The organism is Enterobacter sp. 200527-13 (genome assembly GCF_027924865.1).
Taxonomy (GTDB): Bacteria; Pseudomonadota; Gammaproteobacteria; order Enterobacterales; family Enterobacteriaceae; genus Enterobacter; species Enterobacter ludwigii.
The window spans coordinates 1-54,613 of sequence record NZ_BSCM01000014.1; the positions used below are offsets into that span (position 1 = coordinate 1).

Here is a 54,613-nt window from a genome sequence, read left to right on the forward strand (position 1 = left end):
TGGTGGGCGATGACGGGCTCGAACCGCCGACCCCCTCCGTGTAAAGGAGATGCTCTACCAACTGAGCTAATCGCCCATTTCGGAACTGCTGCGATAAGGTGAGAATGGTGGGCGATGACGGGCTCGAACCGCCGACCCCCTCCGTGTAAAGGAGATGCTCTACCAACTGAGCTAATCGCCCAATCTCAATACTTATCTACACTGCGAGTCTACTTAAGTAGATGGTGGGTGATGACGGGCTCGAACCGCCGACCCCCTCCGTGTAAAGGAGATGCTCTACCAACTGAGCTAATCACCCCCGCTGTGTGGAGTCGCATTATAGGGAGAGTTGAAAATGAGTCAACGCATTTTCTAAAGTTTTTATTCGTTCGTCGTAAAATTAAACAAAACGATCGCGAAACGGGCGATGACGCATGATTTCTAAACAAAAATCGCAAACTCCCTCACGATAAAGGGATCAACATTGAGGAATCCCCCCACAGTGATAGAATATTGCCCATTGTTTTTTTCCCAGGATTTGCCGATTGCCGGCATCTTTATAACGTAAGGCCATTTCATGAAAATCAAAACTCGCTTCGCGCCGAGCCCGACAGGCTATCTGCACGTCGGTGGTGCACGTACCGCTCTCTATTCCTGGCTTTTTGCACGCCACAACAAAGGTGAGTTCGTACTGCGTATTGAAGACACCGATCTTGAGCGCTCCACGCCGGAAGCAATTGAAGCCATTATGGATGGTATGAACTGGCTGAATCTGGAGTGGGACGAAGGCCCGTATTTCCAGACCAGACGTTTTGACCGCTACAACGCCGTGATTGATGAGATGCTGGTCGCGGGTACAGCGTATAAATGCTATTGCTCCAAAGAACGCCTTGATGCGCTGCGTGAAGATCAGATGGCGAAGGGTGAAAAACCGCGTTATGACGGCCGCTGCCGCCATGACCATAGCGAGCATGCAGCTGATGAACCGTGCGTGGTGCGTTTTGCTAACCCGCAGGACGGCTCGGTAATTTTTGACGACCAGATCCGTGGCCCGATCGAATTCAGCAACCAGGAGCTGGACGATCTGATCATCCGCCGCACCGACGGTTCCCCAACCTATAACTTCTGCGTTGTGGTTGACGACTGGGATATGGAAATCACGCATGTTATCCGTGGCGAAGACCATATCAACAACACCCCACGTCAAATCAACATCCTGAAAGCGCTGAACGCCCCTGTTCCGGTCTATGCGCACGTGTCCATGATCAATGGCGACGACGGCAAAAAACTGTCTAAACGCCACGGTGCAGTCAGCGTCATGCAGTATCGCGACGACGGCTATCTGCCGGAAGCGCTTCTGAACTATCTGGTGCGTCTGGGCTGGTCCAGCGGCGATCAGGAGATCTTTAGCCGTGAAGAGATGATCAATCTGTTCTCTCTGGGCGCGGTGAGCAAATCTGCGAGCGCGTTTAACACTGATAAGCTGCTCTGGCTGAACCACCACTACATCAATACCATGCAGCCGGAATATGTGGCGACATACCTGCAGTGGCACATCGAGCAGGCAAATATTGATACTCGTACTGGCCCTGAACTGGCGGAACTGGTGAAACTGCTCGGCGAGCGTTGCAAAACACTGAAAGAGATCGCTGAAAGCTGCCGCTACTTCTATGAAGAGTTTGACGAGTTCGACGCGGACGCGGCGAAGAAGCACCTGCGTCCGGTTGCGCGTCAGCCACTCGAAGTGGTGCGTGACAAACTGGCGGCGATGACTGACTGGACTGCCGAGAATGTGCATCATGCCATTCAGGCGACGGCAGATGAGCTGGAAGTTGGTATGGGCAAAGTGGGTATGCCACTGCGTGTGGCAGTCACCGGTGCGGGTCAGTCTCCGGCACTCGATGTTACCGTTCATGCCATTGGTAAATCACGCAGCGTAGCGCGCATTAACAAGGCGCTGGATTTTATTACTGAGCGCGAAAACCAGCAGTAATAACGCCTGAACCATGAAAAACGGCAGGGAGACCTGCCGTTTTTTTATGCATTAAATTCTGCAATGCCGAGACGTGCAAGAAAGCCGCGTATCCCTTCACGCTTTAGTAAGGCATCCAGACGCTCCTGCTCAAGGTGCGTCATATTCTCCAGCGTCTCGATGATCCCAGGACGCAAAGTAGAGGAGGGGTCACTGTACAACGATGTCACCTCCGCCAGATGGTACACCGCCTGACGGTTACGGACAGCCGGGAGGCTCATGATGTGCTCCTTCACGCGGGCATCAATGTGAATCAGCCGTGCACGTCCGCCTTTCACCCCATTGACGCCCTCGGTTTTCCATCCCTGCTGGCGTATCCAGCGGTTCACCGTTTGCCGTGCAACACCCAAATTTTCTGCCAGCTCTTCGGTGGTCATTTTGCTACGGAATCTTTTCATATCAGTTCTGGTCGCGTATCCCTAAACGTTGCAACAATCCGGTAATCCCTTCCCGCAGTAACAGTGATGTCATCTGCCTTTGCTCTTCCGGCGTCATTTCATTTGCCAGCGTCAGGAGCAGGGAGTGAAGCGAGCCATCATGGCTGGCACTTTCTGGTATCTCAGCCGTTTCACTTGCCCGGCGCGCGCTGCGGATAAACTCACGCACTTTTTCATTAACGTGCACCAGACGCGCTTTGCCGCCCTGGACTCCTGGTTTTGGCGATGTAATCCAACCCTCTTTGCGTACCCATTTATTGATGGTCTGGCGGCTATAGCCAGTGAGCAGGGCTAACTCTTCTGGCGTCATTCGTTCCTTGATCATGCAATTTCCTGAATATTCGTGGGGTTAATTAACGGCTCATTTTATAGCACCGTTTTAGAGGAAAATGTGACAGGCTTAACTCATGACTGCGAGCAGACTCGCAAAGTGATTCATTTGCATGATTTTTCGGCGATTGAACCGCCGTCATTGATTTTGCCGTTGACACTCCGCAGCGGAATTCATATTATGCCGCCCGTCAACATGACAGCTTTACGATGGGGCTATAGCTCAGCTGGGAGAGCGCTTGCATGGCATGCAAGAGGTCAGCGGTTCGATCCCGCTTAGCTCCACCACACTCTGAACCCAACAGAGTGCGGTCAGTAAAGTCAACATGTGGGGCTATAGCTCAGCTGGGAGAGCGCTTGCATGGCATGCAAGAGGTCAGCGGTTCGATCCCGCTTAGCTCCACCAAAATTTGAACCCTCGTCGAAAGACGGGGGTTTTTTTATGCTTTTGTAAACCTCTTCACCCTAATTTGTTGCTGAAATAGAGGTGTTTTTGTACCTCACCTCAATCAAAATCAATAAAGCGGTCTATAAATAGACTTCAACTTGATTCGCGCAATTAATAAACCTATTATCCATCCGGTCAATGATACGAATGGAAAATAGATTATCTAACTTAATGAATAGAAAAACTTACAATAATGTAAAGATATTTATAACTGCCCTGGCACTTTGCCTGGTTGCGGTGCCATTCTCCCGTTATATCTCTCCGCGCGCTGTTGTTAATGGTCATGACGTATATTTAGCATGGCTGCCTTTAAGCGTAATGCTGGCGGTTATTCTGGTATTTGGGCGTCGGGCGGTTATTCCTGTTCTGTTAAGTTTTACTATCACTAATATATTCAGCATTGATTTAGCACCGCTACAATATTCAGTTTTATTGTTCTGTCAGACGTTCTCGGTGTTTGCGGGGTGCGGCATCCTCAGGATCATACTGGGCAAGCGCTGGCGCTACTGCGTGCCGAACAAGCATATTGGGTTACGGATATTTTGGCTCGGCTTTATGGTACCGATAGGCATAAAAGTGTCGATGTACCTGGCAGGTTATTTGTTCCATTTCCCGGTTACTATCTCAACCTTCTTCGGTGAAGGTACCGCAATTTATAACGTAGTCGATATACAAAGTCTGATCTGCGCGGCGTTGATATTTACCATGATGTTCTATTACCCGTTAAGAATGATAATTAATCCACGTTATGCCATCACCTTCTGGCGACGCAGTGTGAAGCCCGTGTTTTTTCAAAAGAAATCGCTATATATATTAGTCTGGCTGATGCTTTTAATCGTCATCCTCGCAATTTTATGTGCTCCTTTTGAGTCACCTATTATTGCGGGCTATTTAATGCCAGTGATTTTTATTCTCTTTACGTTAGGGATCAGTCGCCTGAGCTACGCGCTCATTTCTCTTTTCTGGGCGGCATCCGCACTTCTGCTGTTGACCTATAACTATAATTTCCTCAATGGTGTGGAGTCAGGCCATTCGCTCTCCTTTATTTTGTCTGTCCTTATCTCTTTCGCCATCTGTTTGCTCTACATGTCGCGGATTTATCAGCGCAGCGAGTGGCTGAAGCAGGACTGGCAGGACAGGGCGCTAACCGATCCGCTGACCGGTTTACCGAACATTCGTGCACTGGAAGATTTTTTGCAGGACCACCCTGATGCCAAAGTGTGCTGTCTGCGAATGGACAACCTCGAGTTCTTGAGTCGTCACTACGGCATTCTTATGCGGGTACATTGCAAACGGATGGTGACCACCTCGCTGCAGCCATTTTTGCAAAAAGATGAGCGGCTTTTCCAGCTCCCGGGCAGCGAGCTGGTGCTGGTATTGCTGGGGCCGGGAACCGCTGAGCGCCTGCAGCATATGGTCGATCAGCTGAACAGCCGTAAGATTGTCTGGAACAACACCGGGCTGGATATTGAATTTGGCGCTTCCTGGGGAATGGTTGAAAACGGTGAGAAGTTACACCATACGCTGGGGCAGCTCAGCTGGCTGGCTGAGCAATCTTGCGGAGCGCATAATGTACTGGCGCTCACCAATAGCCTCGAGGTGGCATCAGGACAAACAACCGAGCGGGTTTTGATGTTAGCGCGCATTAAACATGCTTTGGATGCCGGACAGTTTCATTTATACGCCCAGCCAATCCAGAAGGCAGATGATAGCGGGTATTACGAAATACTGACGCGCATGGAAAGCGAGGGCGAGATCATCACCCCAGACCGCTTTATACCGCTGATTGCCCAGTTTAACCTGAGCCACCGCTTCGACATGTGCGTGATGGAAAAATTACTGGTGTGGCTGCGCGATCATCCAGCGACGCATGCCGGAGTGCGTTTTTCTGTCAATCTGATGCCCCTGACGTTGATGCAAAAAGAGGTGGCCATCGAGATTTGCTCGCTCTTTGAACGCTATGGCGTAGCACCACAGGCGGTGGTGATTGAGATCACCGAAGAGCAGGCTTTCTCTAATTCGGGCAGCAGTATCAAAAACATTCAGCAGTTGCGGGACTGCGGTTTCCGGATCGCGATTGATGATTTCGGCACCGGATATGCCAACTACGAACGTCTCAGACGTCTGCAGGCGGACATCATCAAAATTGACGGGTGCTTTGTAAAAGATATCTGTACCGATGATATGGATGCGATGATCGTGCAGTCGATTTGCAACCTGGCGAAGACGAAATCACTGAGTGTGGTGGCCGAGTATGTTGAAACGCCGGAACAGCGGGAGAAGCTGCTTCACTTCGGGGTCGACTATCTGCAGGGTTACCTGATTGGCAAACCCAAACCGCTTAATGAATTACGGACATAAAAAAAAACCGGGAGCTGAGCTCCCGGTTTTTATTTCGCTGCAGGTGTTACAGTACCAGTGCCGCAATAGAGGCAGACAGTACGCTCACCAGCGTAGAACCGTAAACCAGCTTCAGACCGAAGCGAGAAACCACGTTACCCTGTTCTTCGTTCAGACCTTTAATCGCACCGGCGATAATACCGATGGAAGAGAAGTTAGCGAAGGAGACCAGGAACACGGACAGGATGCCTTCCGCGCGTGGAGAGAGCGTGCTGGCAATTTTCTGCAGATCCATCATTGCAACGAATTCGTTAGAGACCAGTTTGGTCGCCATGATACTGCCTACCTGCAGCGCTTCATGTGCAGGAACACCCATCACCCAGGCAACCGGGTAGAAGATGTAGCCCAGAATGCCCTGGAAGGAGATACCCAGAACCGCTGCGAACAGGGCGTTCAGAGCAGAAATCAGGGCAATAAAGCCGATCAGCATCGCCGCAACGATAATCGCCACTTTGAAACCAGCCAGAATGTACTCACCCAGCATTTCGAAGAAGCTCTGACCTTCATGCAGATTTGCCATCTGCAGGTTCTCTTCGCCTTCGTCAACACGGTACGGGTTGATCAGAGAGAGAACGATAAAGGTACTGAACATGTTCAAGACCAGCGCGGCAACCACGTATTTAGGTTCCAGCATCGTCATATACGCACCCACGATAGACATGGAGACGGTAGACATTGCGGTGGCTGCCATGGTGTACATGCGGTTGCGGGACATCTTACCGAGGATGTCTTTATAGGCGATGAAGTTCTCAGACTGACCCAGGATCAGGGAGCTGACGGCGTTGAACGATTCCAGTTTACCCATGCCGTTAACTTTAGAGAGTACGGTACCAATGGCGCGGATAACGACGGGCAGAACACGAATGTGTTGCAGAATACCGATCAGCGCAGAGATGAAGACGATAGGGCACAGTACCTTCAGGAAGAAGAACGCCAGACCTTCGTCGTTCATTTTACCGAAGACAAAGTTCGTCCCTTCGTTGGCGAATCCGAGCAGTTTTTCGAACATTTCGGAGAAGCCTTTTACGAAGCCAAGCCCCACGTTGGAGTTCAGGAAGAACCACGCGAGCAAAACTTCAATAACGAGAAGCTGAACAACAAAGCGGATGCGGATTTTTTTACGGTCATGGCTGACCAGTAACGCAAGCGCAGTAACGACAACGAGTGCCAGGACAAAATGAAGGACGCGGTCCATATTTGCTCCAAATATGAGGCAGGTTTAATTTTCGTGCACATTCTATGTAACAAGCGAAAAGAAAACGAGATCAAGGACACACTATAGTTACATCCTGTGACGAGTCTCAAAATTAGTGATCCACAATACATTTTTGTTATGTTAGGTAAATGAGTGAAAAGTTAAGTTTGTGTGCTAGTCTTCACAAAAGCGTGCGCGATTGCAGGTTTTGTTAGATCGCCCCACCTTACCCGCCCGTCTATTGTTCAAAGCTATCAGAGAAATCACTATAAACTCACTAAATGATCTTGATAATCATTCTCATTTTGATAGCATTAAACATAGCAAAGGCTATATTTCCAGAGGCAGAAATGACAAACAGTCGCGTAGAGGGTAGCAGTGGCAGAGCAGCGCGCAAGTTGCGGTTCGCGTTAATGGGACCTGCGTTCATTGCTGCCATCGGCTATATCGATCCAGGTAACTTTGCGACCAATATTCAGGCCGGGGCCAGCTTCGGCTATAAGCTGCTCTGGGTGGTCGTGTGGGCTAACCTGATGGCCATGTTGATTCAGATGCTGTCCGCGAAGCTGGGGATTGCCACGGGCAAAAACCTGGCTGAACAAATTCGCGATCACTATCCGCGTCCGGCGGTATGGCTTTACTGGGTTCAGGCGGAAATTATCGCCATGGCAACCGACCTCGCCGAATTCATCGGGGCCGCGATTGGTTTTAAACTGATCCTCGGCGTCTCGCTGCTTCAGGGCGCGGTGCTCACCGGGATTGCCACTTTCCTGATCCTGATGCTGCAGCGTCGCGGTCAAAAACCGCTGGAAAAAGTTATCGGTGGGCTGCTGCTGTTTGTGGCGGCGGCCTATATCGTCGAGCTGATTTTCTCTCAGCCGAATCTGGCACAGCTCAGCAAAGGGATGATTATCCCGAGCCTGCCAACCTCTGAAGCGGTGTTCCTGGCCGCCGGGGTGCTGGGCGCAACCATCATGCCGCATGTCATTTACCTGCATTCCTCGCTGACTCAGCACCTGCACGGCGGGACGCGCAAAGAGCGTTACTCTGCGACGAAATGGGATGTTGCGATCGCCATGACCATTGCCGGTTTTGTGAACCTGGCGATGATGGCGACCGCTGCCGCCGCTTTCCATTTTAACGGTCACACCGGTATTGCCGATCTCGACCAGGCATACCTTACGCTGGAACCGTTACTGAGCCACGCTGCTGCCACGATATTCGGGCTGAGCCTGGTGGCGGCCGGTCTCTCGTCAACGGTTGTGGGGACGCTGGCAGGGCAGGTGGTGATGCAGGGCTTTGTCCGTTTCCACATTCCGCTTTGGGTTCGTCGCTCCGTGACCATGCTGCCCTCCTTTGTTGTGATTCTGATGGGGCTGGATCCCACGAGAATTCTGGTCATGAGCCAGGTACTGCTGAGTTTTGGTATCGCGCTTGCACTGGTGCCGCTGCTGATCTTTACCAGTGACAAAAGCCTGATGGGCGAACTGGTGAACAGCACGCTGGTGAAACGAACCGGTTGGGTCATTGTGGCGGTAGTGGTGTCGTTGAACCTGTGGCTCCTGGTCGGCACTGCTCTGGGGTTATAGCGTCGCGTTGAACGAAAGAAAAAGGAGCCGGGAGGCTCCTTTTTGCATTACTGATGATGCATTAGTGATGACGCATTAGTGATGATGGCCGTGACCACCGTGTCCTCTGCCACCGTGACCCCAGCCACCGCGGCGGTCGTCACGATCGTTCCAGCCTTCACGGTAACCACGTTCATAGGCGTTGTTTTTGTACCAGCCGCGATGCAGGCCATTATCATGTCTGCGCCAGCGGTCGCCGCGCCACTCATAGTGACGGTTCCAGTAATCACGGTCGCGCCAGTAGCCACCGTCCCAGTATCTGCCGTAGTCGTCACGATCGCCAATTTGTAATTTAACTGATGGCAACAGGGTGATTTCGCCCGCAGTGGCGATCAGCGGGGCCGAAGCCAGTAATACCGCTGCAAGAATCAGTGACCTGAACATACTCTTTCTCCTTCACGATCGGGGCCTTTGTGGGGCCTGTTAACGCAATATTACGAGTTGGTAAAGGCTCGTTTCATCGCCTCAACTCCTAATTCATGAATGAGAGCACTTTTTGCTAAAAGTGATTTTATTTTGAGCTGTTCAGGATCTCATCAATGATTGCCAGTTCTTCCGCCGAGAAATGGCGGTTTTCCAGCATTGCCACGGCATCGTCAATCTGGGCAGTTTTACTGGCCCCAATCAGCACTGACGTTACCGACTCGTGGCGTAAAATCCACGCCAGCGCCATCTGTGACAGTTTCTGGCCGCGGCTTTCCGCCAGCGCGTTCAGTTGACGAACCTTCTCCAGCTTCTCTTCGGTGATCTGATCGGGGTTAAGGAACTTACTGCCGCTTGCCGCACGCGAGTCTGCAGGAATACCGTTCAGGTAGCGGTTAGTCAGCTGTCCCCCCGCCAGCGGCGAGAAGGGAATGCAGCCGACGCCTTTTTCCTGCAGCACGTCCAGCAGGCCTTCCTCTGGCGCACGTTCAAACATCGAATATTTCGGCTGGTGGATCAGACACGGCGTCCCAAGGTCGTTCAGGATATCGATAGCCTTACGGGCCTGTTCTGCAGGGTAATTTGATAACCCGACGTAAAGAGCTTTTCCCTGGCGCACCACATGGTCAAGCGCTTTCATGGTTTCCAGCAGTGGCGTTTGCGGGTCAGGACGGTGATGATAGAAGATATCCACATATTCCAGCCCGATACGCTTCAGGCTTTGATCCAGGCTGGCAACCAGATATTTGCGTGACCCCCAGTCGCCGTAGGGGCCATCCCACATGGTATAACCCGCTTTGGTCGAGATGATCAGCTCGTCGCGCCATGGCAGGAAATCTTCCTGCAAAATGCGACCGAAGTTACGTTCGGCTGAGCCGGGAGGAGGACCATAATTATTGGCAAGGTCGAAATGCGTAATACCCAGATCGAACGCGCGTTGTAAAAGTTGACGGCTGTTTTCGACAAGCGTGGCGTCGCCAAAATTGTGCCACAACCCGAGTGAGATAGCGGGCAACCTGAGTCCGCTTTGCCCGCAGCGGCGATACTGCATTGTCTGATAACGATTTTTGTCCGGCTGGTAACCCATTCTGATGCCCTCTGGCGCTGAAAGGAAAAATCAGTGTATACGTTTACATTTACATGAAAAAAAAGAGCATAGCGCAGCCTTTTTTGTAAAGCATTCTTTCCATGCCCTTCTTACGACCAATTCTGGACAGCCATCACGCTTCTTTAATACTCAAAGTGAGGTCAACGTCAGAAGGACACCTGTTATGCGAACCCCATACTGCGTCGCCGATTACCTGCTGGACCGTCTTACAGATTGTGGTGCCGATCATCTGTTTGGCGTGCCGGGCGACTATAACCTGCAGTTTCTCGACCACGTAATAGACAGCCCGGATATTTGTTGGGTGGGCTGTGCCAATGAGCTGAACGCATCCTATGCCGCTGACGGATACGCCCGATGTAAGGGCTTTGCCGCGCTGCTGACCACATTCGGCGTTGGGGAGTTAAGTGCCATGAATGGCATTGCCGGCAGCTATGCCGAGCATGTCCCGGTTTTACATATTGTGGGGGCGCCGGGTACGGCGGCACAGCAAAGGGGAGAATTGCTGCATCATACGTTGGGGGATGGGGAGTTCCGTCACTTTTATCATATGAGCGAGCCGATCACCGTCGCACAGGCGGTCCTTACCGAACAAAATGCCTGTTATGAAATCGACCGTGTGCTGACAACCATGCTTCGGGAACGTCGCCCCGGTTATCTGATGTTACCCGCCGATGTGGCAAAAAAAGCCGCCACGCCGCCTGTAAACGCTCTCACTCATAAGCAGGCTCATGCCGATAGCGCCTGCCTGAAAGCGTTCCGGGATGCTGCTGAGAACAAACTGGCGATGAGCAAACGTACCGCGCTACTGGCCGACTTCCTTGTTCTGCGCCATGGCCTGAAGCATGCGCTACAGAAGTGGGTGAAAGAGGTACCGATGGCGCACGCCACCATGCTGATGGGAAAAGGGATATTCGACGAGCGTCAGGCGGGTTTTTACGGTACATACAGTGGTTCAGCCAGCACCGGTGCGGTAAAAGAGGCGATTGAAGGGGCTGACACGGTATTGTGTGTTGGCACGCGTTTTACCGATACCCTGACGGCCGGGTTCACGCACCAGCTTACCCCGGCGCAAACCATTGAAGTCCAGCCGCATGCCGCACGCGTCGGGGATGTCTGGTTTACCGGCATCCCAATGAACCAGGCGATTGAGACGCTTGTCGAACTCTGCAAACAGCACGTGCATGCTGGCCTTATGTCGTCATCATCCGGCGCAATACCGTTCCCGCAGCCGGACGGTTCGCTTACCCAGGAGAATTTCTGGAGAACGTTGCAAACCTTTATTCGCCCGGGGGACATTATCCTTGCCGACCAGGGAACATCGGCCTTCGGTGCGATTGATCTGCGTTTACCGGCTGATGTTAACTTTATCGTCCAGCCGCTGTGGGGCTCGATTGGTTACACGCTGGCGGCGGCGTTTGGTGCACAAACCGCATGCCCGAACCGGCGCGTGATTGTGCTGACGGGGGATGGCGCGGCCCAGCTCACCATTCAGGAACTAGGCTCGATGCTGCGTGATAAACAGCACCCCATTATTCTGGTGCTCAACAACGAAGGCTACACGGTTGAAAGGGCTATCCACGGGGCGGAGCAGCGGTATAACGACATTGCTTTATGGAACTGGACGCACATTCCACAGGCGTTGAGCCTCGATCCTCAGTCTGAGTGCTGGCGGGTCAGTGAAGCGGAACAGCTGGCGGACGTACTTGAAAAAGTGGCGCACCACGAGCGGCTCTCGTTGATTGAGGTGATGCTCCCGAAAGCGGATATCCCGCCGCTGCTCGGGGCGCTTACCAAAGCTCTGGAAGCGCGTAATAACGCCTGACTACTTGTCGTTTCGCCAGGCCATCATCATCGGTTTGCCCGCCAGCAGGAGCCAGGCGGGCAACATCACGATACAGAGCAGGGGGAAGAGCGTTGAATCCGGCACCACTACCGCCGCCATAAACAGGCTCAGCCAGGCATCGCGCGTCACCACCAGCACCAGCCCCAGAATTGAGCAAGAGACCGTTATCGCTGCCGGCACCGCATCCACATGCTCATGCAGCATCAGCCCCAATGCCACGCCGATAAACACCGCCGGGAAGATACGCCCACCGCGGAACCCACATGCTGCAGCCACCACCAGCGCCGCCAGTTTAACCAGCGCAAACAGCAGGTAATCAGACACGCTGAACACCTGGCTGAAAGCCAACTGCTGCATTTCATCAAGGCCTTTAAACAGCGTTACCGTTCCGCCGATAGCCCCTAATACGCCCAGCATCAGACCACCCGCCCCCAGAATCAGCACCGGGTGCTTCAGCCGGTGCACCAGACGGTGCAGGCGCGGAAGGCACCATACCGCAATCATCCCGAGTGCAATGGCGATCGCGACGACGATGGCACCGCTGAAAATATCGGCAATATGCATCTGACCGTAGTGGGGCAGAGAGAGTGAGAAATGAGGATGGAAAAACAGACTGGTCGTGAGCGCACCAGCCGCAGCGGCCATCAGCGGCGCAAAGAGTTTATCCCAGAGCGGGACGTCGTTATTGCTGGTAAGCGTCTGAGAAAAAATAAGGGCGGCGGCAACGGGCGTGCCGAAAAGCGCCCCGATGGTGCCTGCAGAGGCGAGGATGGTCCAGTCCAGCGCACCGACCCGGGGTAAAATGCGCGAACCGAGAAAGACCGCCATACCAATGTTTACCGCCATGATGGGGTGTTCAGGACCAAGGCTGACACCGCCCGCCAGACCCAGGATCAACGCGATAATCAGCCCCGGCAGCGCCGAGGGGGGAACGGGCGCACCGATCAGTGGCTCAAGCGCCGGATCAGGCCCGGCGTGCCCGGGGCTAAAGCGGATCACCAGACCCACCGCAACGCCGGTGAGCGTCAGCATCAACATGATCCATCCCGGCGAATCCACGCTGACGCCCAGTTGTGCAGGAAGCGCCGTCCATAACATCGCCTGCAACACCGACGCGACTTTCATCACGACAATGAGCACCAGACTTGAGGCAACGCCAATGATCAGCGCCGGTATTGCCAGTAAGAGCATGGTTCTGGCTCGCGGATGGAGCATGATGATTTCCTTGTACAAAACGCTATTACGTTACTTTGCACAATCAGCTTTATGGCAATAGTGCAAAAGGTGCTGAAACGGTAAAGTTATTCTGTGACGAAGATCGATAATCCACGGGCATTCACCTTCCGGTCGTTGTTGTTATCACGCCTTGAACTTACAGTGTCCCAAAGATTTATTCTGACTTTAGCGGAGCAGTAGAAGAATGACAAAGTATGCTTTGGTAGGCGATGTGGGCGGCACGAATGCTCGCCTTGCCCTATGCGATGTAAATAGCGGTGAAATTTCCCGGGCGAAAACCTATTCAGGGCTGGATTATCCAAGTCTTGAGGCCGTTGTTCGGGTCTATCTTGAAGAGCAACAGGTGAGCATCGAAGACGGATGTATCGCCATTGCCTGCCCGATTACCGGTGACTGGGTGGCGATGACCAACCATGTCTGGGCATTTTCCATCGCTGAGATGAAAAAAAAACTGGGTTTTGCGCATCTTGAAATCATCAATGACTTTACTGCCGTGTCCATGGCGATCCCGATGCTGAAGCCAGAGCATCTGATTCAGTTTGGCGGTACAGCGCCAGTAGAAGGTAAGCCGATTGCGGTCTACGGTGCCGGTACCGGTCTTGGCGTTTCACATCTGGTTCACGTCGACCAGCGCTGGGTAAGCCTGCCGGGTGAGGGCGGTCACGTGGACTTTGCGCCCAACAGCGAAGAAGAGGGCATTATCCTCGAAGAGCTGCGCGCTGAAATCGGCCACGTCTCCGCCGAGCGCGTGCTTTCCGGTCCGGGTCTGGTGAATCTGTACCGTGCGATTGTAAAATCAGACGGCCGTCTGCCGGAGAATCTGCAGCCAAAAGATGTGACCGAGCGCGCGCTGGCGGACAGCTGCATCGACTGTCGCCGTGCGCTGTCGCTGTTCTGTGTGATCATGGGACGGTTTGGCGGCAACCTGGCGCTGACGCTGGGTACCTTCGGGGGAGTCTATATCGCGGGCGGGATCGTACCGCGTTTCCTCGACTTCTTTACTGCCTCAGGCTTTCGCGGTGCGTTTGAAGACAAAGGTCGCTTCAGAAGCTATGTGCAGGACATCCCTGTGTACCTGATTGTGCACGATAACCCTGGCCTGCTTGGCTCGGGCGCGCACCTGCGTCAGGTACTGGGTCAAATCCTCTGACGACTATCCCTCTCCTACGGGAGAGGGGATTTTTACAGATGCATCAGCTGGCGGAACTCTTTCACCTTGCTGCGACTCACCGGGACCTGAAAATCAAGATCCTTCAGACGCAAAATATAGGTGTTGTTAAACCACGGTTCGATCTCGCGGATCTTGTTTAGATTGACGCAAAACGAACGGTGGCAGCGGAAAAAGTGCGCCGCCGGCAGTTTGTTGCAAAACTCGGTGATGTTCATTGCCATCACGTACGATTCACGCCGTGTATAGACAAACGTCATCTTCTCGTGCGCTTCGGCATAGTAGATATCGTCGATAGGCGTCACGATGATGCGTTCATCCTTGACCAGGTTTATGGTGTCGTTTTCACGTATCGCCGGGCTTGCGTTAGCAGGCGTGGCCTGTTGTTGCCATGCGGCTTCCAGCTTTTGCAGCATGCTGACAATACGCGATTCCTGGTAAGGCTTCAGAATATAGTCAAACGCTTCCAGTTCGAAGGCTTCTACGGCGTGCTCTTTCCAGGCGGTAACGAAAACAATAAACGGCTTATGGGCAAACTGATTAATATTTTGCGCCAGTAATACACCGTCCAGTGATGGAATGTTGATATCCAGAAAAATGGCGTCGACCCGGTTATGCTGCAAGAACTTGAGCACGTCCAGACCATCCTCAAAGGTACCCACAATCTCCATCTGGCTGTGCGTTTTGATAAGCCAGCTCAGCTCCTGTTGAGCCAGAATTTCATCTTCCACGATGATGACTTTCATTGATTACTCCGGCCTATGGCAACAGTGATGTCGCCGCATGAACGGGGGAGCGTTCATTCGGGACGTAAAAAGCAATTTCGGTGCCGGGTTCGAGACGGTGAATGTGCAGTCCGTCGCCGAACAACAGCTTGACCCGATGGTGCACGTTCAGCAGTCCAATTTTATTGCCCGGCATTTCGTTAGACTCCACGCGCTCAATGACTTTTGGATCAATACCGTGGCCGGTATCGCGCACGGCAATGCGCACGCGGTTACCGCTTTCGGTTACGCTGATGGTGACCACGCCTTTACCTTTACACGGCTGAATGCCGTGAACAATCGCGTTTTCCACCAGCGGCTGGATCAGCAGGCTTGGGATCACACAGTTGACCTCTTCATCGATATCGTAAATCACCGTGAGCTTGTCGCCAAAACGGGCCTGCTCAATCGCAATATAGTCCTTGATCTGATACAGCTCTTTTTTGATGTCGATCTGCTCATCATCGTTCAGTTCAATGTTGTAGCGCAGGTAGCGCGACAGATTGAATATAAGCTGACGCGCGGTGTCCGGATTCATCCGGATGGAGGACGAGATGGCGTTCAGCGCGTTAAACAGAAAATGAGGATTGATTTTGCTCTGAAGCGCGCGCAGTTCTGCCTTATTTGCCATCTCGCGCAGCTGTTCTGCACGGGAAACTTCCAGCTGGGTAGAGATAATTTGCGACAGGCCGATGGCCATCTCCTGAAGCGTGGAGGTGATCTGGTGCGCGTGGCAGTAGTAGATTTTTAGCGTGCCCGTTACCACGCCTTTTTCCCACAGCGGAATCACCAGCATGGAGTGGATTTCCGGCGTTCGGTGAGCTTCATCATTGTTCTTAATGATGATTTTACCGTAGTTGATCGCCTGTCGGGTGGTGGGGCTAATGGTATCGTCATTATCGCGGTAATTGTGTTCCCCGACGCCGACGTAAGCCAGTACGTGGTCGTTATTGGTAATGGCGACCGCATCGGCATGAATATCGCGGCGGATTATATCGCAGACCTGACGTAACGACTCCGCGTTCACATGGCGGAAGAGTGGCAGCGTTTTGTTGGCGATATCCAGCGCCAGCTTCGCCTGACGCGCGGCACTGGCCTCTTTTTCTCCCTCAACGCTTTGTACCAGCAGCACGATAAAACCGATGCAGACGCTGCCGAGGATCATGGGAATACCGATTTTCGAAACGATATCCAGCCCCAGTGCGATAGTGGGGGCCCACACCACCACCAGGATCATGGTCAGCGTTTCGCACACCATGCCGGCGATGATCCCGGCGCGCCAGCGCTGCTTTTTCGGGATCTTGCGGTTAATCCATCCTGACAGTACCCCGGCAATAATACTGGTAATAAAACAGGGAATTGCCGTCACGCCACCGATATCAATCAGGTAACGGTGCGTACCGGCAATCAGTCCGGTGATGACGCCGACCCACGGGCCAAACAAAATCCCGCCGGACATGACGGCAATGATACGCACGTTAACCAGCGATCCCTCGACCGGCACGCCGGACCATGTGCTGAACAACGCGAACAGCGAGAAGATCGCGGTTACGGCCAGCAGCTCTTTTGGCGAGTGCGCAGACTTGTGCAAAAGCTCACGGAACAGGCGAATGCGGATGAGGAAAAACAGGCAAATCAGCATTAATGCCGCACGGTCAAAAACTGCCAGCAGCATATTGAATATTTCGTGCACGAGTAGACCAGGGAAAACGGGAAAGAACCATGATAAAAAACCTGGCGCGTATTGACCAGCTATCCGTCAGGTTTATCAAATGGGGAAAAAACCTGTTTTGCAAAGGGGATTATCAGGAGAGGGCTGAAGTCTCCCGATTTTTTTGTGATAACGCCTGAGCAGGTAACGGTTTTGATATCATCGTGTTACACAACAGATATCAGAAAGAGGCTGTCACTTCGGACGCTTCCGCTTTTCAATGCAGCAGGGTTCCGATTTTAGCGCGCACTCTTTTTTTTCATTTCCCTCTCGACAGCATGTTTTTTTTCAGGTTATTTTCTAAACATGCCACATCGGTGGCAGCGTCGCTCGGACGGTCCGGGCGCTAACGTTAATCTGAGGAATCTATGGCTGAATTCAGTCCTGAACGCCGTTTTACGCGTATCGATCGTCTCCCCCCTTATGTATTCAACATCACTGCTGAACTGAAAATGGCTGCGCGTCGGCGCGGCGAAGACATTATTGATTTCAGCATGGGTAACCCTGACGGCCCAACACCGCCGCATATTGTTGAGAAGTTATGTACGGTTGCTCAGCGTCCGGATACGCACGGCTACTCCACCTCTCGCGGTATTCCTCGATTACGTCGTGCAATTTCTCGCTGGTATCAGGATCGCTACCAGGTTGATATCGACCCTGAAAGCGAGGCGATTGTCACCATCGGCTCAAAAGAAGGTCTGGCGCACCTGATGCTGGCGACACTGGATCATGGTGATACCGTACTGGTGCCCAATCCGAGCTACCCGATTCACATTTATGGCGCAGTGATTGCCGGAGCGCAGGTTCGCTCCGTACCACTGGTGGAAGGGGTCGATTTCTTTAACGAACTGGAACGTGCGATTCGCGAAAGCTATCCGAAACCTAAGATGATGATCCTCGGTTTTCCGTCGAACCCGACGGCGCAGTGCGTAGAGCTCGATTTCTTTGAAAAAGTGGTCGCCCTGGCCAAACGTTACGACGTGCTGGTGGTGCATGATTTAGCCTATGCCGATATTGTCTATGACGGCTGGAAAGCCCCTTCGATTATGCAGGTTCCTGGCGCACGCGATGTGGCGGTTGAGTTCTTTACGCTGTCGAAAAGCTACAACATGGCTGGCTGGCGCATCGGCTTTATGGTGGGCAACAAGACGCTGGTGAATGCCCTGGCGCGCATCAAGAGTTATCACGACTACGGTACCTTTACCCCGCTTCAGGTCGCGGCTATTGCAGCACTTGAAGGCGATCAGCAGTGTGTGCATGAGATTGCTGCGCAGTATAAGCGTCGCCGTGATGTGCTGGTCAAAGGGTTGCATGAAGCTGGCTGGATGGTGGACATGCCAAAAGCGTCCATGTACGTCTGGGCTAAAATTCCGGAGCCGTATGCGGCAATGGGATCGCTGGAGTTTGCCAAAAAGCTGCTGCAGGACGCGAAGGTATGTGTCTCGCCGGGCATTGGCTTTGGTGATTATGGCGACACCCATGTGCGATTCGCTCTGATTGAAAACAGTGACCGCATCCGGCAGGCGGTGAGGGGCATCAAGAGTATGTTCCGCGCCGACGGACTTCTCTCATCGAAAAGCGTCACCGAACATCACGCGTCATCATGACATAAAAAAACAGGAGCCATCGGCTCCTGTTTTTTTGACTGCATGTTCTTCACTAGATCATCAGGGCAAACGTTCCGGCCCAGACTAAAACAATCACCGAAATGCCCATAAAGAAATATTTCACGTTTCATCGCTCCGCGTATCTTGTGGTACGCATTTAAAAACAGAGTCCACCTGATTATAGAGAGCTGAAGTTGGCTTATAGCGGAAATAAGATTTTTCCCGTAATACCGCTGACTCCCGCTCAGAATTCTGTGCTTTCCTGTTGCCAGACGGCGCTAATGTACGCCTAAAAATGGGGGGTGACAAGAGGGATTTTTTTAAATAATTTCCGTCACTTACAAGTGTCGTGGAACGGCGACAGTTTGATTTCAGAACGCAATAAATTCACTTTGAGCGACGCAAAGAAAGACAGTACACAGCGTGATTACAGGTCATTGAAAAGGTTAGTTTCTTAACGAAACTAACCTTCTGGAATTTAGATATACAGCGAGGCTTCGCCAAGAGGGCGTGTTTTGAAACGGCGATGCATCCAGAGATATTGCTCAGGCGCACGCATGATTTCCATTTCGATAACTTTATTGATGAACGTAGCGGCTTCGCCTTCGTTTTCCGGATAGTTAGCCATCTCAGGGGAGATATGCAGGCGATAGCCTGATTTATCCGCTTTTCTGACCATCGTGACGGTCAACATGGAGGCACCGGAAAGACGTGAAATCACAAAGGTACCATTGGTCGTGGCGACATCTTTCACCGCAAAGAACGGAGCGAAGCTACTGCCTTTACGGCCATAATCCTGGTCCGGTGCGAACCAGACGGCCTCACCTTTTTTCAGTGCGCCAACCATGCCGCGCAGGTTGTTACGGCTGATCATCGCCTTATTCGAGCGCATACGACCACGTGTCTGCACCCATTCCATCACGGCGCTGTTGTGCGGACGGTAGGTTGCCATCATCGGCTGGCAAAGCCCCATGACGCGACCCCCCAGTTCCAGAGACATAAAGTGAACGCCGACCACCATCACGCCGCGGTTTTGCATCTGGGCACGTTTCAGGTTATCCAGGCCTTCCACATCAAACCATTTACGAACACGTTCATCAGACCAGAACCATGCCATACCGGTTTCAAGCAGAGCCATGCCGATAGATTTAAAGTTTTCAGCAATCAATTTTTCGCGCTGTTCCGCATTGTACTGTGGAAAGCAAAGTTCGAGATTTTTACGCGCAATAGACTCACGACGTTTAAGGAAGTGGCGCGATGCGCTGCCAAGCCTGGAGCCCAGAATGCGGATTACGGGATATGGAAGCTGAACCAGTAACCAGAGCACGCCAAGACCAAACCATGTGAACCAGTAACGCGGGTGCAGAAACGCGCGTTTGAATTTGGATTGTGACAAAATAATGGGAACCTATATAAAGTCGGTGAAAGTCACGCATTGCGTAACCACGTACCTGTTAGACCGTAGTACAAGGTCATGGTTGCAGGCTTTACCGATCTTTACGGCGTTGCCTGGCCATTGCTGACGTTGGGTGGGCGGTATAATGTAGCACCCTTTATACGGTATGTGCTATTACTCGTGCTTGATTAAAAAAGCGGCAATTCGAAAGGTCTTTGATTTTTCTGTTTTTATAAACCAGAACAGATGCGCGACTGCATCTGTTTGGATATTTTGAAAGCAGTCGTTATGCTTTCCAGGCCGCATCGCCAGGCTGTACCTGTTTATACCATGCCATCAGCGCGGCTGTATCGGGCTCTCCCTCGGCGGGGGCCCAGGTAACGAAATCCTCATCAGCCACCGGTTGATAGCCACCGTGTTTAACTTCAAAAATAACGCCGCCATGATCCAGTGACAGCACGGCATGCCAGGTTCCCGCCTCCATCTCCAGCGCCATACACGCTTCACCTAATACGACGCGACGGGTGACGATGCCCTGGTCGTCAAAATTCAGCACGACAAAACGCCCGCGAAGGGGAAGTAACAGCTCAAAGGTATGCGGATGACGATGAGGGCGAACATAGGTGCCAGGTTCCATCGCGATGGCCAGCCGCTGAACCGGGTCGCTCAGTTCAGGATGAAAGTTACGATGTGCGCGTAAACGCGGGGCGTTAGCCGCCGCTTCACTTTGTTGCTTCAAATCGGAGAGCGTGATTTGTTTCATGATGGTTGCCTGAAAGAGAAGAGGGTCTGTGGAGCAAAGCAGTGGAATTGTAATACGGAATAACATAACCCGTATAAATGAGGGTTCAATCACTGCACATCACCTCTGGAGCATAATAACCTGTGCTGCTAAATTCTCTTTAGCGGCTAAAACGTGACTGACAGGGAAAAGCGGGTGACAGAGCAAATCGATTATCAGATTGAAAAATACAGATTTACCGAGGCGAATGAACCTCCGCGTCTTACCCGTCAGTGGGCCGACGTTTTAAGCGAGTGCAAGGCGATCCAGGCCGGGGCCGAGGCGCGTCTGCGTATTGCCCTGATCAATGTCGATTACGTTACCAGCTTTGAGCTGCCTTTCCGCCTGCTGCTCGTGCGGACACCTCAGTTAATTGCCGGCTTGCGTGATGAACTGCAGCTCAGCCAGAAGAATGTCATTTTTAACGGGAAACGGTTTGGCTGTGTCTGGAGCGTGAAGTCCGATTTGAGCGATGTACCTGACGTTTTTCAATATCATCTGTCCACACGTATACGGCGAACGGAAGCGACACAATTGACCGCGGAACCTTTTCTGCAGATAGCCAAAGAAATTAAGCCCCCCACGGAACGTCTGAAGCGTGCTCTGTTAAGTGGTCTGGAGGTAACCGCGCTTGATGCGCTGTTCTGGTTTGGGATCCAGCGGATTGCTGCTGAGGTGTCACGTCTGAGAAAGGCCGGAATGAGAATTATCACTGCGGAAAAACAGGTATTTGATAATCTTACCGGAACCACTCGCCTTGTGCCGGTGTATCGGCGCGCCGATGAGAGCATGGTGTCCCCTGCAGGAATCGTATTGGGTGTGTATGTTGATTGTGAAATAAGGTTATTTTACTGTTCAATAATTGTTTGGGCCCCCAAAAGGGCCCCCAAGTGTATTCTCCTTGATTTGGAAATTTGAACAGAAATAATCAACTGTCTATTAGCATATTTCATTCTCGGGCAGATAACATTCCAGGATAGTGCCGGGCAATGATGCCATTCAGCTTATCAACCAGTTCTGGTCGTTTGAACGTAATGTGTACTGTTCCCTTCTGAAAATACTTAATTGCAAACATTTCGTCCTCGTAACGGTTGCTGTGCCTGTTCTCATGGATATGGTCTCCTAGTCGACGTGTAACGTCAGCACGGTTGTCGGGAACCGGCTTACCATCGAGAAGCATCAGCATGCGCTCAAGGTCCGCTAGCCGGTCACGCTGCCAGCCCCAGTTCAGCCCAAATCCCCACCGGTCACATTTGACCAGTCCGCTAACGATAATTTTCGCGCCAAACCTGCAGGGTGAATTCGTCTTATAATCCCACGATAAACTTTTGAACACATTTATAACTCCGCGCTCAAACACCTCGCCTTTATTCAGATGCAGTTGTTCAAAGGTGCTGATAATATTCTGTTCACTGACCGCCGGAATATCCTCCTTTTCCAAGCTGTTGTACCACTGGTCACGCGCCTGAGCGTCCATCAGGCTTAGCATCCCCGACTTCTTCATCAAATCCCGCCATATACTGCGATCGAGATTGCGGGTAATGGCTTTCATCGCTGCTTCTCTTTTTTCCATTAGCCAGCAGCCACAGCGGAAGTCCTGCTTCATAGCCCAGTCCAGGGCAGTTTTACCGCCGATGCTGCGGGTCAGCTCTGAGATATCGTCCAGTTGCTGAATGAGCACTTCAATCTGCGTAAGCGCGGCGTTACGACCCGTAACGATACGTTCAATACTGGTTGAGCAAATCACGTCGGTATGTTCGGTGAATACTTCGGGTTTGGTAAGGGTAAGGTCTGACATCATTTCTTTCCTTATACAAAGCAAAACGCCAACCGGAGGGGGCTGGCGCTTATACGTGTGTGGTGAGTTTGGTTCAGTAACTAATTTGTTCTGGCCTGTTGCAGAAGCTGAAGATGATGGAGATCGCGAACGTCCCTGAGTGCCTATTCAGTCCAGAGCAACAGTGTTGCGGAGTCGGTATTGTCATCGTCGTTGTCGAAGATGAGCTCCGTATCGCAGCTGATATTGTCCTGCAGCCAGTCAATCAGAATGTTGAGAGCCGCTTCGATGGTTAATTCTGGCACGCGAAAACCTTATGAGGATTGAGGTTGAGCTACCAGTCAAACGTAGCGAAGCCCGGTAGCACTTCGCCAAAGGCATCAAGATGAATAATGCCTGTGGAGTAACGGCGCATCAGCGCTACCACCAGGCGACGACAGGCTTTTGAAAGACCCAGGCGTTTGAGGCGTAAGACCGGAAACGACCACGCGCCCAGATGAAGCAGATAACCCGAGCCGGTGTACAAAATCCATTCGCAGTCACCAAAATCTTCATGATGGTGTGAAAGGGCAAACAAAAGAGCGTTGTCGGCTTCGGTGATATGGGCGGTGCTACACTAAATGCCGTTCAGGCGAGCAACGGGCGGAAGTGGATCTACAACAATCATCTTTCCGGGGGCATCAGCAACGCGAAGCGAATAACCGTTCTGGTTCACCACATTAATCAGGTCTTCCAGTTCAATACCGTCGATATCTACAGCGAACCGGCCCATGTTGAGGGCCAGTATGTTAATGGCATCGGCTTCCACGGTCAGGGAAAATTTCATGAATGTTGCTCCTGAGCGGCGTTCCCCTCGATGAGATGAGAGATCCTTTTATACCCGTTGCGTTGCATCAACCCTGTTGCCCGTCTGGCCTGGAGAATATCAATTACCCCGATAAAAGGGGACTGTTGATGAACGGAGAATCCGGGACGATCAATTCGCACCAGTTCAGATTTTTCCACGAGAAAATTGAGTGCATCTGCCAGTGAAATCCCGGCGTCAATTTGTTTCGTAATAACCAGCTCATCGAAAAATGGTGTGTCATTAAGCGAAAGACCGTAATGCCTTTCCAGCAGATACGTAAGAAGTTGCTGCCAGATTTCAACGGGCGTCGGGCGTGACGGTGCCTTCCGCTTAGGGCTGGCGGGTAAGGTTTGCATAATGAAATGCTCCTGAATTAAATCGGTTTAAAAAGGGGATGAATTAGGGCGCGGGTTCATGTGAGATGCTGTTGACTGACGTTGGATAAATCGCAATATAAAGGTAACCACAACTGCCCAATGTATCTGCATCGCATGTCAGCCCTTTCGCTTTTAGCGTGACGCTGTGCTGAAGGCGTGGATTCAGTTCACCGGAAACCAGCATTAACTCCAGCTGTTTGAGCAGTACCGGAAACGCCTGGTCGATATGACGTAAATCCGCCTCGCTGAAGGTGCCGGTGATACTGGCCCGGTCAGCGAGGTAATGCAGGCGGTTACCCTCCTGGACCAGTCGTGCGCCAAAACAGGCGGAGACGTCACGTCTCAGCCCCCACCAGGGTTCGGTGATATTGTGGTTTACAGGCGGTATTTTATTCGACAATGTAAGCCTTCCTTAAACGTGAGTTAATTGAGCGTGACGCTGCGTAAGACGACATACGGGCCGTTACGGTCCTGACGCCGCTCCGCGAACACAGCGAGTACCCCACTGATATCCTGCACCTCCCGCCCGGCGTAGTGGCAGACGCTGCCGGACCATTTGTATTTGCCGGTACAGAAGCGAAACAGCCGGGACTGTGGATGCTGGCGGTATATCGCCATTGCCTGACGCTTGCTGATAATTTTCATCGGGTTACTTTCCTGTTGTGCTACAGCCAGCCTCTCTCTGCAAACGAGATGACATTCATTCCGCCGACGACCAGATGGTCCAGCAGGCGAATATCAACCAGCTCAAGCGCCTGCTTCAGACGGGCGGTGATTTGTCTGTCAGCATGGCTGGGCTCTGCCTCTCCGGAAGGATGATTGTGAGCCAGAACGGCAGCCGCAGCGTTGTGTTTGAGAGCGGCCTTTACGACTTCCCGGGGGTATACGGTCATACTGTTGATGGTGCCCCGGAAGAGCGCTTCATGGGCTATCAGGCGATGCTGGTTATCGAGGAAGAGAACAGTAAATTCTTCCCTTTCTTCCAGCGTCAGTTGCAGACGCAGCCAGTCGCGGACGGCATTACTGGAGGCAAACGACGCGCCGGGTTCGCGTAACTGGCATTCCAGCAGGGTTAATGCTTCCCTGATGGTTTGCTGGTCGGCAGGGGCTAATTCACGGGCAAATAACGGTAACTGTTGTTCCATAGCAACTGACCTTAGTCGATGATGTGCATGATGGCGTTGCATTCCGCGTGGTTAAGGGCGTAGTCCCGCAGGCGATAGTAATGCTCCGTCATGGTGTCGCATTCGGTGCGCGTGGCGTGGTGGCTGTAAGTCATCAGACAGACGACTATCCCGGCGGCTTCAGCGCTGAGTTCACAGCCGTTACCGTTCATGGTGTTGAACAACTCCCATTGTTCATCGGTATCTTCATTTGTTTCCGGGGCCATAAACGCACCGCCGTTGCTCAGCGTGTAAAACTGCCAGATGCCGCCGTTGTAGTCAGCACAGAACCGGTCCATCCAGGCGAAGACGGTCGGTTCGAGGATTATCCACTGCGGTATGCTGCCGAAGTGCTGCGGCCAGAATTCCACACGCTGTTCATCCGGCACGAGCATGGCGGTCAGAGCTGGCACAGAACGGGTATCGGCAGATTGTGGCTGTAACGGGAGGGTATCGTTAAGGTTGATAATGTCGGTCATATTCGTTTTTCCTTGTTTATTTATGGGGTTGGGGATGATGGATTAGCAGGAGTGACGGGCAGGACTGCGCATAGCCGTTCTCATCACAACGGGTGGGCCATATACTGTCGGTCAGGCTTAACTGACAAAGGCTGAGTTCTCCGGGTCGGTAGAGAAGATGTGTGCACCAGGCGCACAGGTCGTCATCAGAGATGGAGCGGCAGCCCGGAACCTCATTCAGGGAAAGTGGATAAACTTCTGCCTGACGGGCATCATCCGGAACATGCTGCATCAGCTCAGAGCCTGCTGCAGCTCTTCGGCCATTACCCAGAGCGCGCGGTTAAGTTTGATGTCGCCATCAATTCCGTTAACTGCACGGGTATGGGTACGTTTACCCTGTGCGGTACGTCCGGGCAAACCGCCTTTGAGCAACGATTCCTGAATGCGGTTATAAACTGTCCACAGGTCGTCCTGACGGTCCTCATACCGGCGTGGCGTCAGTATCTGCGATTCCGTTACCGGCTGATGCTCTTCACCAAAGCGATAAGTTAATGCCGCTTTCGCCATCGCCTGTTGTGCTGGTGGCGGTAACAAAAGCGACTGCATGGCATCGCGCTTCTCCTCCACTTGGTCAAAAATCCCGAGCACTTCGTAAGCCCCTTCAATGACTTTCTCCACCACGTTGCCTTTATGCGGCACACGTACCTCACCAACGCTCTCACCGCAAATCAGCCCGTTCTGGCAGACTGCACGAAATAGCCCCGGCAACATCTGGTATGAGCTGGAGCCGTCATGGCTGTTGAGCAGAATGATTTCTGGCACCTGCTTACCGGTGATTTGCCCCTCACGGCGCAGGCGCAGCATGTGTTTGGTGTGCTCACGCTTGCTCTGGTCGCGCACTCGGGTCTGGCAGGCAAAGAATGGCTGAAAGCCTTCCTGCTTCAGGCTATCAAGCAGTGTGATGGTCGGGATGTAGGTGTAGCGGTCAGAGCGGGATTCGTGCTTGTCGGTACCAAATACACTGGGAACATGGATCATCAGTTCGTCGTTCGTCAGTGGACGGTCGCGGCGTATCTGGTTAATCCGTCCGAAGCGGCTGGCTAATTTCATGATAAATCTCCTTTGTGGTTAACGGCATAAATGCAGACAGGCCGCACTTCCGATAAAGAAGTGCGGCCTGTCTGCATGGATTTGGTGTTGCAGAGGTAATAGGGGAAAACTCTTTATAGTTCAGGGAGGCGACAGCTAGCTAATGTCTGCTATGAGCGAACAGCGGAAGTTCGTAATTTATTCCACATCTGTTGACGCGTGTTAATAAACAGGGAGCAGGTCAACCAAGCTTTTCTACCCACCTATTAAAGATTCGGTTGTATTTTCGAGTTGATATTTACTGATTAGTTCTGGCCCGAGACCGGAACAAGAAGTCTTTACTGTGCAAATTGCCAAGCTTTATCAATGCAGCAACTATTTCTCTTGTTCCTTTGGTGGTCTCAAATTGCGCAGGACTACAGGTTTTCTGTTGCAATACCGTTGCTCTGCTTGAAACCAAGCTACCATCTGCCACATCAGATACTTTGCGTTTGACCAGATCAGAATCTCGAAGCTTACTGTCCAAGGTCATATTGAACAGAGCTAGATCGCGCCTTTTACCTTCCAATTCAAGCCGGATTCGGTTCCTCCAGATATGAGATATCTGAACTGGTCTTTTTTGGCCTACGATACTGCCTATGTTCCACGATGAAGTGTTCACACTCAAATCTACTGTAATATGGGAGATTCGAGTATGATTGTCCCTTATGAGCGAGAGGTGGACGTACAGAACGAATTTCATTACATATGAATTAAACATTTCTTCCCGGGGAACGTCGATTGTCGTTTGGGATAGCCAGGCTTTAGCCTGCTGGTAATCGTCAGTTCAGCCAGAAGAAAGAGTGTTCCGACAATGTATCCTGCACCTTTTTTATCATTATGATGAAGGCCTTCACCAAGTCACATTCTCAGATGCCATTTCTGCATAAAGACTAAAACTGGCCATTCAAACAATCATCATTGTTGAATCAAAGTTAAACCCATACTAATTTCATGGCATTTCATTTTTATCATGTCCTACCCGTTTTCCTCTCCTTTGTGTCTTTTTTACATGTCAATTTTGATTATGATGACTTAACACTGAAGTATCCATCAGTAACCCTTCTGAAGAAGGTTAGGTATATTTCCGTAGATAAATCAATCAACTATCACTTTCTAAAGGAAAACACATGAAACGTCCAAATTGGTTCCAGGTATCTGCAGAAGGTTCAAAAGCACTGGGAACGCTGCATCATTTTGCCACAACAGGAACAAATCTCCCGGAAGAGTTAATACATTTGGTTTTTTTAAGAGTATCTCAGATTAATGGCTGCGCGCATTGTATTGATATTCACACCCGCGATCTTATGAAGTGTGGCATGTCAGTAGAGAAAATAGTTCTGATTCCCGTATGGGAGGAAGCTACATATTTATTCTCGGATCTGGAGCAAGCGGCACTGGCATGGGCTGAAGAAGTTACCCGAGTAAGTGAGACACATGCCTCGGATGAAGCGTATTCTGCAGCGCTTTCAGTATTTGGTGAAAAAGATTTGGTCGATCTGACCATCGTTATTGCAACAATGAATGCACTTAATCGTATGGGCGTCAGCTTTCGAATGAAGCCGCTGGCCAAGGCATAAATTACCATTCGTTTTCTTCTCGCGATTGGTTACTCATTTCCTCCAAAGTAAAAACCGCCGAAAGGCGGTTTTTACTTTTTTAACAGCTAGCGATAAATATAATCGATCTTAATATTCTTATAAGCATATATAATATTAGGTTAAAAATACACTATGAATACTATTTGTGGGTGATTATTACAACATATGTAAGCTAATAATAAAAAATAAAGCCGCCAACAAGAAATGTTGTTGGCGGACATTTATTAATGTAATTCAGCACGATCCAGACCGTAAGCGCTATCCATCGATCCTGGTGACATCTGTGATAAAATCTGGAGACGATTCCAGGCGTTGATTACAGCAATGGTGAAAGTTAACTCTGATACTTCCACTTCAGAGAAATGTTCGCGCAATTCGCTGTAAAGCGCTTCGCTTACACCATTATCACCAATGCGTGTCAACGCTTCAGTCAGTGCCAGAGCAGCTTTCTCTTTGGCGCTGAACAGTGGCGATTCCCGCCAGATTGCAACGTGATAAAGACGCAGTTCACGCTCCCCATGCATTTTTGCTTCTTTAACGTGCATATCCAGACAAAACGCACAATGATTCATCTGTGAGGCTCGGATATCCACTAAGTGCTTAAGTTTTTTATCCAGCGAGACTTTTCCTAATGCCATAGAGGCATCGGCTAGTGTTTTAGCCAGTGCGGGAATGGTTTTAAAATGATTCACACGTGACGACATATTGTAATCCTCTTTTTAAAATAAACGATCAATGGTTTGCAGTGCATGAGGTAACGCTGTAGTACGAGCGACGGGATCATGCGTACCGTCTACCCGAATAAATTGCACGTCGGTAATGCCAATATATTCAAGCGCTACGCGAATATATGGCGTAAACTGGTCATCCGCTACAAATGGACCGTGTGCAAATACACTGCCGCTGGCGACAACGCAATACACCTTTTTGCCGCTGACGAGCCCTATTTTTTTGCCCTCTGGCGTAAAGGCGAAAGTTCGTCCGGCGCGGGTTATATGATCGAACCAGGCCTTTAACACAGAAGGCAGGCCGAGGTTCCACATCGGTGATGAGATAACCAGCGTGTCACAATCTAAAAGCTGATCTACCAGTTGTTCCGAAGTCTGAATAGCGGTGAGCTGAGCTTCACTGCGTAGGTCTGGTGGGGTAAAAAAACCAGCAATGGTAAATGCATCAAGATGTGGTAGCGGCCTTTTAGCCAGGTCCAGCACTGATTCTTGAAGCCCGGCATGATGCGCGCGTAATTTTTCTACCAGGCGCTCAGACGCCACACGGGATGTCGATCCTGATAAATCCGGGCTGACTTTAATGTGAAGCAGTTTCATCATTTTTTCCTCAAGTGAGATCGCGATAATAATGCAGGCCGAGGGCGGTATATCCGACACGCTGATAAAATGCCTGGGCTCCTGAATTACTAATGGCGGTATCAAGGACCATCTGACCACAACCGTATTCACGTGCGATGACCGCTAAGTGATTCAACAGCGTTGCACCCATCCCCTGACCGCGAGCCTCGTTCACTGTTACCAGATCGTCGACGTAACAGAATTGCCCGTGAATGAAATTTTCGAGCAGTCGATAACCGGCCAGCGCCATTGTTTTGCCATCCTGCTCCAGTCCTGCAAGCCGATAGCCTTGCGCCTGCTGGCGCTGTACCTGGGCGATAAATTGTTTCTCATTCGTTAGTTTGCTGCGTAGCTCCTGCATCAGCGCAAAGCAACGGGCAAGGTCAATGACGGTGTCGTAATGTACAATCTTCATGACGCCTCATAGTGAGTGGCTTAGTTAATAGCCATATCTTAATCTTGTATGTCTTGTTAAAAAGGGTCATTATTCGAATTAATTGATAGGACATTTAAAGGTGCATTTGATGGGGTACAAAGAGATTTATGCCCGCTATCGTCAGCAAATTCAGGACGGCCTTTTGAAACCGGGGGAGCGCGTTCCCTCAATTCGTTCGCTGGCGAGCGAGTTGCAGGTCGCGCGAAAAACGGTGGAAACCGCGTATGAAATTCTTACTGGAGAAGGCTATTTCGTAAGTCTGGGGGCGAAGGGGACCTATATAAATCCGGAGCTCCGGCTGACCTCAACGGTCAGAGAAGACAATTATGTATCGTCTCGTTCACTTGACACGCCGGTTACTGAAAGGAAGGGTGATCTCCGACTCGGCATTCCTGCACTGGATGAATTCCCCCATAAAAAATGGCTGTTGATATCGGGAAAAGCGGCGCGAAGTCTGCGTCCGGAAGAAATGCTCATGCCCCCGGTAGTGGGCTTTAAGCCACTACGTGAGGCCATTGCAAGTTATCTCACTATTTCAAGAGGACTGAATTGCCGACCAGAGCAAATCTTCGTTACCAGCGGCTATCGGGCCAATTTACGGTTTATTCTGTCGGTACTTGCACAACCTGATGATAAAGTGCTGTTTGAAGATCCTGGCTACTTTTATGGTCAGCAATTATTGAAGCGAATGGCATCCAAACTGCACTATATACCTGTTGATAGACAGGGCATGGATGTTGATTATCTTCAGCGCTATCACAACGATGCACGCTTCGCTATCGTTACACCCACTCACCAAAGTCCGCTCGCAGTTAGCCTTTCATTACCGCGTAAGCATCAGTTACTGTCCTGGGCACAGCAAAACAATAGCTGGATAATTGAAGATGATTACGACGGAGAGTTTCACTACACACGCAAAGTAATCCCGGCGTTGAAAAGCCTCGATACGCATGACCGGGTTATTTATACTGGTACATTTAGTAAAACGATAATGCCAGCTATGCGTATCGGATATATGGTAGTGCCACAGGAGACGGTAGCCCGTTTCAGTGAACTGGGTGAAATCCTTGAAACGGGTCTGCCATTACTACCGCAAAAAATCCTTGCACAGTTCCTTAGTGAAGGGCACTTCTACCGGCATATAAAAAAGATGCGTTTACTCTACCAGCAGCGGCGTCGCATGATGCTTGACGCAATTGAAACGACCTTTCCAGGTTTTTTTGAATTTGAGCTTACAGATGGCGGTATGCATATTGTTGCCTTCCTGCAACGTGGCATTGAAGATACTGCATTAGCTGCATTATGGACACAGCACGAGCTTTACGTCCGGCCACTCTCGAGCTGGTATGCGCAGACACGAAAACGTTATGGATTAGTCATTGGATACACCAATATTCGTTCAACCGAGGAGGCGCAGAAAATTTTGCAGCGTGTTAAGGAAAAAACACTGGCACTTATGCAGCATTAAGTATTTTGATAGCCAGGCGTGAAGAATAACCTATTATTTACCAGTATTGTTGACTGAAAAAATTTAGTCGATCACTCTCTGTAAATGAGGGTCGACTAAATATGATCGTGATCGCTCATGCGTTTTGTAACATGAAGTTAGCCTGGTGTCAGTGCCCTTTATTTCCAACAGGAAATTATGTATAGATAACTGGAACGCCGTTTCTAAGCCAGACATTAAAAAATAGAGCGTTTTTTGAGTATATCTGGAATATTAGCGGATTTCAATTTCAGGAACGGCTGACATCCCGACGCGCAATAATTTTGCATCGGGTTGATTACCATCCAGCACTATTTTCACCGGTAAACGCTGGACGACTTTAGTAAAGTTACCCGTTGCATTGTCTGGCTGGATGGCTGAAAACGTTGCGCCGGTTGCAGGAGCGATACTATCGACATGTCCAGTAAACTTTTTGCCAGGCATGGCATCAATTTTAATTAAGACCTTCTGCCCCTGCTGAACATTTGCCAACTGTGTTTCAAGATAATTGGCAGTGATGTAAGTTTGATGTAGCGGAACCACGGCCAGCAGACGTGTCCCTGCGTTAACGTACGCTCCGAGGCGCACCGAACGCTGGCCTACCATCCCATCGACTGGTGCAACAATATGCGTATAAGAAAGGTTAAGCCTCGCCTGACTGACTTTTGCCTGCGCGACTGCAACATCGGCTTCCGCCTGACGTAATGCAGCCCTCAACACGCCTACCTGTTTCTCTGCTGAGGTCAGAGCAGCTTCGTTCTGACGAACGACTGCGGATGCAGAACGCTGTGTTGAATGGGCTTTTTGTTGATCGTCCGCAGCGACGGTACCTCTTTGATAAAGTTTATTAAAACGTTCAGCATTCTGACTGGCATACTGCGCCGATGCCTGACTGGCTAAAAGGGTCGCTTTTGTCTGAGCAATAATGGATTGTTGCTGCTCCAGTTGTGCAAGGCTGCTCAGGCGTTTTGCATCACTAAGCTGCAAATTAGCTTGCGCCATTTCAAGCGCTATTTTGTAGTCACGGTCATCCAGCGTTGCCAGTGTTTGCCCTGCTTTAACACGTTGGTTATCCGCAACATAGATATTTTTGATATAACCCGATACTTTTGGTGCTACCAGTGTGTAATCCGCATTCACATAGGCATCATTGGTACGGGTATCATTGTTCAGCATTGTCGACCAGACGAAAAATATCATCGTCATCATCAGGATTAATAATGCGCTGAGCAGAGTCGTTCTTCTCGATACCGAAAATTTCATTTAACCACCTCTATTTTGTCATTGCAGGTTGAAAAGTGTCTGGGGCGGCCAGACACGTTTTGGCAACCAGACAGTGAGTAATAACAGAAGGACGGCAAAGCCAGTCATCAGGAGATAGCTATCGGCCAGACTCAGAACAATTGCCTGATGTTTTAATAAGGTGATAAATCCAGCGATGTTCTCGGTGTTGCTGATGCTGCCGTCGTGTAATAAAGGAATGCTGCTGCTGGCCTGCTCGCTGACCGGTGTCGATATCAACCATGGGCGGTTGGCTACGTTATTGACCAGAACATTAGAATGAAATTGCTCTCTGTCATTTATAAACCATTCCACTAAAACGCCAGCTGCGATGCTTGAAAAACCCCGTACGGTATTGAACATAGCAGAGGCATAATGTCCTTCAGGGGGAGCCACAACGCTGGTTGCGCTCATAAGCAACGGTAAAATAATTGACGGTAATCCAATCGCCTGCAGAAGCTGTATTGCCCAGAAATTCTGGCGTGCCCAGTCGCTGGTTATCTGCATACCCATCAGGCTGGCAGAAATCATCAGAACAATCCCGAAAGCTATCAGCCAGCGACAATCAACCCAGCGCAGACTAAGCAATGCGGCAACAAGCGGGGTGATAATTAACTGCGGGAGCCCAATTATCAAAGCCAGCGGGGCAAACTGCACTGTTCGAAAGCCCTCTACTTTACCAAAGAAATTGGACGGCAAAGCAGAGCCAGCCAGTGCCAGTACCAACACTACAGCGAGCGCCATCAGGCCATATGAAAAGTTACTTCTCTCCAGCATCTGTAATTTGAACAAAGGGAGGGGATGAAACCATTCATTAATCAGGAAAATCGTCAGGCACACGAAGGCGCTGGATAACAGGCCATTAAATAAGGGCGATTCAAACCAGTCCAGACGTCCACCCTGAGTGATGGCGATTATCAAAAACGCCATTCCAGAACAGCCGGTAATCATACCGAACAGGTCGATCTGTTTAAATCGGTCGAGGTGAATTGGGTCCTGCGGCAAACCCCAGCCAATAAAGAGCATCGAAATCAAAATGGCGGGGACCACTTGCCAGAACATGAACATCCAGCTCACATCATCTGTCCAGAATGCCGCCAGTGAAGGGGCCACATTTGGACCAAAAGTCGCAGTCAGAGCATAAGCGCCAAGTCCATAAAGTTTTATCGATGGTGGCAGAAAACGTAGCGCCACAGTCATGAGTAAGGGAGGTAGGGCACCGCTAAACAGGCCCTGTATCGTTCGCAAGAGAATAAACAGCGGCGCATTCGGGAGCAAGGGTAAAAGTATGCCGCAAACCATAAAACCGCCAGCGCAAGTAAGCGCGAATTTACGCAGCGAAAAAGTCACAGCAAACCATGGTGCGATCATCATCGCCACTACTTCTGCGGCCTGGTAGGCAGAGGTGAACCAACTGGCTTGATCATAAGTCACGCCAATTCCGGCACGCACATCCGCAAGCGCTATATCTATAACCCGACCATTAAGTCCGGAAGTTAAGGCTGCGATGAGTATCCCCACAAATCCCATTGCAAGGCGCCAGGTAAAGGGGGGCGAAGGTGGAGTAGAACGCTGTGCATTCATACGCTGTGCATTCATACAAAGTTCTCATGCATTATATCGATACGATGTACCACATTATGATACACATGTGACATCTTACATTGCGATAGCGTCCATTGCAATGTGATAATTAATACATGAACTGAGGTAACAGGCTGTCCGTGACCGGACAATAAGGAGCTCTATATGGCCGTAAATGTTTCAAGCTTTGAGGATGAAAAAACCGGCGGGATTCAGGTTATCGCCCGCGCAGCTGCAATTTTGAATGTGCTGGGAAAACACCCTGGCGGCATGAGTCTGGGAGAAATTGCGCAGGAGGTTGCTCTCCCTCGTTCAACGGTGCAGCGTATTGTCGCGGCTTTAGATAGCGCTCAACTTGTGCGTAGCAGCGGGGCCGGTGGCCTGCGTCTGGGACCTGCACTACTCAAACTTATTTCCAGTGTGCACAGCGATGTCGTGGATCTTGTACGTCCCTTCCTGGAGCAACTTTCGGCCAATATTAATGAAACAGTGACCCTGGCACGTGCCAGCGGTACACAGCTGGCAATCATCCACTACGTCGTAGCAACACGGGAATTACGTGTTGTACCTCGTATTGGACTTAATTTGCCGCTCTACAGCACTTCCGGCGGACGTGTGTTACTGGCTATGGAAAGTGATGAAGATGTCCGCATACTGGTAGGCGAAGCCTATGAAGATCTCACCGGAATGACAGTTAAAACTCTTCCACAGCTTCTGGAGCTGATCGCTGATGTTCGTGCCAAAGGGCTGGCTATAGATCTGGGTGAAACTCTTGAGGGTGTCTGCACGATAGCGGTAGCGCTGGACACACTTTTTGGTCGTTTTTCTATCTCATTATTAGTTCCAGCGCCACGTTTCCATAAACATGAAACCTTTTATCGGCAAGAACTCATGCAATGCAAGGAGGCAATAGTTAATGAAATTGGAAGAATAATTTCGGTAGGAGAATAACTAACAACATCAATAATTGTTCTCAACGAAATTTGTTAGGCCGCTTGCACGATCCGGCCTGACCTGCCCCCAGCATTAGATACAACGATCAGTTAGTAATAAGAGTTGACCAGCTTCCCGTTGTTCAACACTAAGCACTGTTAGCTACTTCCGCTTTTGGCACAAAGCAGTCAGACAAGCAGTGGCAGGACTGCTAACGTAATGAAATAATGAGATATATAGTATGGCGAATCCTTCATAAGGGGAGGGACCTTACGGGGGAGGGGTTTATGATGGTTATTAATACGCAGTATTAATACCTGATTTCTTTGATATTACGATTGATACCACCACAGGGTCTGACAACTGATTGTCAGACCAGATATTGTTCAATCGAAACTAGTACTTCATCAGCCAGTCCCCCTGACTGGTGATGACGTTAATCTCTGCCACACCGCATGGGCCTTTAATGTAGACGGCAATCTCTTTGCCGTAAGGAAGCGTTGACGGTATCAGCGGGACAGGCTTGCTGCCTGCGTAGACGGTGGGCATCTTCTGAATCGGGCAGTTCCCCCGGTTAACGACAACATCCTGAATGGTGATGCTGTCAGCCAGTGACTGAACGTGAACGCGCTGCTGGTGTAGATTTGGGTAATAGGGATTTATTACCTGCTCGAGACCAATTCTGACCGGTGCCTCTGCTGCATGTGTCAGAGGAGAAATCATCAGTGCCAGGGTGAGGGCACTCATTGCTGTTTTCATTATTTTTTCCTTATGTTTGCTGGAGTCGTAAAGGTTCACATACGGGTCAGACAGCCTGATTTATCAAACTCAGGCAGAATTTTTGCGGCATTGCTGAAGGTGAAAGTAGTTGAGGTCAGTCCGGTCGCCGTTATATGAATCCGGTGTGACTGACGGGCAGCGTCCCAGAAGGTTTCGAAGTTACTCCCCCCGGCATCAGACAGAGTGTCGTTAATCAGAAAGATGTCGCCATTGTCGGTTTGTGCACGAACGCTGCGCCCGTCATCATTGCCGCTGGTGAGCGTTTTGCCATCGGGTGATGTGTACTGAACGAACACATTGTCCTCCGGTGAACAGGTCAGCAGCAGTTCAGCATTCTGTTTATTCTGTATCCGGTATTCCGTGACACCCTGAACCCAGCTACGGGTCCACTGGTTTACGGCTGCACTGGCCTGAGCTGAAGCAAGAAGCACCAGTGAAAATGCAAATTTTTTCATGATTATCCTTAATTTTCCGTTTCTGCCAGTACCGTGCGGATGTACTGGAAGTGCGGCAGTGAGTGAATGAAATGTGGGTCGGCGGTCAGGGCATCGATGTGTTTTCTGCGCAGAAACTGCCTCGGCGTCAGGCAGACATCGGTAATGCTTTCCAGCAGAAAGACTTGCAGTTGTCGGGCGTACTCTCCGACCAGATACCAGCCGTTCTCGAAATAAATCAGGCGGTAAGGTGCGAACCAGCGGTACTGCTGCCCCTCTGCAGTCAGATCCAGCAGAGTTCGCTCCAGAATGGCCTGTGTGATACGCCAGAAACTGCCGAAGGGACCGGGCTTGCGCTCCGGTGGAGACTGCCAGACGATAAAAGGTGGCTCTACGGAGCTGTCAGTCAGAACCGATATCAGACGGTTATCCATCGCCGGGAACAGCTGCTCCGTGCGGGTTATTCGTGCAAAGTGCAGAATATGCTGGTTGGTGCGCAGGCATTCGTGCTGGTGGGCCAATGACCAGCAACCCTGCTGGTATGTCAGTTCCAGACAGCTCAGGCGTTCACGAAAATCCCGGCGCAGAGTGCGCTCCGAGATACGAAACTCCTGAGACAACCCAGTAACTGACAACCGTTCCCCCATCAGCAGGCGACTGATGATGATCGCCAGCCGTGATGCCATGCGATCGTGCTGTTTTTCTTCCGCAGACATAGTGAAGGGTTTCCGTTGATTACATTGATTTGTATAGATATTGCTGACGAAGACAAGCGACCAGTAGGCAGGCCGGAACCGTAACCCGCCGTGCTGGGCCAGCCATATCGGCAATCAGCCAGCCGGTGCTCATGGCGATACCAACCGGCCCGGCCAGTACACTGATAGAGCGGGTCAGGGTCAGATAAGTCACGATGGGGAGCGTGCGCCCCAGAACAACCTTCGCAAGCGTACTGAGCATCACGACCGATAGACGATAGGCTGCAAAACCAGAAGACCGGACTGCAGTCTGTATCGCCATCAGTATCAGCGGCACCGTTGGTGCGGTCAGTTCCGTGCCCATGCTGTCAGCAAACTCCCGCAGCTCAGCCGAGGACATTTCGCTGAGGCTTTTTTCGAGCATCTTCATCAGCAGGGAGAGCTCGATGGTTTCGGTTGCCTCCTCCTTCCTGTATTTCACGCCCGTATGGTCACAGACATCGCATAACACTTCCCGGTACAACACGCCTTTCCCGCCCCTGAACATACTGGCAATACTGCTGGCACCAAAGGTCTGGATTTCAGCGGCAATCTCCTGCCAGTAATTACGGTGCGCCGGGTGAAAACGTTTGTAGTTGTCGCTGCTGGACAGCGTTTCCGTCCAGCGCAGGGTTTTATCCTTTTGGTCATGGGTAATGAGACTGACCAGTAAATCCAGGTCCTCATTATCACAACACCCCAGAAACCGCAGGTCAGCATCTTCGCGATAAACGGCCATAGCCCCTCCATTCAGGTCTGTATCGTCAGGGCAAAAACGATAACAAACCCGCCTGTAAGGGCATGGCCGGTGCATCTGGAGAATCAGCGTGTTATACGAGTAATGGCGGACAGGTGATGTCCGAAAGTAAAATACAGACGATTATGCTGCGCAGGGCGGAGTTACAGGTGGAATAAACAGACGAATGGCGAGTTGCCCCGTCAGGCGGGTGACGAGCCAGGCGGCACCACCATTGATTACCCCGCCCAGTAACGGGAGCAGCAGACTTTCCCTGAGCAACACGTGGCTGCTTTTCAGTAGCAACGCGTCGCGAACCACCGTCAGCAGCGCGGTCTCGGCCTGAGGCAGGCTCAGTGCGCGGGTCAGTAACCGGGTGATGATGCCACTGATGGTATCCGAGCAGGCATCCCCGGCCAGCGCGCCCCAGCAGAGCAGGCGCACGCGGGGGTCTCCGGGGGAATGCCCGCCGGTGATGGCAACGGCCGCACACAGCCGCATCTGAATGAACAGCGAAGAGCAGACATCGGCGGTGACGGTCAGAGGCAGCAGCGCACCTCCAGTGAGCCCGCAGGCAAAACCTGAGCTGGCAGCTTTAAGGGACTCGTTCAGCACCAGCAATTCAGCTGCCTCAACACGACTCATGCCGTTCTGCAGGTAACAGTCCGCCAGTACTGCGGCAGAGTCCGTGACGGCGGTACCTTCCACCGACAGGGCATATATCCTGTCAAAGAGATGCTGTAATACAGTAATATCCAGACTATCCTCCTTATCGACAACGCCGGATGGTTGTCGGTAAGGTGATATATATCTGTATTTTTTTTATTTCAGCGTTATTTGGAAAGAGTCAGTTAAATCATGATGAAAGTGCATGACTGCGGATCTTACGTGCCTTTACAGGATCAAAAGGAGCAGAAAAACGATTCGGTGAGATTGTTTTATTGTTCAATTCGGCATGAGAGATAAAATTAAGCGTGTGGACAGAATAACTTTGCCGGGCAACCTGAAACAGATATTTCTGAAATGATTTTCCTGACGCTTCTTCAAAATACTTAACAGTCACATCATCCAGTTCATTAAAATCTTCCATAACAATGTTCTCAGGTTTTTTCTGTGCGTCGAGTATTGTCAGTCCTTTTTTCAGAGTGCTACGTGTCTTGTCATTATATATTTCTGTGTTTTTATAATGCTCTGAAAAACCGAAGAAGATGGCAGACCCCGTCCCCTTTGTCACATCCACCCAGAGATCTAAAAATTCGGTGACCCGCATAGCATTAGAATATGCATTCTCATAATACAGGTTGAGATGAATGTAGGGCATACCTGTTGAATCCTTCATGAAGCACCAGAAATAGCCTTTCTTGTCTTTGAGGCAAACGCGTTGTCGCATATTGTTCAGCAACCTGTTCATGTAATCAGAAAGGAGTGTACATCGTTCCTTTATTTCCAGAGTGTTTAATACATCCGGCATCAGTGTTGTCTGCTGGATATTTAATGAAAAACGTAACGAATGAGTGTCAGGGTACAGGCTGATTAACCTGGTATGCTGAACCGTGAGTTTTTTAAGGAGTTGTTCTTTTTTATATAAAAGAGGGTAGGTTAATGCCTTCGCTGCATTTATCATTTCTACTCTGTTATCAAAGTCTACTTCATCAGAAGAATATCCGAGAAGGCTGTTTAACTCCTGAAAGTAAACACGTTCGGAATATGATCGGCTGTCAAAGAAATCCATGCAGTAAATGCGTTGCAGTTTTTTTATTGAACCGATGGTCTGCTTTTTATTTACGGGCTTCATTAGCCCGGCCTTTTTCAGAAATACAAAATCGAAATCTCTTTTTAACATCGATGTGCCCATCCGCAAAAAAAACATACAAGATACATAAAAATTAAGATACAAATTAGTATAAGATGTACTAAGGCTTAGTCAACAACCTCTGCATAATCAGGCATGGTAGCTGGCAGTCTGGGCGTTTAAGCACAGGGTGAGCCCTGCGTGCCGGGAGGCGGTCTCGCATGCATGTGACGGCAGCTCATTGTCCCGAGTTGTGGTGGAGAAATATCAGGTGGGCTATGCAATAATCCACAATGAGCCCGGTTAAACACCCTGCACCGTAATTTATTTTCCGCTTCGCATCTTATACAGAACTGCTTCACCTGCACGCGATAACGCCCACAGTCTCCGCAATATATCAGAATCCCGGTTTCATCGTTATTGCCTGCTTAATATCAATGATGTCGTCAGCTGAATGGTTCTGCTCCTCAGTCTGCGTATTAAGAGGGCTGGAATGCCTTTACATAGCTGATGATATCCGGCCTCGTTTATCACACTGCCCCGCCTTTTAATGGGCGAAATTAATTTGGGTTATTAATATAATTAATAGGGTCATTTGCATAATAATCAGACTGGCTTATGACCCCGCCAGTGGGTTCCTCAACAGGCACGTCATAAACAAGAACCTCAAGCACACGCGGTAAACTGACAGAGATTAAATCTCTTTAAATTACTCCATTTCAATAGAATCATTCCTGTCCTGTCCTGTCCTGTCCTGTCCTGTCCTGTCCTGTCCTGTCCTGTCCTGTCGATTAGTCATCTCACTCTTAAACGTAATTATCATTCCTCTCAGTAAGTTTATACACACCTCACCAATATTACACCGGGAAGTCTCCTGGTGCGCAACATCTTTCTGCTCATAATCCATGCAATGAGATTTAGCCATGATGATTAACTCCCCGGCAATTCCCCATTACACAATTGACTGGTACCTGCAATCACATATCAGCCATCATACCGACATGATGATTAACCGGTATTCCTGTCTTTACGCATTACGCTTTGACTTATTTTACCGTAAAGACACTTGTCGATATCTCAGCAGTAATATCCAGTCTGTGGAATACGAGGTCCGTATATTAATGTCTAAAATGGAACAGTATCCTGCCGTTGTCGGATATTTCTGCGTAATGGAATGGACCGAGGACCATCGCTTTCATGTTCATGCAGTTTTATGGCTTGACGGGCATATCACTCAGAAGCCTTTTGTCTGGGCTGAAAAAGCGAGTGCCGTGTGGGCCTGGATTACGCAGGGGGAAGGGCATTTACACCGTTGTGAAACAAAAGAGGCTTATGCAGCAGACATCAGCATTCCGGTGCGTTACAACGATGCAGCAAGCATTGCTAACATTCGCTATATCCTGAGCTATCTTGCGAAGGTAGAGCAGAAAGAAGGGCTGTGCTGGCATTACTGCAACGAGATTTCGGTCAGGCCTTCTGCTGGTCGCCCCAGGCAGCCTGCAGTCGGTTCAGGCAAGGATAGCAGGGGGAGACCCCCTGTTTAAACCCGAAAAACACTCAGAATGCATTCCGCTGCTGTTGTGTAGTACAACGCAGAAAAGACCCCAAGCCCTTGCTGAGCTCACCGCGTTTTGAAAACAACAATTTCGCATAGTCAGCAGGACTGATGTGAGCATCAACAGCACGGTTGACGGGTTCATCATCCTGTTTGAGCGTGGCTGAATCATAGCCGTAGTAGCGTATGCCTATGCGGTACGCGGAAAGCATCGCTAACTGATCTGATTCGGAATAGCGATTAAGAAAATCCTGCATGTCAGAGGTGCCGGTAATGAGCAGCAGTACTTCCAGCATGTCACGAATTAAATCGTCAATGTGCATTGCCAGTGTCCTTGAGATAAAGGGATCACTGAGATGGGGCCATTTATCTTCATTTCAAGCTGTTACTCACTCCGTCCGATAGCACAACCGCAAAATCATGTTCAGTTCACCCACGATATGCATGGTTCCTGAATATACGCCGCTGACGCGGAAATGGAGGTATTGATGATCACCAGAATGACGTTTGCCCTGACCGGGGAAGGGCATTTCATCAGTGCTGAGGGCGCCCGACAATATCCCTCAGGTCAGTATCGTTGCCTGTATTGCCAGTGCCCACTGTTCGTTTGTGGTGTCTCGCCATACCAGAGCGCGTATTTTCTTCATGACCCTTTTCATCTGACGCCGGAGAGTCTTGAGCACTGTCCCGATGCAGATATTCCCGCAAGGCGAGAAAGTCGACAACAGACGTCTGTAATCTGGTGGCGCTGTTTGCTCTGCCATCGCCATTATTATGGTAATAAACGTTGTTCTGTTTGCCATACGGGCGATCGGAGCATTCCGGCTTAGTCTGCTTTCCCGGGGAGCATGCGGTGGACCAGATCGGTAATTTTTTACACTGTTTCCCTATCCTCTGAGGGAGTACCGGCGTGCCGCTGAATTCAACCACGCCGGTAATCTCCCGTCATTAACCACCCTGAGGGAGACAGCGCATGACCACCCACACCGGAATCACACCATCCATACTCAGCGCAGAAGACCCGCTGATTGATATGACTTTTATCACCACCTGTACCGGCATGACCGATAAATGGTTCTATAAGCTGATTGGCGACGGCAAATTCCCTAAACCAATTAAATTAGGGCGCAGTTCCCGCTGGTACAGAAGCGATGTGGAATCCTGGCTGCGCCAGCGCATTGCTGATTCCCGTGGCGTCTGAGCAGAGGGAAGGTCAGGATGAAAAAACGACGCCATACTCAGGCATGGAAAATCCCGCCACGGTGGACATGCCCCCGTTGCCGGCGACGGTACTGTGGTATCAAACCCTGTCCCGTTTGTTTTCGTCCCTCCGGCACTCCTGCGCAAGCTTAACTTTTCTGTATTCCGGGGCCGGCCTTTGCCGTCACCGACCCGCTGACACATAACTAAACCGCCATTCTCACCCTGCCACGCTGCCCGTACCGGGACGGCTGACGCCTGCGTGTCGTCTGGTGGCAGGGAGCATTACCATGTTTGCAAAATCCTTTATGGCCCTTGACGGTAATGGTCGTCTGACCGGTGCCAGAACCGCACAACAATACCCGTATGACCGCTATACCTGCCACCTGTGCGACAGTGCACTGCGATATCACCCTGAATACCGGACTGAACGTCCGTGGTTTGAACACCAGGCGGCCATGCTGACAGATAACGGAAGGCAGCACTGCCCGTACGTGAAACCGGAAGCCGGAGAGCTGAGGCTGGCAGAGCGTCTGCAGCGGGTTATCCCGGGTGCCCCGCCCGTGGTGCGCAGGGGAGACTGGCACTGTCAGGGCTGTGACAGCGAGTACCACGGCGAACGCTACTGCCTGACCTGCCATACCGGTGAATACAGCCGTGAGCGCACTGGCGAAGATGACCATTCTGCAGAGGTGACGGCATGCGCATGCTGAAGTGTTACCTGGCAAATGACCGTGAAGGCCACTTCGCGACAGCCGGGGAGGCCACGCGTGCACCGGGACAGATATGGAGCTGCACGTCCTGTGGCTGCCGGCTGATACTGCATGTCGGTACGCAGGAGGACCCGTGGTTTGAGCATGACCAGCAGACCGTAGCCCGGCATGTGCTGATGGCCTGCGCCCATCTTGACCCGGAGGTGAAGGCCGAAGCCCGGCACAACAGGCTGCGCAGTATTATTCGTGGACTGGGTGCCCCTGTAATGTCACTTGCCTGGTACTGCGTGTGGTGCGGTGAGCATTATCAGGGGATGAAGTCCTGTCCACGTTGCCTGACCGGTATCTACAGCATCGAAGAGGCGAACTGGCAGAGGAATTACTGCTGCAACACGCTTCCGGGATAAGTCCTGTTTCCCTCCTTCTGCACCAGAAATTTAGCGTGTAACCTGAATCAACAAACGAGAACCCTCATCGTGAATCATTCTGTTTCTGAAATTACCGGGGCTGACTGCTGATCCCCGGCCACCATTCGTATGTTTTTACAACAGGCCATTGACCATTACCCGCGACTGGTGGCGTTCAGCTTTACGCTGACGTTGCCGTACCGCAAGAGCATGACCGATTACCGTGCGCTTATCCTGCGTTTTCAAACCGAAGTCTGGCAACAGATTGGCAAATATTCGTGGCAACGCCAGCAGAAGCGGCGGAGTTCACCACCGACGCTGTTACGCTGGATATGGGAGGCGGCCAGTGCACCAGAATGCAAAATGGTGCTGCTGCTCAACCCTGATACGCTGGGGAGAGTCCACGATGAAAGCGCTCAGCAGGGGATTAGCGAGATGCTCATTGATGCATGGATAGCGGTAACTGGCGCAAATCGTAAAGACGTAACGAATATAACGCCAGTCATCCTGAACCGCGTTGCCCGGGGCGTCTTCACAACGCCCTTTAACCAGTTTACCGCGCAGGTTAAGGCAATGACAGTACCCGTCACTCTCGCCCGGACGAGCGTTATTTGCGCCTGAGTGTACAGCCTGACGATGAGGAAATATGTCACTCTTCGGCGCTGATGTTATCCCCCGGCCTTCAGCCCTTTTCCGCGCTACGTGCTGCCGATATAATCCCCGTCATGAATAAAAAGAATCTCACTGCACTACCTCCCGAAGAATCACTGGCCGACCTGGCGCATTTTGCCTGGTGTGCGCTGGTGGGTTTACGTCTGGCCCAGCAGGACGGTCAGGCGCTGTCGCCGCTGACTGTCCATACCTTCCTGGTGCGCTGGCTGGCGGATGTGCAGAAACAACGCCGGTTTCCGCGTTCTGTTGCGCCCGACATCGACAGCCTGTTGCGTCTGGGAAGAATGAAAGGCCCTGCTGCCGGATTGCTGAACCGGCTGCAATACCTCTGGCAGTCCTGCACGGAGCCGGTTTCGCAGCAGTCGGATTTGTTTCGCCTGACACATGCAATTGAGCACCTGAAATCACTGGGCTGGGTCAGTGCCGTGGTGGCAGATGAGGAGTGGGAGGCCGGCACTCTTTACAGTGAATACGCGGATACATCCGCCTTACTGGTGCGAAAATCAGAACTGCAGCGGTATTTTAACGAACAGGGCCGGCTGACCGCAGCGGTGGAATTTATCGTTGTCGGTGACAGTCGCGTTGCCGGTGATGCCCTGGATGCGCGGGGGCTGCACGTTGTCATCCGGGAACACCCTGCCGGCGGGGGGCTTCTGACGCTGGTACTGGCAGCGGGCGTGCCTGAGCAAGCGTTTACCGGGACGCGCTGAGCGGGGAGGGGCGCAGTACCAGAAAGAGCCCGACCAGAAGAGGGATAACCATCAGTGCCGACAGTGGCGAGATGGTCTGTCCGTTAAGAATGTCATCAAGGGAAAGAGCAATCAGCGGGAAGATAAAATAGACCATCGAGGCCCGAAACGGTGAAACCCTTTTCTGCAGCTGGAAGTACGCCATGATACCCAGGATGCCGGCAACCACTCCCAGGTAGATGACTGCGGCAATGGCACGGGTATCGATATGTGTCAGGCCCACAGGGGTCTGAACGAATCCCACAATCAGCAACATGAGCGCTGCACCCAGGCAGGGAAGCGCATTGCTGGTGAGCACCGATATCCCGCCACAGTGTTTTTTGCTCATCACGTACATGACGGCATGGCAGCCCACGGCCAGCAGTATTGCGGCCACCCCTTTCCAGCTCTGAATTTCAGTGGTGCCGCTCTCGCTGATAATGATGGTTGCCAGAGCCAGCATCACAATCGCCGTCCCGGCGAGCTGCAGGCGTGATACGCCCTGCCGGGTCAGCAGCCAGGAGACTGAAAGTACGGCCACAGGCATTGTGGCAAAAAGCAGGGAGGCCATGCCGGAGGAAACCGTTTATTCTCCGTAAATCATCAGCGAGAAAGGCAGTGAAAAGTAAAAGAGGGCAAGACAGCATTGAAAGCGACGTTTCCCTGCCGGGAATAACAGAGGATGCCCGCCCGCTCTGGCAAGCCCAATCAGGACCGGTGATGCGAGCAAAAAACGCAGGCCCGTTGCCAGCACTGGCGTAAATGAGGTCAGCGCGATTTTCATCGCAATCCAGGTGGTGCCCCAGGTGGCAGAGACTGCCAGAAACAACGCTGCGGTGATAAGTGAACCCGAACGTGAAATGCCCTTCATTATTTTTCCCTTCTGACCGTTTTGTCAGTTATCTGCGGTTGTGTTTGCCCAAAAAAAAGCCCGCAAGGAGTGGGCGGGCAAAACGCGATGTCTGGTACCGCGTACGTAACAGGTGGCGTGGCCGCCTGTATGAGTCATTCTGACTGTCGTCATGGTTTTTCAGCCTGTCAAATCTTCGTGGCGTGTTCTTTGCAGGTTCTTTGCAATAGTGTGCATACAGGACATTTTTGAGACTTCTCCTGTAGTCAGTGTTCATGAGTCATACCCACAGTGGATGCGGGCTTGAGCCCGACGACACAGACGTGAATAATGCCCGGGTGCGGCGTTACCGCACGACAATATTTCTGGAGAAACACTAAATGACCAAACAAAGACGCTACCTGACACAAAGCGAAGTGGAGCAGCTGCTGGAGGCCGCAAAAGCCGGGAGTGCCCCGGAGCGGGACTACTGCCTGATACTGATGAGCTTCGTACACGGGTTTCGCGTGAGCGAAGTGCGCCATCTGACGCTGTCAGACATCGACATGCAGGAGGGCTGCCTGTACATCCATCGCCTCAAACAGGGGTTCAGTACCACCCATCCCTTGCTTGCCAAAGAGATGAAAGCCCTGAAGGCCTGGCTGAAGGTGCGAAAAAACCTGAAGGGGTCAGAAACCGACTGGCTGTTCCTGTCCCGGTGGGGGAGGCCACTGAGCCGCCAGCGCCTGTATCAGCTGATTCAGAACCTGGGTGAAGTGGCGGGAATTTCGGTATGTTCGCATCCGCACATGTTGCGACATGCGTGCGGATTTGCGTTAGCGGACCGCGGCGTGGATACAAGGCTGATTCAGGACTATCTGGGACACCGCAACATCAGGCATACCGTGCGTTACACGGCCAGTAATGCGGGTCGGTTCGAGGGGGTGTGGCGGTTAAAAAATAGGCAAAAAAAGTTACACTTAGGACCAAACTGTTATCTAATATAGATGAGCGCGTTTTTTCCTCAATAAAAAAAGTAAGAATATTCTCATCAAATTATTTCCATGTGTAAAACAACGACATACATCACACCTGTTACTCTCCTGTTATCCTGATATTTCAGCAGGTTAATCACTTTGTCATGTAACCGTAAAAGTTCCCTTCCCCACCGCCCATCCCTCTCTCTCTGTTTGCGCGATACCGAAAACGCTTTCTTCTGATTAATTCAATAATGTTGGCGTGAGTGCCCGCATATGCACTGTTAACTAGTGTTTACCGCTGATGCACTCAATAAGGAGTCAAAATGGTCCTAAATGTAACCTTATTGGCTTGCAGGGCGCGGTGATATTGCCGCGTAAAGGGCCGACTTTCAGGGGAGGGCGCCTCGGCGCCCGGACCCATTCTCAGATGGCTACTATCGCAAATCATTCAGGTGCTACACATGAAAAAGCAAAATGTAAAACTCACCCTGCTGGCCTCACTGGTCACTGGCCTGCTGTCGCAGGGCGCCATGGCCGGCGGTACCACGATTGTCTTCAGTGCCGACGTCGTCAAAACCACCTGTAACGTGGCCTCCCAGCCTAACAATGGCGTTATCAGTGGAGTCTCTACCCAGGAACTGGGGAACTTCACCAAGGATGAGATTTTTGCAGGGGTAACCAAGAGTGCCTCCGTCGGGGACGGGACTTATAACCTGACCCCGAGCACGACGGCTCCGTTAACGCTGACGGTGAATGGCTGCAGTGGTGATGAACTGGCGAGCACTGGCAGTGAGCTGACGTTGATCGCCAGAGGAACAGGGGCGCTGGATACCACCACCATCGACACCGCCAACGACCTGTACGGTGACCCGGGCGTTGACCATGGCTTTGGTTTTGCCCTGGGTTATCAGATAACCGATAACAGTACGGGTACCGCCAGGACGAACAACGGTCTGACAGCGTCGGAGACGACGGGATTCATTGTCCCGTCTAAGGGGGGCATTCCTGTCTACAAAGCCAAACAAACAGGTACGTCGGGTGATCTGGGGAATATGGATGTCAGTGTGGTCATCGCACCGCAGATTGCCTCGTGGGCTGGAACGTCGGGTGCCGTGAAGTCTGGTGACCTCTACTCATCGGTGACCTTCAGCGTGGCCATGAACTGATTTATCCGTGCTGCGTGCGCACTCGGGCGCACTGTCGATATCAATAGTTTCAATTATTCAGGTGTAACACATGAAAAAGCAAAATGTAAAACTTATCCTGCTGGCCTCACTGGTCACCGGCCTGCTGTCGCAGGGTGCCATGGCGGCAACCCAGGGCTCCACCGTAAAATTCCATGCCAGCGTGCAGGATACCACCTGTAACGTTTCTGCCCTCAATGGTACTGCCGGTGCGGCGTCGCCGGTGGATTTTGGGTATTTATCAGTGGCTGACATCGCAGCCGGAACGCCAGCACAACCGGTCGGGACGGGGTCGTACAATCTTCTAGCATCCACGGTGACGCCAGTTATGCTGACGGTGAAGGGATGCTCTGGCACTGAATTGTTGCTCGGTAAGGGACTGGAGTTGTCTGTGAACGGTGCCGGTGCGAATAGCCCTGCAGGTGATAAAGCGTCCGCCAACCTGTATGGCGATGCCACAACGGACCACGGTTTTGGTTTTGCGCTGGGCTACTCGCGCACTGACAACAGTACGGGCAATGCCAAGATCAACAACGGCGTTGCGGATGGTACAGGATTTATCCTCCCGTCAAGCGGCACCCTCCCTCTTTATAAAGCCACGGCAGCCAGTAATCCTGGTGACCTGGCCCTGATGGATGTCAGCGTCGTTATCACGCCGCAAATCGCCTCATGGGGCACTGCGCAGGAAGGAAAACTGACCGTGCCGGTCACATTTAACGTAGCCATGAACTGATTTACCTGAGTCGTGCAGTGGGGTGGGGTATTGGCCCTGCCCCGTCTGCCGGACCGTGGGCCGGGGTTATCGGAAAGGGACAAAGATGAGTTTTGTACGCTACCGCCTCTGTGCAACCGTTTTTATGGCTCTGGTGGCATGCTCTGCCCGGGCGTCAAATGAGCTGACCCTGGCGTTTTCCGTCTCGGTTGGCAGGTCAACCTGTGATATGCGGCTTAGCACCGATGAGGGAGATACATCCCGCTCCGTACATGACGTTGACCTGGGGCGTTTTACCCGGGCCGATTTTAGCAGTAACCGGGTCAGGCTGGCGGGTGAGAATGCACTGGTGATGTTTTTCCCTGAGCGCGCATGCGCCGGAAAAAACCTGCGCCTGCGGGTGCAGGGGCCGGCCGCCAGCGGCTCAAGGGGGCGCAATTGGGGGGACCCGCACCGCGCTCTGGCGTGGGGGATGCGCCTTAACTGGTCGGAGAATGGTCACGCGGGCCGGCGCCCGCTGACGCCGGCCAATAATACGATAGATCTCACGGTGCCGTCAGGACGCATTCAGCGTGCAGGGAATGCCGTACATGGCCTGGTCTTCTGGCCGGAGTTGAGAACGTGGGACTACCACCGCGTCGTGGCCGGGACCGCACTGTCCATGCCACTGGTCTTTTCGGTGGTGTACGACTGAAGAGCAGGGCGGTGGCGCCGTGCTGACGGAGTGTCCGGGTGCCTGAGTATCCGGGTGGAAAACCAGAGATGTAAAGGACACGTATGACAAAAAACACAGTAATGAACTCAGGCTGGCGTGGCGTGTGCGGTCTGTCGCTGGCGCTCATGGCGCTGGTTATGCCGGTGTTACCGGCGCAGGCTTTTATGCTGTCGAGCACCCGGGTGGTGATGCCGGAAGGGCGACCAGTGTCTGTGGGGGTTATCAGTGGAAGTAATGAGGGCGTGCTGCTTATTCGCTCCCGGGTCACGCGCAGTCTGTCATCGGACGTGCCGGTAACCAGCGTGATGATTTCCCCTCCGCTGTTTCGCCTGGAGAAAGGCTCGCGCGGTACGGTTCGCCTACAGGCGATGCCGTCCCCGGAGGTTCCGCAGGACAGGGAGAGTGTTTTTTACCTGTCGGTGGCGGGTATTCCTTCCTCTAATCCCCTGAGTCCGGGGGCGGACAGGGTGGCTGCGGGAGTGGTGATTGGGACCGGTCTGCAGGTGAAGGCGTTCTACCGGCCGCGCAGCCTTGATGGTGTGGCAGCGGAGCCCTGGAAGTCTCTGACGATTTCGCGGGTACCGGGCGGGGTGAAAGTCACCAATCCGACGCCTTTTCATCTGACGTTTTCGCGCATGGACGTTGACGGCAAACCCGTGACGTTTGATGCGCAGCACCCGACCATGGTGCCCCCGTTTGACAGTCAGGTGTACGGCGTGGCCAGTACGGTGAAAAAAACCCTCCACTGGACGGCGGTGAACGACATTGGTGGAGAAGAGAAGGGCACGAGTGCCGTTCAATAGGGGCGCAATAATGCTGAATAAAAGAAAGACATCAGGGTGGGTGCGGCACGGTGCGCTGCACGTTTCTCGCGCGGGGCTTTTTGTGCTGACGCTGTGTGCCGCAGAGGGGACAGCGCACGCCGACGTAACCCTCAGGGCGCTGGCCAACCTGACGGTGGGCTCCTGTGACGTGGTGCTTGATACCCGGGGAACAACCATGCCGATGCGCGGCGTTCTGGCGAGTGAGTTTGACACATCTCAGACCGCGACGCTCATCCCCTTTCAGCTGCTGGTTGAAGGCTGTAACAACACGAAAAGCGGTCACCATATAAGCATCACAACTACCGGAAAAACACTTAATGCCGACTCAAATGTGTTTAATGACAACCCGTTATCAGACGTGGGGTTCATGCTCAAGGAAAACGGCACCGCCAGCCCGAACTACTGGGCGGGCACAAAAGAAAATTACTACGGCGCGCCAGGCACTGTCGCCAGTGGCTCGTCAAGTCAGTCCACCGGGTTGCTCGTGGATGACCCGCTTGCCATAACCCTGAACTACTTTGTGGGGTTTGTGACCCCCCTGCAGGGGGCCGGGCTGGTGAGTACCACGCCGCGGCACGAGAAGGCAAGCATTACGTTTAACGTTATTTACCAGTGAGGCAGGTTATGCGGAACCAGTCAGTGCGAACCCCGGTCGTGCAGAGCCTGGGCACAGAGCAGGGCGGGACGGTGAGGTATCACCGGTGCAATCCCCTTGCAGGGCCCGGCCTGAGCCTGCTTCTGATGCTGGTCCTGAGCGTGGCCGGGATGCGCGAGGGGGTTGCAGGGAGCACGGCGCTCGTCAAGGGGGATGTGGCGGAAAGCACCTGCAATGTCGATATGGTGGGTGATGACGGTAAACCCACGGCAATCTACGATTTGCAGGTTGAGGACCAGAGCGTGGGAGCCCTTCAGAGCGGGGGTGTGTACGGTTTGTATCCTCTCACGATAGAGCTGAGAGATTGCTACGGTGTGGTCTATGACGCCAACAGTAAGTACACGAAAACGGTGGGCGTTATCGCCACCGGAGCCACCACTGCACCGTATCTTTTTCGACGCCAGGGAGGAGGCACGGAAAATAATGCCGACCCGACCTATGGGTTTGCCATCACGGGAACTGACCCCAAAGGGAAGAGTATGAACTGGACTCCGGGGGTGCTGATTAACGATAGCCAGATGCTCACGGCGAGCGGGAGTGTGGTGGATCTCCATAACAACAGTTCGACGACGACGGTAAAGGCCATTCCGTTCTGGATAGGGGTGAGCTGTGGCGACAGCACCACCTGCGCTGCCGTTCAGTCGGCCATCGGGGGAAGTCTGCGGGCGGATATTGAGTTTACCTTTAACTATCAATAAAGCCTGAGCGTTAACACAAAAAGCTGAGTGAAATGACTATGAAAACACACTGGCAAAAGACTGTACCGACCCTGGTTCTGCTCGCGCTGATGATGGAGCTCGGGAGTTCGGGAGCCCGAGCGGCAGGCGACTCCGTGGACCTGACGTTTAAGTACACCGTACTGCAGGGGACCTGCAACGTCAGCGTCGGAGACGACGGGACCAGTGGCGCACTTAATTTTGGTGATATTTCCACCGCCAGTTTGCCCGCGAAGAACTGGGATCCGATGACGCTGGTGCAGGGCGGGCAAGCGAAGTTGCCCTTCATCGTGCAGTTGAGAGGCTGTTCAGGGGTGGCCGGAACGCCCAAGCCCGCGCTGACGCTGACGGGGAAGACGGATGCATATACAGCCAACTCCACAAACAAATCGTTCATGTTCGTTGACCCGGGCTCAACGGCGAAAGGGGTGGGGTTTGCTATCTACAAAATAGACGGCACGGCATCGACTGACCTGGTGGCTGAGATAACATCAGGAGAGCAGGACTCAAGGAAGTACATCTATCTGAAGAACGCACCGGGGGGGGTTGCCCCTGACCAGGATGTCACACTGAACGCCATCGTGACTTGCGGCTCAACGTGCGGTGCCGCGGACAAGGCGAAGATGAAGACGGGCGACCTGATGGCTCAGGTGACATTCGACTTTGTGTACCACTGAGCGGTGACGGGAGCATGACGATGTTATTGAGAAAACAGAAAAACCTTAATGAATTGTATTCGCTGTTGTTGCGCGCGGGCCCTCGTTTTGCGGGACATCGTGGCACCAGTCTGATGCTGGGCGCGGCGTTGTTGCTGGGGGTGCCCGGAAAGGGTCAGTCAACCCAGACACTGACGATGACGGCCAGACTCATGCAGTCCCCCTGCGCGGTGAACGTGGACAGGACTGACGGGACCTACACACTGGCGTCGGTCAAGGCACCGGACATCTGGGGGGCAGCCGGGTACATCCAGCCATCGACTCAGAAAATTACGGTGACGCTGTCGGGGTGTGGTGCAGGGGATGCCTCGACGGCACCTGTCCTGACGATGTCCGGCGATAAGCCTCTGGTGGCCGACCTTAAGACGCCGGGGGCGAACACGTTCCGGGACCAGGGGACGGCTGGCGGCACAGCGAAGGAGTTTTTCATCGGTGTGGCGAAGAAAGCGACGGTAACGGCGTGGCCAGCGGACTTTTACAGTAGCGGCGACAGCATCGCGTTCACCACCACAACCACGGGCAGTCTTGTGGCGAAAGGGGGGACCGGCGAGGGGGCGAAGGCGGAGGTCTGGGCGGGGGTGGCCAGCGGGTTGCCGGGCACCACGAGCGACAAGAGCAAGGCGCGTGCGGGTTCGGTGAATGCCACGCTCACGTTTACCATGACTTATAAATGAGGGCGCGGGGATGGCAATGAGGACAGTAAAGGCGGTAACAGCGAGGACGGTAACAATGAGAGCGCTGCAGAGGTTCATCATCGGCGGTGTACTGATGGCACTGGCGGGGTCGGCGCTGGCGGGGGTGGGTTTTTCGCGCAGTCGCATGGTGTACCCGGCGGGCAGTCAGTCCATCAGCCTGAATGTGAATAACAGCGGTGACATGCCGTACCTGATTCAGGCGAAGGTGTCGTCGGATACGCTGGGCAGTGTGCCGGCACCGTTTATGGTGACACCGCCGCTGTTTCGCCTGGAGGGACAGCAGAGTGCCATGATGCGCATTATCATGACGGGTGCTGCGCTGCCGGCGGACCGGGAGTCGGTGTTTTACTTCTCCGGTCGCGCCATCCCGGCGTCGGAGTCAGGCGTGGGTGGGGAGCAGAGTGCGGAAGGAATAGGTGCGAGCGTGTCACTGTCGATGCGCAGCGTGATGAAGGTGTTCTACCGGCCCAGGGGGCTGGCAATGAGCCCGGCGCAGGCGGTGGAGAAGCTGGTGTTTGCACAGACCCCGAAGGGCGTACTGATTAAGAACCCGACGCCGTACTACCAGTCGTTTTCGGATCTGGTATTTGATGGTCAGCCGCAGAATCTGGACAGTCAGCCGTCGATGGTGGCGCCGTTCGGTGAGTTGCTGATGCCGTCTGCCACCCCGGTGTCACAGATAACGTGGCGGGTAATGAATGATTTTGGCGGGGCGACGGAGAAGGCGACGACGCCTGTGCAGAAATAGCGAATCAGCGGTATGAAATTAACACCAGGGTCTGCGCCTGAATAACAATAAAAAGATGAAAACAGACCCGAGATGAAAACTCGGAAGATAAAAATGAAGAATAAAAATCAGTAAAAAGAAAAGACACAGAAATACAGATGCAAGCCATCGCGAAAATAAACGCGAAAAATAAAACCGAAAAATAAAGAAGACGTAAAACACGTCATCACTTTTTAAATTCCGGCCAGCCTGGAACGGGCACCCTTACGCCTGAAACCGGGAGCGCTGGAAAGTCATGGCCGGGCCAGACCCATGAAACAGTGGGTACCGGACGAACTGACACATGAACATAAAGCGGGAAAAGACCATGCGAAATCACAGGAATGGAACACAGCCACAACCGGACGCATCCGCAGGTCGCCTGCATGACTCGCGTCGTCACCACGCGCTGGCGCTCATTATGCTGATGGCTGTCGCGGGCGGAGGTGTGACGCATGCTGCAGAGACGAACACCCGCTTCCCGGGCTTCGGACTCAGCCTGTCGCGCGTGGTGGTGACGGCAGATGATCGCAGCAGCGGTCAGGTGTACGCCGTGAACAACTCCGAGAACGTGTACTTGGTGCAGTCCCGAATCTGGCCGGCAGACGGTGTAACGGGGTATGCGGTAGCCGACAAACCGGGCACCCCGCGTGCGACCGTGCCGTTTATGGTCACGCCGCCGCTAAAGCGTATCGAGCGAAACGGTATCCTGCCCCTGCGTATCATTACCCTGCCGCAGGCCGCTGCGCTGCCCACTGACCGCGAGTCCCTGTTCTTCCTCTCCTCAAAAGCCATTCCGTCACAGGACAGTTCATCTGCTGCGGGCAAGGCAAAGGGCGGGGCAAAAGATACTGGTAAAGAGGTCACTCGCGATACCGGGGAGGCGGAGGGCGCACGCCTGTCTCTGGCCCTGCAAAGTTTCATCAAGCTCTATTACCGCCCTTCCGGGCTCGGGGCGCACGCCATTTTTGACGGCAACGTGGCGGACAAGCTCACCTTCAGCCGCAGCGGTGACCATCTGACGGTCACCAACCCGACACCGTACCACATCACCTTTGGGTTGCTGACTGTGGCGGGTAAGCCGGTCGATGCTGACAGCCGGCGCGTGATGGTGCCGCCTAAGGGGGCGCAGTCTTACCCCGTCCCGGCCGGCACCCCGATGGGCGA

General features: G+C 52.1%; 61 protein-coding genes, 5 tRNA genes and 3 pseudogenes (1 of these 69 cut by a window edge). 30 read left to right on the forward strand and 39 right to left on the reverse strand.

Features of this window, described 5'->3' with window-relative positions; genetic code table 11:
• The 3 genes from QMG44_RS23130 to QMG44_RS23140 all read right to left on the reverse strand — a co-directional run bounded on the left by QMG44_RS23130 (position 1) and on the right by QMG44_RS23140 (position 298).
• Positions 1 to 76 (reverse strand) — tRNA-Val (locus QMG44_RS23130).
• A 29-nt stretch (positions 77 to 105) separates the two neighbouring features.
• Positions 106 to 181: transfer RNA gene (locus tag QMG44_RS23135), tRNA-Val, on the reverse strand.
• A 41-nt stretch (positions 182 to 222) separates the two neighbouring features.
• Positions 223 to 298 (reverse strand) — tRNA-Val (locus QMG44_RS23140).
• Positions 299 to 556: 258 nt separating this feature from the next.
• On the opposite strand from QMG44_RS23140, the gene gltX reads away from it, so the two are divergent.
• On the forward strand, positions 557 to 1,972 hold the full coding sequence (gene gltX / locus QMG44_RS23145; RefSeq protein ID WP_086532238.1) for a glutamate--tRNA ligase: 1,416 nt from the start codon (positions 557 to 559) through the stop codon (positions 1,970 to 1,972).
• 44 nt (positions 1,973 to 2,016) lie between these two features.
• On the opposite strand, the gene QMG44_RS23150 is transcribed toward gltX, so the two are convergent.
• Both QMG44_RS23150 and QMG44_RS23155 read right to left on the reverse strand, forming a co-directional pair.
• Positions 2,017 to 2,409 (reverse strand): YfeC-like transcriptional regulator, encoded by a 393-nt coding sequence (locus QMG44_RS23150; RefSeq protein WP_014171073.1) that lies wholly within the window; start codon positions 2,407 to 2,409, stop codon positions 2,017 to 2,019.
• A gap of 1 nt (position 2,410) precedes the next feature.
• On the reverse strand, positions 2,411 to 2,773 hold the full coding sequence (locus tag QMG44_RS23155) for a YfeC-like transcriptional regulator (protein WP_032680532.1): 363 nt from the start codon (positions 2,771 to 2,773) through the stop codon (positions 2,411 to 2,413).
• A 217-nt stretch (positions 2,774 to 2,990) separates the two neighbouring features.
• Here QMG44_RS23155 and QMG44_RS23160 point away from each other — a divergent pair.
• The 3 genes from QMG44_RS23160 to QMG44_RS23170 all read left to right on the forward strand — a co-directional run bounded on the left by QMG44_RS23160 (position 2,991) and on the right by QMG44_RS23170 (position 5,587).
• Positions 2,991 to 3,066, forward strand: a tRNA-Ala gene (locus QMG44_RS23160).
• Positions 3,067 to 3,108: 42 nt separating this feature from the next.
• A tRNA-Ala gene (locus QMG44_RS23165) sits at positions 3,109 to 3,184 on the forward strand.
• 213 nt (positions 3,185 to 3,397) lie between these two features.
• Positions 3,398 to 5,587 carry an EAL domain-containing protein gene (locus tag QMG44_RS23170; protein ID WP_086532239.1) on the forward strand — a complete coding sequence of 730 codons (2,190 nt, stop codon included), beginning with the start codon at positions 3,398 to 3,400 and terminating at the stop codon, positions 5,585 to 5,587.
• Positions 5,588 to 5,633: 46 nt separating this feature from the next.
• Here QMG44_RS23170 and QMG44_RS23175 read toward each other — a convergent pair whose 3' ends face one another.
• Positions 5,634 to 6,821, reverse strand: coding sequence for a NupC/NupG family nucleoside CNT transporter (locus QMG44_RS23175; protein ID WP_014171069.1), 1,188 nt, complete (start codon positions 6,819 to 6,821; stop codon positions 5,634 to 5,636).
• A gap of 350 nt (positions 6,822 to 7,171) precedes the next feature.
• Between QMG44_RS23175 and QMG44_RS23180 the strand changes: the two genes are divergently transcribed.
• The gene (locus QMG44_RS23180; protein WP_020883097.1) at positions 7,172 to 8,410 is read left to right on the forward strand and encodes an Nramp family divalent metal transporter; all 1,239 of its coding nucleotides are present in this window, start codon (positions 7,172 to 7,174) and stop codon (positions 8,408 to 8,410) included.
• Between the two features lie 75 nt (positions 8,411 to 8,485).
• Here the strand turns inward: QMG44_RS23180 and QMG44_RS23185 are convergent, their stop codons facing one another.
• The gene (locus tag QMG44_RS23185) at positions 8,486 to 8,833 is read right to left on the reverse strand and encodes a DUF2502 domain-containing protein (RefSeq protein WP_014171067.1); all 348 of its coding nucleotides are present in this window, start codon (positions 8,831 to 8,833) and stop codon (positions 8,486 to 8,488) included.
• Positions 8,834 to 8,960: 127 nt separating this feature from the next.
• Complete coding sequence (gene mgrA, locus QMG44_RS23190) at positions 8,961 to 9,959, reverse strand: L-glyceraldehyde 3-phosphate reductase (RefSeq protein ID WP_086532240.1); 999 nt, start codon at positions 9,957 to 9,959, stop codon at positions 8,961 to 8,963.
• A 184-nt stretch (positions 9,960 to 10,143) separates the two neighbouring features.
• On the opposite strand from mgrA, the gene ipdC reads away from it, so the two are divergent.
• Positions 10,144 to 11,802, forward strand: a complete 1,659-nt coding sequence (gene ipdC, locus QMG44_RS23195) for an indolepyruvate decarboxylase (protein ID WP_040018082.1) — start codon at positions 10,144 to 10,146, stop codon at positions 11,800 to 11,802.
• Here ipdC and QMG44_RS23200 read toward each other — a convergent pair whose 3' ends face one another.
• Entirely contained in the window at positions 11,803 to 13,038 is a 1,236-nt protein-coding gene (locus tag QMG44_RS23200) for an ion channel protein (protein ID WP_047356581.1), read from the reverse strand.
• Positions 13,039 to 13,243: 205 nt separating this feature from the next.
• On the opposite strand from QMG44_RS23200, the gene glk reads away from it, so the two are divergent.
• The gene (gene glk, locus QMG44_RS23205) at positions 13,244 to 14,209 is read left to right on the forward strand and encodes a glucokinase (protein ID WP_086532241.1); all 966 of its coding nucleotides are present in this window, start codon (positions 13,244 to 13,246) and stop codon (positions 14,207 to 14,209) included.
• A 32-nt stretch (positions 14,210 to 14,241) separates the two neighbouring features.
• Here the strand turns inward: glk and QMG44_RS23210 are convergent, their stop codons facing one another.
• Both QMG44_RS23210 and QMG44_RS23215 read right to left on the reverse strand, forming a co-directional pair.
• The gene (locus tag QMG44_RS23210; RefSeq protein ID WP_025203509.1) at positions 14,242 to 14,973 is read right to left on the reverse strand and encodes a LytTR family DNA-binding domain-containing protein; all 732 of its coding nucleotides are present in this window, start codon (positions 14,971 to 14,973) and stop codon (positions 14,242 to 14,244) included.
• Between the two features lie 13 nt (positions 14,974 to 14,986).
• Complete coding sequence (locus QMG44_RS23215) at positions 14,987 to 16,684, reverse strand: sensor histidine kinase (RefSeq protein WP_025203510.1); 1,698 nt, start codon at positions 16,682 to 16,684, stop codon at positions 14,987 to 14,989.
• A gap of 386 nt (positions 16,685 to 17,070) precedes the next feature.
• Here QMG44_RS23215 and alaC point away from each other — a divergent pair, with 386 nt between their 5' ends.
• Positions 17,071 to 18,309, forward strand: coding sequence for an alanine transaminase (gene alaC, locus QMG44_RS23220; protein WP_025203511.1), 1,239 nt, complete (start codon positions 17,071 to 17,073; stop codon positions 18,307 to 18,309).
• Positions 18,310 to 18,361: 52 nt separating this feature from the next.
• Here the strand turns inward: alaC and ypdK are convergent, their stop codons facing one another.
• From ypdK to QMG44_RS23235, 3 genes are all read right to left on the reverse strand, one after another.
• A complete protein-coding gene (gene ypdK, locus QMG44_RS23225) occupies positions 18,362 to 18,433 on the reverse strand; it encodes a membrane protein YpdK (RefSeq protein WP_099458937.1) in 72 nt (23 codons plus the stop codon).
• 354 nt (positions 18,434 to 18,787) lie between these two features.
• Complete coding sequence (gene lpxP / locus QMG44_RS23230) at positions 18,788 to 19,708, reverse strand: kdo(2)-lipid IV(A) palmitoleoyltransferase (protein WP_086532242.1); 921 nt, start codon at positions 19,706 to 19,708, stop codon at positions 18,788 to 18,790.
• A 283-nt stretch (positions 19,709 to 19,991) separates the two neighbouring features.
• A complete protein-coding gene (locus QMG44_RS23235; RefSeq protein ID WP_086532243.1) occupies positions 19,992 to 20,468 on the reverse strand; it encodes a WbuC family cupin fold metalloprotein in 477 nt (158 codons plus the stop codon).
• 174 nt (positions 20,469 to 20,642) lie between these two features.
• On the opposite strand from QMG44_RS23235, the pseudogene QMG44_RS23240 reads away from it, so the two are divergent.
• A pseudogene (locus QMG44_RS23240) lies at positions 20,643 to 21,269 on the forward strand (helix-turn-helix domain-containing protein); the annotation flags it as partial.
• Between the two features lie 166 nt (positions 21,270 to 21,435).
• On the opposite strand, the gene QMG44_RS23245 reads toward QMG44_RS23240, so the two are convergent.
• The 11 genes and pseudogenes from QMG44_RS23245 to QMG44_RS23295 all read right to left on the reverse strand — a co-directional run.
• The gene (locus QMG44_RS23245; protein WP_232937844.1) at positions 21,436 to 22,284 is read right to left on the reverse strand and encodes a DUF4942 domain-containing protein; all 849 of its coding nucleotides are present in this window, start codon (positions 22,282 to 22,284) and stop codon (positions 21,436 to 21,438) included.
• A gap of 143 nt (positions 22,285 to 22,427) precedes the next feature.
• Positions 22,428 to 22,568 carry a DUF957 domain-containing protein gene (locus QMG44_RS23250; RefSeq protein ID WP_126797039.1) on the reverse strand — a complete coding sequence of 47 codons (141 nt, stop codon included), beginning with the start codon at positions 22,566 to 22,568 and terminating at the stop codon, positions 22,428 to 22,430.
• 29 nt (positions 22,569 to 22,597) lie between these two features.
• Positions 22,598 to 23,089, reverse strand: a pseudogene (locus QMG44_RS23255) (DUF5983 family protein).
• Entirely contained in the window at positions 23,086 to 23,466 is a 381-nt protein-coding gene (locus QMG44_RS23260; RefSeq protein ID WP_126797038.1) for a TA system toxin CbtA family protein, read from the reverse strand. The pseudogene QMG44_RS23255 and the gene QMG44_RS23260 overlap by 4 nt, the downstream one beginning before the upstream one ends.
• A 43-nt stretch (positions 23,467 to 23,509) precedes the next feature.
• Positions 23,510 to 23,887, reverse strand: a complete 378-nt coding sequence (locus QMG44_RS23265; RefSeq protein WP_269835963.1) for a type IV toxin-antitoxin system YeeU family antitoxin — start codon at positions 23,885 to 23,887, stop codon at positions 23,510 to 23,512.
• Positions 23,888 to 23,910: 23 nt separating this feature from the next.
• A complete protein-coding gene (locus QMG44_RS23270; RefSeq protein ID WP_042894348.1) occupies positions 23,911 to 24,132 on the reverse strand; it encodes a DUF987 domain-containing protein in 222 nt (73 codons plus the stop codon).
• Positions 24,133 to 24,152: 20 nt separating this feature from the next.
• Positions 24,153 to 24,632, reverse strand: a complete 480-nt coding sequence (radC, locus tag QMG44_RS23275) for a DNA repair protein RadC (protein WP_281853280.1) — start codon at positions 24,630 to 24,632, stop codon at positions 24,153 to 24,155.
• Between the two features lie 11 nt (positions 24,633 to 24,643).
• The gene (locus QMG44_RS23280; protein ID WP_281853300.1) at positions 24,644 to 25,045 is read right to left on the reverse strand and encodes an antirestriction protein; all 402 of its coding nucleotides are present in this window, start codon (positions 25,043 to 25,045) and stop codon (positions 24,644 to 24,646) included.
• Between the two features lie 100 nt (positions 25,046 to 25,145).
• A complete protein-coding gene (locus QMG44_RS23285; RefSeq protein ID WP_281853281.1) occupies positions 25,146 to 25,400 on the reverse strand; it encodes a hypothetical protein in 255 nt (84 codons plus the stop codon).
• Positions 25,400 to 26,218, reverse strand: a complete 819-nt coding sequence (locus QMG44_RS23290) for a DUF932 domain-containing protein (RefSeq protein ID WP_281853282.1) — start codon at positions 26,216 to 26,218, stop codon at positions 25,400 to 25,402. Before QMG44_RS23290 ends, QMG44_RS23285 begins: the two co-directional genes overlap by 1 nt.
• A 280-nt stretch (positions 26,219 to 26,498) precedes the next feature.
• Positions 26,499 to 26,858 (reverse strand): annotated as a pseudogene (locus QMG44_RS23295) (integrase); the annotation flags it as partial.
• 508 nt (positions 26,859 to 27,366) lie between these two features.
• Here QMG44_RS23295 and QMG44_RS23300 point away from each other — a divergent pair.
• Complete coding sequence (locus QMG44_RS23300) at positions 27,367 to 27,816, forward strand: carboxymuconolactone decarboxylase family protein (protein ID WP_005131814.1); 450 nt, start codon at positions 27,367 to 27,369, stop codon at positions 27,814 to 27,816.
• Between the two features lie 245 nt (positions 27,817 to 28,061).
• Here QMG44_RS23300 and QMG44_RS23305 read toward each other — a convergent pair whose 3' ends face one another.
• Genes QMG44_RS23305 through QMG44_RS23315 form a run of 3 tightly spaced genes read right to left on the reverse strand, consistent with a single transcriptional unit; the run spans position 28,062 to position 29,598 of the window.
• Positions 28,062 to 28,541: a carboxymuconolactone decarboxylase family protein gene (locus QMG44_RS23305; protein WP_005131815.1), complete on the reverse strand. Its 480-nt coding sequence runs from the start codon at positions 28,539 to 28,541 to the stop codon at positions 28,062 to 28,064.
• Between the two features lie 15 nt (positions 28,542 to 28,556).
• Entirely contained in the window at positions 28,557 to 29,165 is a 609-nt protein-coding gene (locus QMG44_RS23310) for an FMN-dependent NADH-azoreductase (protein ID WP_223239658.1), read from the reverse strand.
• 7 nt (positions 29,166 to 29,172) lie between these two features.
• Complete coding sequence (locus QMG44_RS23315; protein WP_020688232.1) at positions 29,173 to 29,598, reverse strand: GNAT family N-acetyltransferase; 426 nt, start codon at positions 29,596 to 29,598, stop codon at positions 29,173 to 29,175.
• A 109-nt stretch (positions 29,599 to 29,707) separates the two neighbouring features.
• Here QMG44_RS23315 and QMG44_RS23320 point away from each other — a divergent pair, with 109 nt between their 5' ends.
• Complete coding sequence (locus tag QMG44_RS23320) at positions 29,708 to 31,087, forward strand: PLP-dependent aminotransferase family protein (protein WP_047058016.1); 1,380 nt, start codon at positions 29,708 to 29,710, stop codon at positions 31,085 to 31,087.
• A gap of 252 nt (positions 31,088 to 31,339) precedes the next feature.
• On the opposite strand, the gene QMG44_RS23325 is transcribed toward QMG44_RS23320, so the two are convergent.
• Positions 31,340 to 32,368: an HlyD family secretion protein gene (locus tag QMG44_RS23325; RefSeq protein WP_163387534.1), complete on the reverse strand. Its 1,029-nt coding sequence runs from the start codon at positions 32,366 to 32,368 to the stop codon at positions 31,340 to 31,342.
• Between the two features lie 18 nt (positions 32,369 to 32,386).
• On the reverse strand, positions 32,387 to 33,970 hold the full coding sequence (locus QMG44_RS23330) for an MFS transporter (RefSeq protein WP_281853301.1): 1,584 nt from the start codon (positions 33,968 to 33,970) through the stop codon (positions 32,387 to 32,389).
• A 165-nt stretch (positions 33,971 to 34,135) separates the two neighbouring features.
• Between QMG44_RS23330 and QMG44_RS23335 the strand changes: the two genes are divergently transcribed.
• Positions 34,136 to 34,921 carry an IclR family transcriptional regulator gene (locus QMG44_RS23335; protein ID WP_020688229.1) on the forward strand — a complete coding sequence of 262 codons (786 nt, stop codon included), beginning with the start codon at positions 34,136 to 34,138 and terminating at the stop codon, positions 34,919 to 34,921.
• 378 nt (positions 34,922 to 35,299) lie between these two features.
• Here the strand turns inward: QMG44_RS23335 and QMG44_RS23340 are convergent, their stop codons facing one another.
• The 6 genes from QMG44_RS23340 to QMG44_RS23365 all read right to left on the reverse strand — a co-directional run bounded on the left by QMG44_RS23340 (position 35,300) and on the right by QMG44_RS23365 (position 39,430).
• Complete coding sequence (locus QMG44_RS23340; RefSeq protein WP_281853283.1) at positions 35,300 to 35,662, reverse strand: hypothetical protein; 363 nt, start codon at positions 35,660 to 35,662, stop codon at positions 35,300 to 35,302.
• 35 nt (positions 35,663 to 35,697) lie between these two features.
• Complete coding sequence (locus tag QMG44_RS23345) at positions 35,698 to 36,138, reverse strand: hypothetical protein (RefSeq protein ID WP_281853284.1); 441 nt, start codon at positions 36,136 to 36,138, stop codon at positions 35,698 to 35,700.
• A gap of 8 nt (positions 36,139 to 36,146) precedes the next feature.
• Positions 36,147 to 36,833: a WYL domain-containing protein gene (locus QMG44_RS23350; RefSeq protein WP_281853285.1), complete on the reverse strand. Its 687-nt coding sequence runs from the start codon at positions 36,831 to 36,833 to the stop codon at positions 36,147 to 36,149.
• A 19-nt stretch (positions 36,834 to 36,852) separates the two neighbouring features.
• Positions 36,853 to 37,590, reverse strand: a complete 738-nt coding sequence (locus QMG44_RS23355) for a DUF3944 domain-containing protein (RefSeq protein ID WP_281853286.1) — start codon at positions 37,588 to 37,590, stop codon at positions 36,853 to 36,855.
• A gap of 141 nt (positions 37,591 to 37,731) precedes the next feature.
• On the reverse strand, positions 37,732 to 38,295 hold the full coding sequence (locus tag QMG44_RS23360) for a hypothetical protein (protein WP_281853287.1): 564 nt from the start codon (positions 38,293 to 38,295) through the stop codon (positions 37,732 to 37,734).
• Between the two features lie 148 nt (positions 38,296 to 38,443).
• Positions 38,444 to 39,430 (reverse strand): hypothetical protein, encoded by a 987-nt coding sequence (locus QMG44_RS23365; protein ID WP_281853288.1) that lies wholly within the window; start codon positions 39,428 to 39,430, stop codon positions 38,444 to 38,446.
• 872 nt (positions 39,431 to 40,302) lie between these two features.
• Between QMG44_RS23365 and QMG44_RS23370 the strand changes: the two genes are divergently transcribed.
• Positions 40,303 to 40,923: a hypothetical protein gene (locus QMG44_RS23370; protein ID WP_281853289.1), complete on the forward strand. Its 621-nt coding sequence runs from the start codon at positions 40,303 to 40,305 to the stop codon at positions 40,921 to 40,923.
• 13 nt (positions 40,924 to 40,936) lie between these two features.
• Here QMG44_RS23370 and QMG44_RS23375 read toward each other — a convergent pair whose 3' ends face one another.
• Positions 40,937 to 41,257: a hypothetical protein gene (locus QMG44_RS23375; RefSeq protein WP_281853290.1), complete on the reverse strand. Its 321-nt coding sequence runs from the start codon at positions 41,255 to 41,257 to the stop codon at positions 40,937 to 40,939.
• A gap of 177 nt (positions 41,258 to 41,434) precedes the next feature.
• On the opposite strand from QMG44_RS23375, the gene QMG44_RS24345 reads away from it, so the two are divergent.
• The 6 genes from QMG44_RS24345 to QMG44_RS23400 all read left to right on the forward strand — a co-directional run bounded on the left by QMG44_RS24345 (position 41,435) and on the right by QMG44_RS23400 (position 44,636).
• Positions 41,435 to 41,764 carry a putative zinc ribbon protein gene (locus QMG44_RS24345; protein WP_404997246.1) on the forward strand — a complete coding sequence of 110 codons (330 nt, stop codon included), beginning with the start codon at positions 41,435 to 41,437 and terminating at the stop codon, positions 41,762 to 41,764.
• A gap of 143 nt (positions 41,765 to 41,907) precedes the next feature.
• Positions 41,908 to 42,135, forward strand: a complete 228-nt coding sequence (locus QMG44_RS23380) for an AlpA family transcriptional regulator (RefSeq protein ID WP_126797019.1) — start codon at positions 41,908 to 41,910, stop codon at positions 42,133 to 42,135.
• A 289-nt stretch (positions 42,136 to 42,424) separates the two neighbouring features.
• Entirely contained in the window at positions 42,425 to 42,847 is a 423-nt protein-coding gene (locus QMG44_RS23385) for a zinc-ribbon domain-containing protein (protein ID WP_232938049.1), read from the forward strand.
• Positions 42,835 to 43,254 (forward strand): putative zinc ribbon protein, encoded by a 420-nt coding sequence (locus QMG44_RS23390; protein ID WP_281853291.1) that lies wholly within the window; start codon positions 42,835 to 42,837, stop codon positions 43,252 to 43,254. The genes QMG44_RS23385 and QMG44_RS23390 overlap by 13 nt, the downstream gene beginning before the upstream one ends.
• A gap of 129 nt (positions 43,255 to 43,383) precedes the next feature.
• Positions 43,384 to 43,875 (forward strand): inovirus-type Gp2 protein, encoded by a 492-nt coding sequence (locus tag QMG44_RS23395; RefSeq protein ID WP_281853292.1) that lies wholly within the window; start codon positions 43,384 to 43,386, stop codon positions 43,873 to 43,875.
• A gap of 104 nt (positions 43,876 to 43,979) precedes the next feature.
• Positions 43,980 to 44,636 (forward strand): DUF2913 family protein, encoded by a 657-nt coding sequence (locus QMG44_RS23400; protein WP_281853293.1) that lies wholly within the window; start codon positions 43,980 to 43,982, stop codon positions 44,634 to 44,636.
• On the opposite strand, the gene QMG44_RS23405 is transcribed toward QMG44_RS23400, so the two are convergent.
• Positions 44,620 to 45,225, reverse strand: a complete 606-nt coding sequence (locus QMG44_RS23405) for a DMT family transporter (protein ID WP_232937927.1) — start codon at positions 45,223 to 45,225, stop codon at positions 44,620 to 44,622. The two genes, QMG44_RS23400 and QMG44_RS23405, sit on opposite strands and share 17 nt — an antisense overlap.
• A gap of 15 nt (positions 45,226 to 45,240) precedes the next feature.
• Entirely contained in the window at positions 45,241 to 45,525 is a 285-nt protein-coding gene (locus tag QMG44_RS23410) for an EamA family transporter (RefSeq protein WP_232937925.1), read from the reverse strand.
• A gap of 359 nt (positions 45,526 to 45,884) precedes the next feature.
• On the opposite strand from QMG44_RS23410, the gene QMG44_RS23415 reads away from it, so the two are divergent.
• From QMG44_RS23415 to QMG44_RS23465, 11 genes are all read left to right on the forward strand, one after another.
• On the forward strand, positions 45,885 to 46,490 hold the full coding sequence (locus QMG44_RS23415; protein ID WP_232938140.1) for a tyrosine-type DNA invertase: 606 nt from the start codon (positions 45,885 to 45,887) through the stop codon (positions 46,488 to 46,490).
• 434 nt (positions 46,491 to 46,924) lie between these two features.
• On the forward strand, positions 46,925 to 47,629 hold the full coding sequence (locus QMG44_RS23420; protein WP_281853294.1) for a hypothetical protein: 705 nt from the start codon (positions 46,925 to 46,927) through the stop codon (positions 47,627 to 47,629).
• Positions 47,630 to 47,699: 70 nt separating this feature from the next.
• On the forward strand, positions 47,700 to 48,380 hold the full coding sequence (locus QMG44_RS23425) for a hypothetical protein (protein WP_232937996.1): 681 nt from the start codon (positions 47,700 to 47,702) through the stop codon (positions 48,378 to 48,380).
• A gap of 85 nt (positions 48,381 to 48,465) precedes the next feature.
• Positions 48,466 to 49,053 (forward strand): hypothetical protein, encoded by a 588-nt coding sequence (locus tag QMG44_RS23430; protein ID WP_232937998.1) that lies wholly within the window; start codon positions 48,466 to 48,468, stop codon positions 49,051 to 49,053.
• An 83-nt stretch (positions 49,054 to 49,136) separates the two neighbouring features.
• Positions 49,137 to 49,877, forward strand: coding sequence for a molecular chaperone (locus tag QMG44_RS23435; protein ID WP_232938000.1), 741 nt, complete (start codon positions 49,137 to 49,139; stop codon positions 49,875 to 49,877).
• A gap of 10 nt (positions 49,878 to 49,887) precedes the next feature.
• The gene (locus QMG44_RS23440) at positions 49,888 to 50,514 is read left to right on the forward strand and encodes a fimbrial protein (protein WP_281853295.1); all 627 of its coding nucleotides are present in this window, start codon (positions 49,888 to 49,890) and stop codon (positions 50,512 to 50,514) included.
• 23 nt (positions 50,515 to 50,537) lie between these two features.
• Positions 50,538 to 51,251, forward strand: coding sequence for a hypothetical protein (locus QMG44_RS23445; protein ID WP_281853296.1), 714 nt, complete (start codon positions 50,538 to 50,540; stop codon positions 51,249 to 51,251).
• A gap of 32 nt (positions 51,252 to 51,283) precedes the next feature.
• Positions 51,284 to 51,946 (forward strand): fimbrial protein, encoded by a 663-nt coding sequence (locus QMG44_RS23450; protein ID WP_281853297.1) that lies wholly within the window; start codon positions 51,284 to 51,286, stop codon positions 51,944 to 51,946.
• A 20-nt stretch (positions 51,947 to 51,966) separates the two neighbouring features.
• A complete protein-coding gene (locus QMG44_RS23455; protein WP_232938007.1) occupies positions 51,967 to 52,659 on the forward strand; it encodes a hypothetical protein in 693 nt (230 codons plus the stop codon).
• A gap of 55 nt (positions 52,660 to 52,714) precedes the next feature.
• Positions 52,715 to 53,428 (forward strand): molecular chaperone, encoded by a 714-nt coding sequence (locus QMG44_RS23460; RefSeq protein WP_232938009.1) that lies wholly within the window; start codon positions 52,715 to 52,717, stop codon positions 53,426 to 53,428.
• Positions 53,429 to 53,774: 346 nt separating this feature from the next.
• Positions 53,775 to 54,613, forward strand: partial view of a molecular chaperone gene (locus QMG44_RS23465; RefSeq protein ID WP_232938011.1) — the 5' portion only. 67 nt of this gene lie beyond the right edge of the window; 839 of the gene's 906 nt are visible here — the first part of the coding sequence; its start codon is at positions 53,775 to 53,777; its stop codon lies off the right edge, out of view.

What these genes read in the sequence shown, in the direction of transcription:
- gltX (WP_086532238.1), top strand. Translation starts at nt 557, where the DNA reads ATGAAAATCAAAACTCGCTTCGCGCCGAGCCCGACAGGCTATCTGCAC.
- QMG44_RS23150 (WP_014171073.1), bottom strand. Translation starts at nt 2,409, where the DNA reads ATGAAAAGATTCCGTAGCAAAATGACCACCGAAGAGCTGGCAGAAAAT.
- QMG44_RS23155 (WP_032680532.1), bottom strand. Translation starts at nt 2,773, where the DNA reads ATGATCAAGGAACGAATGACGCCAGAAGAGTTAGCCCTGCTCACTGGC.
- QMG44_RS23170 (WP_086532239.1), top strand. Translation starts at nt 3,398, where the DNA reads ATGAATAGAAAAACTTACAATAATGTAAAGATATTTATAACTGCCCTG.
- QMG44_RS23175 (WP_014171069.1), bottom strand. Translation starts at nt 6,821, where the DNA reads ATGGACCGCGTCCTTCATTTTGTCCTGGCACTCGTTGTCGTTACTGCG.
- QMG44_RS23180 (WP_020883097.1), top strand. Translation starts at nt 7,172, where the DNA reads ATGACAAACAGTCGCGTAGAGGGTAGCAGTGGCAGAGCAGCGCGCAAG.
- QMG44_RS23185 (WP_014171067.1), bottom strand. Translation starts at nt 8,833, where the DNA reads ATGTTCAGGTCACTGATTCTTGCAGCGGTATTACTGGCTTCGGCCCCG.
- mgrA (WP_086532240.1), bottom strand. Translation starts at nt 9,959, where the DNA reads ATGGGTTACCAGCCGGACAAAAATCGTTATCAGACAATGCAGTATCGC.
- ipdC (WP_040018082.1), top strand. Translation starts at nt 10,144, where the DNA reads ATGCGAACCCCATACTGCGTCGCCGATTACCTGCTGGACCGTCTTACA.
- QMG44_RS23200 (WP_047356581.1), bottom strand. Translation starts at nt 13,038, where the DNA reads ATGCTCCATCCGCGAGCCAGAACCATGCTCTTACTGGCAATACCGGCG.
- glk (WP_086532241.1), top strand. Translation starts at nt 13,244, where the DNA reads ATGACAAAGTATGCTTTGGTAGGCGATGTGGGCGGCACGAATGCTCGC.
- QMG44_RS23210 (WP_025203509.1), bottom strand. Translation starts at nt 14,973, where the DNA reads ATGAAAGTCATCATCGTGGAAGATGAAATTCTGGCTCAACAGGAGCTG.
- alaC (WP_025203511.1), top strand. Translation starts at nt 17,071, where the DNA reads ATGGCTGAATTCAGTCCTGAACGCCGTTTTACGCGTATCGATCGTCTC.
- QMG44_RS23235 (WP_086532243.1), bottom strand. Translation starts at nt 20,468, where the DNA reads ATGAAACAAATCACGCTCTCCGATTTGAAGCAACAAAGTGAAGCGGCG.
- QMG44_RS23245 (WP_232937844.1), bottom strand. Translation starts at nt 22,284, where the DNA reads ATGTCAGACCTTACCCTTACCAAACCCGAAGTATTCACCGAACATACC.
- QMG44_RS23260 (WP_126797038.1), bottom strand. Translation starts at nt 23,466, where the DNA reads ATGCAAACCTTACCCGCCAGCCCTAAGCGGAAGGCACCGTCACGCCCG.
- QMG44_RS23270 (WP_042894348.1), bottom strand. Translation starts at nt 24,132, where the DNA reads ATGAAAATTATCAGCAAGCGTCAGGCAATGGCGATATACCGCCAGCAT.
- radC (WP_281853280.1), bottom strand. Translation starts at nt 24,632, where the DNA reads ATGGAACAACAGTTACCGTTATTTGCCCGTGAATTAGCCCCTGCCGAC.
- QMG44_RS23280 (WP_281853300.1), bottom strand. Translation starts at nt 25,045, where the DNA reads ATGCTCGTGCCGGATGAACAGCGTGTGGAATTCTGGCCGCAGCACTTC.
- QMG44_RS23285 (WP_281853281.1), bottom strand. Translation starts at nt 25,400, where the DNA reads ATGCAGCATGTTCCGGATGATGCCCGTCAGGCAGAAGTTTATCCACTT.
- QMG44_RS23290 (WP_281853282.1), bottom strand. Translation starts at nt 26,218, where the DNA reads ATGAAATTAGCCAGCCGCTTCGGACGGATTAACCAGATACGCCGCGAC.
- QMG44_RS23300 (WP_005131814.1), top strand. Translation starts at nt 27,367, where the DNA reads ATGAAACGTCCAAATTGGTTCCAGGTATCTGCAGAAGGTTCAAAAGCA.
- QMG44_RS23305 (WP_005131815.1), bottom strand. Translation starts at nt 28,541, where the DNA reads ATGTCGTCACGTGTGAATCATTTTAAAACCATTCCCGCACTGGCTAAA.
- QMG44_RS23310 (WP_223239658.1), bottom strand. Translation starts at nt 29,165, where the DNA reads ATGATGAAACTGCTTCACATTAAAGTCAGCCCGGATTTATCAGGATCG.
- QMG44_RS23315 (WP_020688232.1), bottom strand. Translation starts at nt 29,598, where the DNA reads ATGAAGATTGTACATTACGACACCGTCATTGACCTTGCCCGTTGCTTT.
- QMG44_RS23320 (WP_047058016.1), top strand. Translation starts at nt 29,708, where the DNA reads ATGGGGTACAAAGAGATTTATGCCCGCTATCGTCAGCAAATTCAGGAC.
- QMG44_RS23325 (WP_163387534.1), bottom strand. Translation starts at nt 32,368, where the DNA reads ATGAAATTTTCGGTATCGAGAAGAACGACTCTGCTCAGCGCATTATTA.
- QMG44_RS23330 (WP_281853301.1), bottom strand. Translation starts at nt 33,970, where the DNA reads ATGAATGCACAGCGTTCTACTCCACCTTCGCCCCCCTTTACCTGGCGC.
- QMG44_RS23335 (WP_020688229.1), top strand. Translation starts at nt 34,136, where the DNA reads ATGGCCGTAAATGTTTCAAGCTTTGAGGATGAAAAAACCGGCGGGATT.
- QMG44_RS23340 (WP_281853283.1), bottom strand. Translation starts at nt 35,662, where the DNA reads ATGAAAACAGCAATGAGTGCCCTCACCCTGGCACTGATGATTTCTCCT.
- QMG44_RS23345 (WP_281853284.1), bottom strand. Translation starts at nt 36,138, where the DNA reads ATGAAAAAATTTGCATTTTCACTGGTGCTTCTTGCTTCAGCTCAGGCC.
- QMG44_RS23350 (WP_281853285.1), bottom strand. Translation starts at nt 36,833, where the DNA reads ATGTCTGCGGAAGAAAAACAGCACGATCGCATGGCATCACGGCTGGCG.
- QMG44_RS23355 (WP_281853286.1), bottom strand. Translation starts at nt 37,590, where the DNA reads ATGGCCGTTTATCGCGAAGATGCTGACCTGCGGTTTCTGGGGTGTTGT.
- QMG44_RS23365 (WP_281853288.1), bottom strand. Translation starts at nt 39,430, where the DNA reads ATGTTAAAAAGAGATTTCGATTTTGTATTTCTGAAAAAGGCCGGGCTA.
- QMG44_RS23370 (WP_281853289.1), top strand. Translation starts at nt 40,303, where the DNA reads ATGATGATTAACTCCCCGGCAATTCCCCATTACACAATTGACTGGTAC.
- QMG44_RS23375 (WP_281853290.1), bottom strand. Translation starts at nt 41,257, where the DNA reads ATGCACATTGACGATTTAATTCGTGACATGCTGGAAGTACTGCTGCTC.
- QMG44_RS24345 (WP_404997246.1), top strand. Translation starts at nt 41,435, where the DNA reads ATGACGTTTGCCCTGACCGGGGAAGGGCATTTCATCAGTGCTGAGGGC.
- QMG44_RS23380 (WP_126797019.1), top strand. Translation starts at nt 41,908, where the DNA reads ATGACCACCCACACCGGAATCACACCATCCATACTCAGCGCAGAAGAC.
- QMG44_RS23385 (WP_232938049.1), top strand. Translation starts at nt 42,425, where the DNA reads ATGTTTGCAAAATCCTTTATGGCCCTTGACGGTAATGGTCGTCTGACC.
- QMG44_RS23390 (WP_281853291.1), top strand. Translation starts at nt 42,835, where the DNA reads ATGCGCATGCTGAAGTGTTACCTGGCAAATGACCGTGAAGGCCACTTC.
- QMG44_RS23395 (WP_281853292.1), top strand. Translation starts at nt 43,384, where the DNA reads ATGTTTTTACAACAGGCCATTGACCATTACCCGCGACTGGTGGCGTTC.
- QMG44_RS23400 (WP_281853293.1), top strand. Translation starts at nt 43,980, where the DNA reads ATGAATAAAAAGAATCTCACTGCACTACCTCCCGAAGAATCACTGGCC.
- QMG44_RS23405 (WP_232937927.1), bottom strand. Translation starts at nt 45,225, where the DNA reads ATGGCCTCCCTGCTTTTTGCCACAATGCCTGTGGCCGTACTTTCAGTC.
- QMG44_RS23410 (WP_232937925.1), bottom strand. Translation starts at nt 45,525, where the DNA reads ATGAAGGGCATTTCACGTTCGGGTTCACTTATCACCGCAGCGTTGTTT.
- QMG44_RS23415 (WP_232938140.1), top strand. Translation starts at nt 45,885, where the DNA reads ATGACCAAACAAAGACGCTACCTGACACAAAGCGAAGTGGAGCAGCTG.
- QMG44_RS23420 (WP_281853294.1), top strand. Translation starts at nt 46,925, where the DNA reads ATGAAAAAGCAAAATGTAAAACTCACCCTGCTGGCCTCACTGGTCACT.
- QMG44_RS23425 (WP_232937996.1), top strand. Translation starts at nt 47,700, where the DNA reads ATGAAAAAGCAAAATGTAAAACTTATCCTGCTGGCCTCACTGGTCACC.
- QMG44_RS23430 (WP_232937998.1), top strand. Translation starts at nt 48,466, where the DNA reads ATGAGTTTTGTACGCTACCGCCTCTGTGCAACCGTTTTTATGGCTCTG.
- QMG44_RS23435 (WP_232938000.1), top strand. Translation starts at nt 49,137, where the DNA reads ATGACAAAAAACACAGTAATGAACTCAGGCTGGCGTGGCGTGTGCGGT.
- QMG44_RS23440 (WP_281853295.1), top strand. Translation starts at nt 49,888, where the DNA reads ATGCTGAATAAAAGAAAGACATCAGGGTGGGTGCGGCACGGTGCGCTG.
- QMG44_RS23450 (WP_281853297.1), top strand. Translation starts at nt 51,284, where the DNA reads ATGACTATGAAAACACACTGGCAAAAGACTGTACCGACCCTGGTTCTG.
- QMG44_RS23455 (WP_232938007.1), top strand. Translation starts at nt 51,967, where the DNA reads ATGTTATTGAGAAAACAGAAAAACCTTAATGAATTGTATTCGCTGTTG.
- QMG44_RS23460 (WP_232938009.1), top strand. Translation starts at nt 52,715, where the DNA reads ATGAGAGCGCTGCAGAGGTTCATCATCGGCGGTGTACTGATGGCACTG.